Consider the following 57,671-nt stretch of genomic DNA (forward strand, 5'->3'; position numbering starts at 1 on the left):
AGGCCCTTGCGGCGTAGTCGCTATTTATTCAGTCCAAGTTTCGGGGCGCAGTTCACAGGCACCTTTGTGGTGGTTTTTGTTTTTGAGAGAGGGGCGGGGCGCTGATGGACGTTCGTACGGACGGCGATATTGCCGATAGCTTTTGGTGGCGGCGCACAACGCTGACGCGCCGCACTCCTCTGTATGACGCCTGCGTGTCGGTGGGGCTGTTGGTGGCGGCGACGATTGTGGGCGCGCTGCTCGACCATCCGGGTCTCGCGCCGAGCATCATGATCGTCTATGTGTTCGCCGTGCAGCTGTGCGCATTCTTTACCTGGAGTCGCCTGTATTGCTTGCTGAGCTCGGCTGCCGCCGTGGCGCTCTACAACTTCTTGTTTGTCGACCCGCGCTACTCGCTGTCGCTTATCGACCGCGGCTATCCCGGCATGTTCTTCATCATGTTTGTGGTCTCGCTTGTATCGAGCTCGATTGCGTTAGCCCTGCGCCGGGCCTTGGCGCAGGCTGCCGCCAGCGACCGTCGCACGCATATGGTGCTCGAGACCAACCGCATGCTCCAGCGCTGCGCCGACGAGCAGCAGATCGTTCACGCCATGGCCACGCAGCTGGCGCGTCTTTCGGGCTGTCCGGTCGTGTGGTACAGCGCCGACGCCGAGGGCGATGACCTGCTGCCGCGTGCGACGTACACGGCCGTGGGCGATGCCGTGCCGGTGCACGAGCTGGCGCCGCAGATGCCGCCGCGGCTTTCGGCGTCCGCCTATGTGGGAACGCCGCTCGACGCCACGTTTGGCGGCTCGGCGTTTTATGGCATCTACCTGACGGTTCGCACGGGCGACGGCTTCGTGCGCTCGGGCGACCCCGCCTCGGTGGTGGGCGTGCTGGCTATCGTTGCCGAGCCCGACGTGCTGACGCATGAGGAGCGGACGCTTGCCGATGCTATCGTGAGCGAAGGCGAGCTGGCGCTCGACCGCGCCCGCGCCATGGAGGCCCGCGAGGAGGCGGCGGTGCTCGCCAAAAACGAACAGTTGCGCGCCAACCTGCTGCGCTCCATCTCGCACGATCTGCGCACGCCGCTTACCAGTATTTCGGGTAATGCCGACGTGCTGCTCGACCAGGGCTCGACCGGCACCGCGGTGCTCGATGCCCAGACGCGCCGCGGCCTGCTCCTTTCCATTCGCTCGGATGCGCAATGGCTCAACGCCACCGTCGAGAACCTGCTCGCCATCACCAAGCTCGAGGGTGGCGGTATGCGCCTGTCGACCACACTCGAGCTCATGGACGATATCGTCGAGGAGGCGCTGCGCCACGTGAACCCTGCCGTGCGCGAGCACGACCTTAAGGTAGTGGCGTGCGATGAGCCGGCGCTCGTCAACGTCGATGCGCGCCTGATGGTGCAGCTGGTGGTCAATCTGGTGAACAACGCCATCACCTATACGCCCGCGGGCTCGCATATCATGATTTCGATTAGCGTCGACGATGGACGCGTGGCGTGCTCGGTGGCCGATGATGGTCCGGGCATCGCACCCGAGGATCGCGAGCGGATCTTCGAGTCGTTCTATACCGCCAACCACGGTCTGGCTGACAGTCACCGCAGCGTGGGCCTGGGTCTTTCGCTCTGCCGCTCCATTGCGCTGGCGCATGGCGGTAGCATAGAGGTTGCCGCGGCGGACCCGCACGGCTCGGTCTTTACGATTGAGCTTCCTGCCGCCGACGTTTCGTTTGATAAGGAGTAGCGCTGTGTCGAACTCTGCCGTAAAACCGCTCATCTTGGTCGTTGAGGACGACCCCGCCGTTCGCAATCTTATTGTTGCCGCGCTCGAGGCGCACGGCTTGCGCCATATGGCTGTGGAGACCGCCCATGCCGCTATCGCCGCCGCCTCGTCGCAGGCGCCGAGCATTGTGCTGCTCGATCTGGGCCTGCCCGATATGGACGGCGTCAAGGTGGTGGAGTCGGTGCGCGCATGGTCGGGCATGCCGATTATCGTGGTCTCGGCGCGCAGCGAGGATGCGGACAAGATTCGCGCACTCGATGCCGGTGCCGACGACTACCTGACCAAGCCGTTTTCGGTCGAGGAGCTGCTCGCGCGTATTCGCACGACGCTCAGGCGCCTTTCGTATGCGCAAACGGGCGGTGTTGCCTCCGAGGGCTCGTTCGATACCGGTGAGCTGCATATCGATTTTGATGCCGGCATCGCCACGATGGATGGCGAGGAACTGCATCTGACGCCGATCGAGTATAAGCTCCTGTGCCTGCTGGCACACAACGCCGACAAGGTGCTGACGCACCAGTTTATCCTGCATGAGATCTGGGGCACGGCAACTAAGAGCGACCTGGCGAGCCTGCGCGTCTTTATGGGCACGCTGCGCAAGAAGATTGAGTCCGACCCCGCGCATCCGCGCTATATCCAGACGCACGTGGGTATCGGCTATCGCCTGGTCACCCAAGGGTAGGACGGCGTCCGCCATCCCACTATGAGTTGCGGTGAAATACGGTCTAAATTTGCCTAATTCCAGGCAAAGCAGTCCATATTCCACCGCAACTTTGTTTATTTGCCCTTGGGCTTGCTGGCGTAGAACTTCTTCTTTTTGGGCTTGCCGGCGGGGGAGGGCTTGCCAGCAAAGTTAGACTTGCCGTTGCCAGCCTGCGCGTGCGCGGGCGCCGTTGCGCGAGGCTTGCGGGCCTCGGGGTTGCGCAGCTCCTCGACGCGCTCGGCAATTTCCTCGGCGCTAAAGCCGACCTCGGCCATGGCGTCCTCGATGGGCAGGCGGCGCACGATATAGCAGTGGTGCACCTTCTGGTTGCGCGCGAAGTCCTCGGGGATGGTCTGTGCCGTAATGTCCTCCAGCACTACGCCCGCGCGTGCGAGCTTGCGCGTTTCGGGGCGGAAGCCGCGCAGGTTGCAGCTAAAGATGGCATGACCGCCCTGCGCGAGCAGGCGCGATACGCCGGCCAAAAGCTCGACATGGTCGCGCTGGACATCCCAAGTGCGACGGCCCATCTTGGACGAGTTCGAGAACGTGGGCGGGTCGACAAAGATCAAGTCCCAGCGGTTGCGCGTCTGGCGCTGGTCACGAATCCAGGCGAGCACGTCGTCGCGCACAAAGTGATGCTGCGGCCCCACAAAGCCGTTTTGGCGCATGTTGCGCTCGGCCCAGTCCAGGTAGGTGTTGGAAAGGTCGACCGTCACAGTTTCCTCGACGCCGCCGTCTGCCGCATAGCAGGTGGCGGTGCCGGTATAGGCGAACAGATTGAGGAAGCGGCGCGCCTGCTTGGCGTGCTCGCGCACCAGGTTGCGGGTGACGCGGTGGTCCAGGAAGATGCCCACATCCAGGTAGTCATCAAAGTTGACGGCAAAGGTGAGTCCACCCTCTTCGATGAGCGGCAGGCGACGGCGCGCGATGTTGGCGCGCTCGCCCGATGCGCCCTTGCCGGCGCCCTGTTTGCCGTACTGCGAGCCGCCGCGCGAACGCATGCGGGCCTTGGCGTGCACGTGCTCGGCCGGAACATCAAGGATGCGCGGCGCGATGGCCAAGATGTCGAGCATACGGGCCTGGGCCAGTGCGGGGTCGATGGTCTTGGGCGCGGCGTATTCGGCGATGACGAGCCAGCGGCCCGGCGTCTGCGGGCAGCCCTCGTACAGGTCGATGGCGGCGGAGTAGTCGGGCAGGTCGGCATCGTAGACGCGGTAGCAGCTCACGCCTTCGCGCTTGGCCCACTTGCGGCGCAGGCGCGCGTTCTTGCGCAGGCGGTTGGCGAACTGCTCCGACTCGGGGATGAGCACGGGCAGCGGCTTGCCGTCGCCCAGGTCGAGCATGGCGGTAGGTTCGGGCATGAGGGTGTCGGCGGCTTCGCCTTGGGCATCTGCGGTCTGCTCCTCGGCATCTGCGCTGGTCGCAGCTTCGAATGCCGCGGCGGCGTGGTCGAGCGAGGGCCAAACCTCAAGAGCCGCCTCCTCGTTATTGGGCATGACGGCGATGGAGCGCGCGGGCTCGGCATGGAGCGCGCGGGCCATAAGGCCATCGCGGGTGAGTGCGGCGACCGGTGCCGAAGCGAGCTCGGGCGCGCGGCGCAGCTCGCCGACCAGCGTCATGGCGTCGTGCATGAGCGAAAGCGGTGTCTCGGTCGTGTCCGCGACCAGGGCGGCACCGGCAACGGTACCTGCGTGGTCCAGCACGGTGGCGGGCTTGGCGGCACAAAAGTCGACAAAACGCTTGTAGCCGGCGCACTTGACCATGCGCTCGGCAGTCTTGCGGGCGGCGGGGTCGATGTCTACGGCCACGATGCGCGCCTGGCGCTCGCGCGCTGCCGCCTCGCGTTCGCGCGCCTCGGCAAGCAGCTGCTCCCACAGAGCGGCGTCGTGCAGCTGCCAGCCCTCAAAGCCCCAGCGCTCGCGTGCGGCGCCCGGGGCGCGGTCGGTCAGAATGTTTACGGCTTCCAGCAACAGGCCGCCGCCGGCGCACGAGGCATCGATTAGCGTGGGAAGGGCTTCATTCTCGTAATCGTCGGCCGTCAGCTCGCGCTCGCACAGTGCGGTCCAGCCGACCTGCGCCAGCACCAGGGCGGCGTAGTCGGGGCGCAGCACGTGCGCGCCCTCGCCGGCACGGGTCGCCGCGGGCGGCAGGCGCTTGAACAGCGGGTCGCCCGAAAGATCCAGGCTGATGCTCGCGCGGCGCTGACGCAGCGAAAGCAGCAGGTGAACGTCGGGATCGGCGGCGTCGACATCGGCGCGACGGCCCGTGGTCTCGGCCAGACGGTCGCACAGCGCATCCTTGGCGCGCAGGGCCGAGAAGCGCGTGTTGCGCAGCTGTTCGGTCACGCCGCGGGCGGTAATGGCGATGGTGGCGCCGGGGCGGACGATGTTCTCCCAGGCGATGTCGTAAACGCTATCGTACAGCTCGTCGGCATCTTGCGCCTCAAAGCGTCCGAGCACCGCAAACACGCGGCTGGCCAGGCGCGACCACAGGCATGCGCGATAGCCCCGCTCAAGCTCGCCCTCAAACGTGGCGCGGCCCTTTAGGCGGCGGACATGCGAAAGCCCGAGGCGTTTAAGCTCATCGGCGAGTGCGGACTCAAAGCCCTCGGGGCAGCTTGCGTAAAATTCCATGGGTGACCTCTCTGGTTGCGTCGCTCCATTATATGATGGATGCTTCGTTTGCCCTTATCCTCGAAAGGAACTCATATGATTGATGCGTGTCCCAAACCCGCTGTGCTCTTTTTTGACGTGGACGGCACGCTGACGTCGTTCGATCCCGACGATATGACCGATAAGGACTTTTCGGCGGTTCGCCCCTCGCAGGCGGTGATCGAGGCGTTTCATCGTCTGCGCGACGCAGGGCACAAGGCGTTTATCTGCACGGGTCGTCCCTTGTGGCTGATTGCCGATGGCCTGCGTGCTTTGGAGCCTGCGGGTGTCGTTGCCATGGCGGGCGCCACGCTCGAGGTCGAGGGTCGCGTGGTGCATGAGGACTGCTTTGACGAGGACGTTATCGAGGAGCTTGCGCGCCGTATGGCCGCGGCGGGGATTGAGGCCTTTTTCGAGACCAACGTGGCTACTTTTGCCCTGGAACCCGCGGGCGTTGAGCAGTCGTCTCTGATCGGCACTTCTGTGGTGCACAGCACCGAGGAAATGCGCGTCGACGATAGTCTGCACGTGGGCAAGGTATGCCTCAATGTGCCCAGTTTGGCTCGCGTAGCCAATGATGACGGCTTTATCGATCGCGAGTTTGAGCTGTGCAACACCGGTGGTCAGAATCGCGAGCTGAGTCCCAAGGGCATTGACAAGGGCGTGGGCGTGGCGCGAGCGCTGGCGTATCTGGGCCGCACTGGCAACGCGCGCACCTTTGGCTTTGGTGATTCGGGTAACGACCTGGGCATGCTCGCCGCTGTCGAGACGGCCGTGGCCATGGGCAACGCTATGCCCGAGGTCAAGGCGGTCGCCGACTACGTGACCGACGATGTCGCACACGACGGTACCGTCACAGCGATGCAGCATTTCGGCCTCATCTAATGAATCCCGCGTTCTGACGTTTGCTCAAACTGCGACTCTTCGCTTTTGCATGCTCAATCGATTTATCAATCCAAACACTGAGGTGTTTATACCGTTCGCCGAGAAGATAAAAAACCGCAGCTCACGCCTTGATTAACGTAGGTAAAGTGTTTAGCAGTTTAACGCCCATGTGCAAGCGAAAGGAATCAGGCAGATGGCAATCAAGGTGTTCGCTGACGGTGCAAACCTCGAGGGCATGCTCGACATGTACGAGAACGGCAACGTTCAGGGTTTCACGACCAACCCGTCCCTTATGAAGAAGGGCGGCGTGACGGATTACCGCGCGTTTGCCAAGGAGGTCCTGACCCACATCACCGATGTGTCCGTCTCGTTTGAGGTCTTTGCCGATGACGTCGAGACCATGGAGGTCGAGGCGCGCGAGATCGCTACCTGGGCCGAGAACGTCTACGTCAAGATTCCGTGCGTGACCACCAAGGGCGAGTCCACCGCCGAGCTGGTCCGCAAGCTTTCCGCCGACGGCATCAAGGTCAACGTCACTACTATCTTTACGCCTACGCAGGTCGATGAGATGGTCGAGGCCGTTGACACCGAGACGCCGTCCATCATCTCGCTCTTTGCCGGCCGCATCGCCGATACCGGCGTCGACCCCATTCCGTTTATGACGGAGTCGGTCAAGAAGGCCGCCGCCAAGCCCAACTGTGAGGTCCTGTGGGCGTCCACGCGCGAGCTCATCAACATTTACCAGGCCGAGGCCTGCGGTTGCCAGATCATCACGGTGCCCAACAGCATCCTGGCCAAGCGCAAGAACATCGGTCGCGACCCGTACGAGGTCTCGCTCGACACCGTGCGCGGCTTTGCCAAGGATATCGCCGCTTTGGGCTTCCATATCCTGCCGTAGCGCGAACACTGACTACGCCGCGGGCTGCTCGCCCCGGCTTTCCTTCCCCTATCGCTCACGCGCTTCGCGGGGGTCGCGCTAGGCAAAGGAAAGGCCGGGGCTGCCGGCACGAGCTTGCCAGCAAGTTGGCGCTTGGCTTCCATATCCTGCCGTGGGCAAAGGTACCCCCGCCTGCGCCGTGCAAAATTGAGAGTATTCAGCAAGGTAAAGGCTTTTACCAGTTGGGTGAGGCACGGAACGGCCCCCGTTTTGGCTCTGACGACGCTAAAACGGGGGCTGTTTTTTGCTTTTTCGCCTCTGAGGGGCATCCGGAACGGTGGAATTTGCAGAATACTCGCGATTTTGCACGTCACTACAGGGGGTACCCCTGCTTTGGCGGTTTACTTCCCCTGTACCATGGTGAGCGAGATCTTCTTGCGGTCGCGATCGACCTTTTCGACCCACACCTTGACCGTGTCACCGACGCGCACCACGTCGCTCGGGTGCTTGACAAAGCGGTTGGCCAGCTTGGAGATGTGTACGAGGCCGTCCTGGTGCACGCCCACGTCGACGAAGGCGCCAAAGTCCACAACGTTGCGCACCGTGCCCTTGAGTTCCATACCGGGCTCCAGGTCGTCGATGGAAAGCGCCGAGCGGCTAAAGACCACCTCGGGCGCGTCGTCGCGCGGGTCGCGGCCGGGCTTCTTGAGCTCGTTGACAATGTCGATGAGCGTCAGGGTGCCGCAGTCCAGGTCGCTTGCCAGCGCCGAGATGCTGCCCAGGCGGCGCTCGATGTCGGGCACGCCGCCGCGGCTGAGCTCGCTTGCCGCCACACCGGCGCGCTCCAGGACGGACGTTGCCACCTCGTAGCTTTCGGGGTGGACGCTCGTTGCGTCGAGCGGGTTCTTACCGCCGCTAATTCGCAAAAAGCCTGCAGCGTTGAGATATGCCTTGGGTCCCAGCTTGGGGACCTTCTTGAGCTGGCGGCGATCGGTGAAGGCGCCGTTTTCCTCGCGGAAAGCCACGATGTTCTTGGCCACGCTCGGCGTGATGCCCGAAACGTATCCCAGCAGGCTCGCGCTCGCGGTGTTGACGTCGACGCCCACGCGGTTGACGACGTCCTCCACCACGTGGCCCAGGGTGCGCGAGAGCTCGGCCTGGTCAAGGTCGTGCTGGTACTGGCCCACGCCGATGGACTGGGGCGGAATCTTGACGAGCTCTGCCAGTGGGTCCTGCAGGCGGCGGCCCAGGCTCATGGCGCCGCGCACGGTGACGTCCAGGTCGGGATACTCCTGGCTCGCGAGCTCGGAGGCGGAGTACACCGACGCGCCGGCCTCGTTAACAATGGTGTATCGCAGCCCAGGCGCCTGCTCGGCAATGAACTCCGAGACGACTTCCTCGGTCTCGCGGCTGGCGGTGCCGTTGCCGATGACGATGGTGTTGACGCCGTCCTTTTTGACGAGGCGGGCGAGCTCGCGCTTGGTGCCGGCGACGTCGTGGCGCGGCTTGGTGGGGTAGACCACGCCGTGGTCGAGTAGCTTGCCGGTCTCGTCCATGACGGCGACCTTGCAGCCGGTGCGGTAGCCCGGATCGAGCGCGAGCACGCGGGCGCCGCGCACGGGGCGCGCCGAGAGCAGGCCCTCGAGATTCTTGGCAAAGACGTTGATGGCCTCGGTCTGGGCGCGAACGGTGAGCTTGGCGCGGGCCTCGCGCTCCAGCGAGGGGGCCATGAGGCGCTTGTAACCGTCGGCGATGGCGGCGTCAAAGACGGGCGCGAAGACGCCCTGGCGCCGGGGCCAACGGCTGCCGAGGCGTGCCGTGGCGGCGGCGCCGTCGACGTTCACGCGCACGCGGAGCTTGCCCTCGCGCTCACCGCGGTCGATAGCCAGCACACGGTGGTTGGGGATGCGGCGCAGCGGCTCATCATAGCTGTAGTACGGCTCGTAGGGAGTCTTCTCGGCGGGGTCGGTCGCCTCGACGACGATATCGGCGGTGTTTTGCGTAAAGGCGCGCAGGTCGGCGACGTTCTCGGGGTCCTCGGCCACCGTCTCGGCCACGATGTCCGCCGCGCCGGCGAGCGCCTTTTCGGGCGTGTCGAAGCCGGCCTCCTCGTTGACGTATGCCGCGGCAGCGTCGAGTGCGCTGCCCTTGGCCGAGGCCTGCATGATGATCATGTTGGCAAGCGGCTCCAGGCCGGCCTCGTGGGCCTTCTGCGCGCGGGTCATACGCTTTTTGCGGTAGGGCTTGTAGAGGTCCTCGACACGCTGGAGCTGCGTGGCCTCGCGAATCTGTTGTTCGAGCTCGGGCGTAAGTTTGCCCTGGGCGTCGATGAGCAGAATGACGTCCTCTTTGCGCTGCTCAAGATTGCGCAGGTAAGACAGGCGCTCGTCGAGTGCGCGCAGGGCGACGTCGTCCATGCCGCCCGTGGCTTCTTTGCGGTAGCGCGAGATAAAGGGGATGGTGTTGCCCTCGTCGATGAGCTTGACGGCCGCCTCGATATTGGCGGCCTTAAGGTTGAGCTCGCGGGCGAGCTGGGCGATAAGATCCATGGGACTCCTTGCGTTTAAGGTGCGTTTGCAACACAGGGCTACCAAGGATACCACCCGTCCCAAAAGGCTGTTTTGGGGCCGCGCCACGAAAACGGCCTATCTACTACGTTTGAACCGTATGGGTCGACCATCCCCCGGTTTTCCGAGAATGCGCAAGCCGTCTACCTGCGCTTTTGATTTTAGGAAATTCGGCATGGTTGAGGGTGGTCGGCTAAACGTAGTAGATAGGCCCATTTCGTGGCGCACGAACCAAGCTGAGGCGCAAAATGGCCCCTGCCCCAGAAAAATCGCCGGCAAGGTACCAAAAAGCCCCGCGGGCAGGAGGCTGCTCGCGGGGCAAAGAAGAGGGGCTTGTTGGTGGCGGACCGAAGGGTTCGGCATGGGGGTTTCTGCCGCGGTCGCTCTTAAGGCATTACAGCTCGACGAGCTGGCCGGTCTCGGCGGCCTCCTTGATAGCGTTAAGCAGCGTGAGCGTCTTGACGTTATCGGCGGGGGTCACGACGGGCTCGACCTCGCGGCGGACGACCTTCACAAAGTGCTTGAGCTGCATCTTGTGCGGCAGCGCCGGGTCCACGGCCGGGATCTCCATCTGCAGCGGCTTGTGCCAGTTAGAGGCGCCGTCGTAGGAGAACTGGTGCAGGCGGGGCAGCGACAGGGCGCCCTTAGTGCCGCCGATAAAGTAGGCGTCGGCGTCGAAGGGGCGGTACTGCGGATCCTCGCGAGCGGTTGCCTCCCAGTTCCAGGGGCTGGCGGTGGCGTCGGAGATGGTCATGCTTGCGAGCGCGCCATCGGCAAAACGGACGTTGACCACGGCGGAGTCCTCGGTCTCAAAACCGCGGGCGGCGCTGGACTGCATACCCTGGACGGCAACGGGCTCGCCCAGCAGGTAGCGGAGCAGGTCGACGTCGTGAACCAGGTTGACCAGGATCGGGCCGGCACCCTTCTTACGGCGCCACTCGACGTCGAAGTACTCGTCATTCTTATAGATCATGTAGTGGAAGCTCGACACGGTGAGCTTGCCCAGCTCGCCGGACTCGATGATCTCCTTGGCCTTGTTGACGAAGGGGTTGTGGCGACGGTGCTGACCTACGAGCACGGGCACGCCGGCGGTCTCGGCCTCGGCGGCGAAGGCCTGGGCATCCTCGAGATCGTTGGAGATCGGCTTTTCGACCAGCGGCACGATGTTGCGCTTCACGGCCTCGCGGGCAACGCCCAGGTGCAGGTCGTTGGGGGTGGCGATAATGACGGCCTCGGGCTTGACCTCGTCCATCATCTGAGCGGGATCGGTGTAAAACGGCACGCCGGCGGCCTCGGCCGTGGCGCGGGCGCCCTCAAAGGCGTCGGCGATGGCGACGAGCTCGGCCTCGGGCTCCTCGGTGACAAAGCGGATGTGGTTGCGGCCCATGGCGCCGGCGCCGATAACGGCAATGCGGACGGGGTTGAGCTCAGACATTTCGACTCCTTAATACTGGTGACCGGTGGAATGCGACAAAGGGGCCGTCCCTTTGTCGCATCGGTAAAACTAGGCAGACTTCTTCTCGCTGTCGGAGACCATCATGTAGACGGTGAGCACGACGGCGATGGCGGCGATCACAATGGCGCCGTAGAAGGACTGCTGGTAGGCGGCGCTGCCGGCCTCGGCGTGATACAGCACGGCGGTGATGGGCTGGCTGATCCAGGTGGAAGCGGCATAGCCCAAAAACATGATGCCGTAGTTGACGCCGATGTTGCTGGTGCCAAAGGCGCCACCGGTGAGCGGCGGGTAGATGACGAGCAGGGCGCCAAAGCTAAAGCCGAGCAGGGCGAGCGCCACAAAGAACATGCTCTGCGTAAAGCTCATCGACATGATGACGAGTGCGACGATGGTGACGACAAGGCTGATGAGCAGCGACTTATAGGCGCCGAGCTTGTCGATGATCTGGCCAAAGGACAGACGGCCGACCAGGTTGGCGCAGGTGTTGACGGAGACGACCACGCCGCCGAGGGCGACGGCCGCGGCGCTCGTGGGGTCGGCGAAGAGCTGGACGGCGGCGATGGAGGCAACCTTGCCCACGAGCAGGGTGCCCGCGGTGGCGGCAAAGGCGAAGGTGACGATGAGGACCCAGAAGCGCGGGGTCTTGACCATCTCGCCCGGGGTGAGGTCGCCGAAGGTGCCGGCATGTGCGCCACCCTTGGGGGCCTCGAAGCCCTCGGGCAGCCAGCCGGCCTCGGGGGCCTTCAGGAACAGGGCGGAGGTGGCGATTGTCACAAAGAAAATGACGCCGAGCGCCTTAAGGGCGCCAAAGATGCCCAGGCTCGGGATGAGCAGCGAGGCGAGCACCGGGGACAGCACGGCGGGACCGGCGGTCGAAGCGGCCAGGGTGATGCCGGAGGCGAGACCCTTCTTGTCGATGAACCACTTTTGGCCGGTGGTGAGCGCGGGGTTGTAGCCCAGGCCGTTGCCGATGGCGGCGACGAGCGAGAACCACAGGTAGAACTGCCACGGCTCGGTGACGGTGCCGGACATGAACCAGCCCAGGCCGTAGCACGCGGCGGCGGCGATCACGACGTTGCGCGGGCCGATCTTATCGGAGATGCGGCCGGCGAAGATGCCCGTCACGGCCATGATGGTCTGAAAGACCGGGAAGGCCCAGGTAAGAGCGCTGGACCACTCGGGGTAGACGGCGAGCAGGTTCTTGCTCACGACGGAATACAGCGCGATGGAGCTGATGAAGAACATGGTGACGCACGCGGCGGAAAGCACGACGGCGCGACCCTTGTTGGAGTTGGTGGAAGCCATTGGACTCTTTCTAATCGATACGGGGGAGGAACAGGCGTGTCTGCGGGTCCTCCCTGTCGGGTTGGTTTACTGGTCAGTCGGCTTGGCGACGCCGGACTCATCGGACCAGAGCTCGACACCCTTGTTCTTAAGGTAGTTGTCGGCATAGGCGCGACGGCCGCCGGGTTTGGCGGTGAGGTCGCCCATCATGTTGGAGAAGCCGCCGTCGACCTTGATGGCGTCGCCGGTGGTAAAGTCCGAGCGCTTGGACGCCAGGAACATGACGGCGTTGGCGATATCGCTGACCTCGCCGATGCGGCGCGTGGCGATCAGGCGGCTGCGGCTCTTTTCGACCTCGGGGTCGGCGTAGAAATTGGCCGACATCGGGGTCTTAACGAAGCAGGGCTCGACGCAGTTGGAGCGGACGCCGTAGGGGCCCCACTCGGCGGCGAGCATCTTGGACATCATGTTGACGCCCGCCTTGGTGGAGCTGTACACGCCCGAGAACGTCTCGGGGGAGTGGCTGGCGACGGTCGAGATGTGCACCAGGCGGCCCTGGCCGGCCTTGATCATCTCTCGACCAAAACGCTGCGAGGTGATGAAGTAGCCGGTGAGGTTGACGTTGAGCACCTGCTCCCAGTCGCTCAGCGGCAGGTCCTCCATGGCGGCGAAGCGCAGGATGCCGGCGGTGTTGACGAGGACGTCGACACGGCCGAAGTCGGCGATGGTGGCGTCGACGGCGGCCTGAACCTCGGCCTCGTCGGTGGCGTTCATCTTGTAGCCCTCGGCGTGGATGCCAAACTCGGCGGCGAGGTCGGCGGCTGCGGCCTTGACCTTTTCCTCGTCCAGATCGAGCAGGACGACGTTGGCGCCGTTGCGGGCGAACTCGCGGCAAATCTCGACGCCCATACCGCCGAGCGCGCCAGTCACGGCGCAGACATCGCCCTCGAGCTTAAGCCAATTGCTCATAGGAACTTCCCTTCTTGTGCCTCCCGGTGGGTCGCTCCCATTAATCGACCCACGTGGTTTTCGCTGGTTATCGTATGCTTTACATTTGCGCAGGTGAATTGCATATTTGTTAGAATGGCGTTAACCAATGGTTTATAGCTCGCAAGACAATGCGCCTTTAATTGAGTGTGTGACCTGCCAAAAAGACCCCCTTCGGCAGTGCATGGGCATACGTCTGGAAACAGGAGATTGACGTGTACGATCGACGACTCGAGGCCATATCGGCCGCCGCTGAGTTGGGAAGCTTCTCGCGGGCGGCGGCAAAATTGCGCGTGTCGACCCCGGCGCTCGTCAAGCAGGTGTCGGGCTTCGAGGCCGAGTTTGGCATCACGTTGTTCGAGCGCTCGCATTCTGGTGTTAAGGTGACGCCGGCAGGTGCTCTGCTGGTGGACGATGCACGTTCGATCATGCGGCAGTCCGAGGACGCGCTACGCCGTGCCCGACGCGCGGCGGGCGATGGCGGGGCCGTGCGTCTGGGCGTGTCGATGATGTGTCCGGGGCGCCAGACGCTGTCGATGTGGACGGGCGTACACGAGCTGGAGCCATCGTTGCGCTTCGAGATCGTGCCGGTGAGCGACCTCTACGACGAACGCGAATCCGTCATGCGCAGCCTTGGTCGCGAGGTGGATGTAGTGCAGTCGAGTTTTTCGACCCCGCGCTGGGGTGATGCCTGCCAAAAGCTCCGCATCGTTAACGTGACGTTTTATATCGACGTGCCACGGACGAGCCCGCTGGCGCGCAAGAAACGCATTACGGTTGCCGACTTAGAGGGCATGCGCCTGCGCGTGCTCCGCCACGGCAACGACGCTATGGACAGCCTGCGTATCGATCTGTTGGCAGACGGCGGCGTGGACGTGATCGATGTGGACAGCTTCGACTTTGCGCTCTTTAACGAGGCGGAGGAAAAGGGCGACGCGGTACTCACCTGCGGAGCGTGGTCGGGGGTGCACCCAGCCTTTGTGGGCGTGCCGTTCCTGTGCGGCCGCGAGGTGCCGGTCTTTCTGCACTACCCGCTCGAGCCCACCCTCCAAGTCCAAAAATTCGTCAACGCCATGGCCCAACTCCTCAAATAGCTATCGTGTCGATGATTCTTTAATTCCCGTCCTAGAAAAATCATCTGGTAGAGTTGACCTCACGTGAATTCCAGCACGTTGCGTACTACCTGTGCTTTTGTCATTTGGGGAGTGAACTTGTGAATACTTCTGTCGCCAAGAAAGCCAGCCGGGCGGTGCGCCTGCTCATGATGGTGCTCACGGCAGTTCTCATCTTCTTCTTCATCAATGTTATGCTGCTCGTCTCCGATATCCAGGGCACGGCGCGCGTGGTCAATTACGCCGGTCTGGTGCGCGGTACCACGCAGCGAATCGTTAAGCTCGAGGATGCGGGCCAGCCTCAAGATGACCTGCTCAAAGCCGTGGATTCATACATCAACGGTTTGCGTTACGGAAGTGACGACCTCAACCTCGTCCGTCTCGACGACGATGAGTATCAGGCAAAAATGACCGAGCTTGCAAATTTTTTTGATGAGCTTTGCGCCGAGATCATCCGCGTGCGCGAAGTCGGCTATGAGAACACCGACATCATCCCTATGAGCGAGGAGTTCTTTGGCATTTGCGACGATGCTACGCGACTCGCAGAGGACTACTCTCAGGAGAAGGCGTCGGCGCTCAACTATCTCGAGGGCTTGGTGATCATCGACATCATGGGCTTGGTGGCGACCTTTGCGGTCGAACTTGTTCGCGCGGTGCGAACTGCCGCGCTCAATCGCGAACTGCAGAGCAAAGTCTATCTCGACGAAGCCACGGGACTGCCCAACAAGAACAAGTGCGAGGAGGTCTTGGGGCAGGAGCAGCCTGTCTCCGCGGAGGCGCCCGTTGCGATGTGCGTCTTCGACCTTAACAATCTGCATACGGTCAATAACAACTTCGGCCACGAGAAAGGCGACGAATACATCCGTTCTTTTGCCCAGCAGCTGGGGCTCGTGGCGTCCGAGACCTGCTTTGTGGGCCGCGACGGCGGCGATGAGTTTATCGCGGTGCTGCGGGATACCGATCGAGCTGCCGTGGAGTCCTGTCTCGCTCAGGTTCGTGCGAACGTGAACGAGTATTCCGAGGTTCACCCCGACATGCCTATCAGCTATGCGGTGGGCTACGCGCTTTCCAGTGATTTTGATGAACCGCCTACCATGCGTGAACTCTTTTCCCAGGCCGACAAAAACATGTACATCGACAAGAACCGCGTAAAGACAGCCGAGGCAGCCGGGCCGCAACACGAGGAACGGTAAGCCTGTAACAGAAGGTATAGAAAAGCCTCCGCAGCTCGTGTGTGCTGCGGAGGCTTTATTCGTTGCGAAGCATTGTGTTTGGGTCGTTGAGATGAGTCGATTTGCCCCGAAAGAGGAGGGCATTGACCTTAGGGTCATGCCCGACGAATGAGCGGCAAATCGGCCATCTCGGCGAGCCGAACTACTCCAGCTCAAACGCTCCGGTATAGAGCTGGTAGTAATACCCGCGCTTGGCGATCAGCTCGTCGTGGTTACCGCGCTCGATAATGCGGCCATGGTCCAGACAGATGATCGCGTCGGAGTTGCGCACGGTGGACAGGCGGTGCGCGATGACAAACGTCGTGCGACCCTCCATGAGCTTGTCCATGCCCGCTTGCACGATGGCCTCGGTGCGGGTGTCGATGGAGCTCGTGGCCTCGTCCAGAATCATCGCCGGCGGATCGGCGACGGCAGCGCGTGCGATCGAAATCAGCTGGCGCTGGCCCTGCGACAGCTGCGCGCCGTTGCCGGTGAGCATCGTGTCGTAGCCGTCGGGCAGGCGGGTGATAAAGTCGTCCGCGCCCGCGAGCTTGGCCGCCGCGATGCACTCCTCGTCGGTGGCGTCCAGGTTGCCGTAGCGGATGTTATCCATCACGGTGCCGGTGAACAGGTTCACGTCCTGCAGTACCACGCCCAGCGAGCGGCGCAGATCGGCCTTGCGGATCTTGTTGACGTTGATGCCGTCGTAGCGAATCTTGCCGTCGGCGATGTCATAGAAGCGGTTGATGAGGTTGGTGATGGTCGTCTTACCGGCACCGGTGGCGCCGACAAACGCGACCTTCTGGCCCGGCTTGGCAAACACGGACACGCCGTGCAGCACCTCGTGGTCGGGCGTGTAGCCAAAGTCGACGTTGTCCATGACCAGGTCGCCGCGCAGCGGTACGTACTCGATCTCGCCGGTTGCGCGGTGCGGATGTTTCCACGCCCACATGCCGGTGTGGTGGTCGGCCTCCTCGAGCTGCCAGGTATCGGGGTTCACCTGCGCGTTGACGAGCGTCACATAGCCTTCGTCGGCTTCGGGCTCCTCGTCGATGAGCTCAAAGATGCGGTCGGCGCCGGCGAGGCCCATGACCACGGCGTTGATCTGCTGCGAGATCTGACCGATCTGTCCGCAGAACTGCTTGGTCATGTTGAGGAACGGCACTACGACGGCGATGGACAGCGTCATGCCCGAGATGCTCAGGTTGGGCACGCCCAGCGCCAGGAAAATGCCGCCTGCCAGTGCGACCAGCACGTAGAGCAGGTTGCCCAGGTTCATAAGGATAGGCATGAGGATGTTGGCGTACATGTTGGCCTTTTGCGAGACCTCGAAGAGCTTTTCGTTGCGCTCGTCAAAATCGGCCTCGGCGGCAGACTCGTGGCAGAATGCCTTGACGACCTTCTGGCCGTTCATGACTTCCTCGATATGGCCCTCGACCACGCCGAGCTCGGACTGCTGCGCAATAAAGAAACGCGCGGAGTTGGAGCCGAGCAGCTTGGTCATAAAGGTCATAAAGACGACGCCGGCCACAATGACCAGGCACATCCACACGCTGTAGTACAGCATGATAAAGAATACCGTGACGATGACGATGGTCGTCATGAGCAGGTTGGGCAGCGACTGGCTGATCATCTGGCGCAGCGTGTCGATGTCGTTGGTGTAGTGGCTCATGATGTCGCCGCGCTGGTGCGTGTCGAAGTAGCGAATCGGCAGGTCCTGCATGCGGTTGAACATCTTCTCGCGCAGCTTCTCGAGCGAGCCCTGCGTGACGATGGCCATGGCGCGGTTCCAGAAGAGCGAAGACAGGATGCCGACGCCGTAGATGCAGGCGAGGGTAGTCACGAGCTGTGCGATCTTGGGCTGTGCGGCTTCCCAATCGCCCGACTGCCACGATTCGCTAATAATCTGCAGGGCGCTCTGAAGGAAGGTCGCGCCGATGGAGTTGATGATGGCGCAGAGCACCACGCCGACGACGACGAGGGGCAAAAGCACGGGGTAGAAGCCAAAGAGCGTCTTGATGAGGCGCGACATGGTGCCGCCCTTGCGGTTGAGCGCGCGCTCGGCGGTCGTTGCCTTACTCATGTGCCTCGCCTCCTTCCTGGGTCTGAGCCTGCGTTGCGGATGCCTCGGTGTCGGCCTCGACGGCCCCTTCGCCCTCGGCAGACATCTTGTTTTGCGAGGTAAAGGTCTCGCGGTAGATCTCGCTCGTCTTAAGCAGCTCGTCATGGTTGCCGATCTGCGCGATGCGGCCGCCCTCCATGACGATGATGCGGTCTGCATCCTGTACGGAGCTAATGCGCTGGGCGATGATGAGCTTGGTCGTGTTGGGCAGATAGCTTGCCAACCCTGCGCGAATCTTGGCGTCGGTCTTGGTGTCGACGGCGCTAGTGGAGTCGTCCAGGATCAAGATCTTGGGGCGACGCAGCAGGGCACGCGCAATGCACAGGCGCTGCTTCTGACCGCCGGAAACATTGGAGCCGCCCTGCTCGATCCAGGTGTCGTAACCCTTGGGGAAGCCGTCGACAAACTCATCGGCGCAGGCCAGATGTGCCGCCTCGCGGACTTCCTCGTCGGTGGCGTTCGGGTCGCCCCAGCGCAGGTTCTCGGCGATGGTGCCGCTAAACAGCACGTTTTTCTGTAGCACCATGGCGACCTGGTGGCGCAGTGCGTCCAGGTCGTAGTCGCGCACGTCCATGCCGCCCACGCGCACGGTGCCTTCGGTGGCGTCGTACAGGCGGGCGATGAGGTTTACAAGCGTGGACTTGGCCGAGCCAGTGCCGCCGATGATGCCGATGGTCTCGCCGCTCTTAATGTGCAGGTCGATATCGTCGAGCGCCTGGCGCTTCGCATGCGCGGAATACTTAAAGCTCACGTGGTCAAAGTCGATGGAACCGTCGACAACCTCGAGCACGGGCTCGGCGGGATTGGCGATCGTGGGCTCGGCGGCCAACACCTCGGTAATGCGGTGCGCCGATTCGTCGGCCATGGTCACCATGACAAAGATCATCGACAGCTGCATCAGGCTCATAAGGATCTGGAAACCATAGGTAAAGATCGAGGAGAGCTGGCCCACATCGAACAGCGTGCCCTGGCTCGTGATGATGAGCTTGGAGCCCAGGTAGATGATGACGACAAACGCGCCGTTGACGCAGATGTTCATCATGGGGTTGTTAAAGGCCAGCAGTTTCTCGGCGCGGGTGAAGTCCATCTGGACGTCGCGCGCGGCGGTCGCGAACTTCTCCTTCTCAAAGTCTTCGCGCACATAGCTCTTGACCACGCGCATGCCGGTGACGTTTTCCTCGACGGACTCGTTAAGGGCGTCGTACTTGTGGAACACGCGCGAGAAGATGGGGCGCACCTTAAAGATGATAAAGAACAGTCCAAAGCCCAGTAGCGGAATGATGACCAGGTAGACCATGGCGACGCTGCCGCCCATGATAAACGCCATGGTAAAGGCGAAGATCAATACCAGCGGCGCGCGCACGGCGATACGGATAATCATCATAAAGGCCTGCTGCACGTTGTTGATGTCGGTGGTCAGGCGCGTGACGAGCGAGGAGCTCGAGAACTCATCGATGTTGGCAAAGCTGAACGTCTGGATCTTGTAGAACAGGTCGTGACGCAGGTTCTTGGCGAAGCCGCAGCTCGCATGGCTGCAGGTAACGCCGGCGGCGGCGCCAAAAGCAAGCGACGTCAGCGCGATGAGCACCAAAAAGCCTGCGGTGGGAAGCATCTCGGCTACGGTGGCGCCGTCTTTGATGGCGTCGATCAGGTTGGCGGTGATAAATGGAATCAGCATCTCGCAGAGCACCTCGCCAAGCACGAGCAGCGGCGTGGCAACGGTGACTTTCATATAGTCGCGGATGCTTCCCATGAGGGTTTTAATCATCCAGTTCCTCCCAGGTTACACGGATTTTATCGAGCATTTCGGCGAGGTCCTCGCGCTCGTCGTGCGTAAGGGCGCTAAAGGCCTGTTCCCTAAAGCGAATGCGGGCTGCCTGGTCGATGCGGGCGTTTTCCCGGCCGGTTTCGGTCAGGCGAATGGTGAGTTGCCGTCGATCCTTGGGGTTACGGCTGCGCTCGATGAGGCCGTTGACCTCGAGCTTGGACAGGATCTCGGAAAGCGACCCCGGCTTGAGGTCAAAGTGCATGCCGAGTTCCTGCTGCGACATCTCGCCGCCGGGCTGCTTGGCCAGCAGGCAGATGATGGGCGCCTTGCCGGACACGCCTCCGCCATGAAAATGCATGTAATGGCCGCAAAAACCCAGGCCGCTCAGGATGCGCTTGGCGAGTTTGTCTTCGGCGCTGACCGCTTCGGGTATGTCTACCGGTTGCGACGGGTCACCGCCGGGCTCGTGCGAACAAAGGTTAAGAGGTTCATCGCACATGAATTAGTGTTGCTCCTTTCTTTAGTTAGGTAGTGGAATTGTTTTGTGCCTAACCAATTTAGGAGCGTGAGAAATCAATGTCAAGGTACCAAACTTATTAAGTTACGGCGTTTTGCCAAACGCCGTAACCGCTCGACGCTGCAAACGCTCCTAAGCGGCAATCTGGCGTTCAATCGTCGGGCATGGCCACAAGGCCTATGCCCTCCTCTTTCACGTCACCTTGCTCGCTTAGGAACGCTTTCGCTGTCCGTCCTCAACCTGCGATAGTCGTTGGGGACGTTCTTAAATGACTAGTCAAACAAGAACGTCCCCAATGACTAACTTCCTCCTTCCCGTAACCTTTCCGCAACAATGTGGCCTCCGCGGCGCCAGCGCCCGTTCACAACGTCCCCTGCGCTACACTTAGTTGCACTGTGGCGCCGTTGCGCCGCGCCCGATCCAAGGGGGACACTCATGAAGAATACTCAGCTGCTGCTGATCAACGATATGTGCGGCTACGGCAAGGTCGCGCTTTCCGCCATGCTGCCGGTGCTGTCGCACATGGGCTACCGTATCCATAACCTGCCGACGGCGCTCGTTTCCGACACGCTTAACTACCCCAAGTTCTACATCCACGACACCACCGAGTACGTGCGCCAAAGCCTTGCTATCTGGGAGGAGCTCGGCTTTGAGTTCGACGCCATCTCGACCGGCTTTATCGTGACCGAGGAAGAGACACGCATCATCTCGGACTTTTGCCACCGCCGTGCGCAAAAAGGCACCAAGGTATTCGTCGACCCCATCATGGGCGATAACGGCAAGCTCTATGCCGGCGTGCCCGAGTCGACCATCGGACTCATGCGCAGCCTGGTCGAGTGCGCCGACTACGCGGTGCCCAACTATACCGAGGCGTGCCTGCTCACCGATACGCCTATCGCCGAAGAGATTACGGCCGATGAGGCCCGCGCGCTCGTGGACGCTATGCTCGCGTTGGGCACCAAGTCGGTTGTCATTACGAGTGCAAAGGTCGATGGGGCGAGTGCCGTCGTCGGTTACGATCATGTGGCGGGGGAGTACTTTGAGATTCCGTTTGAGCTGATCCCGGTGTACTTCCCGGGCACGGGCGATACGTTCTCGGCCGTGTTGATGGGTCGCGTGATGAGCGGTTGGAGTCTGCAGCGCGCGACGGCCGATGCCATGCGTGTGGTGGCTGAGCTTATCGAGCGCAATGCCGACCAAGAGGACAAATCGGCCGGCCTTCCCATCGAGGCCTGCCTGGATGTGATCGACCATGAGTAATGCTGGCGAGGGCGGCATCAAGCCTGCGGGCGATAACAAGCCGCTCGGCGCGCCGCGTGGCAAGCGTCCGCGTATCCGCGTGAGCTGCGTGGACCAGCTGGGTGCGTGCCGCTGCCACCATGGTCACAAGCCGGGCGACGTTTTTGACTTCGACCGAGACCGCGGCAAGATGTGCGCCATGGCCTGCCATGTGGGCTTTCCCTATATCGATATCCTGCGCTATGGCGGAACCGTGCCTGGCAACGAGCCCGGTACGGCAAAGTTCTGCTGCCCCGAAGTCGATACGCTGAACGTCTGGCTTGCCGAGATCGTCGACGAGTAGTTGAGCGCAATGTGACAAAGGGACAGTTCTTTTGTCACATTCGCCGGTGGTGCCCCTTCTACTATGTTTGTAATCTCAAATCTCTGCATTTCATCCGATTTTAGGTTCTAAAAATTCTGCGTTTCATCGATAATCAAGCGTATAAAACTTTGCATTTCATTTGATGACACCGAGGGGAGAGGCTATGCTGCGCAGGAAAATAGCGGCAGAGCTGGAGCGTTGGCTGAAGTCTTCCGAGCAAAAGGCCTTGTTCATTACGGGTTCTCGCCAGATTGGCAAAAGCTATTCGATTCGCGCATTTGGCAAAGCCAACCATGCAACCTACATCGAGCTTAACCTCATGGAAAATCGCCAGGCAAAAGATGCTCTTCTCGAGGCGCGGGATGCCGATGATTTCATCAGCAGGGTGACGCTTCTTTCGGGAAAGTCGATTGCACCAGGCAAAACGCTCGTGTTTATCGATGAGGTCCAAGAGGCCCCCGACATCATGACGATGGCAAAGTTCCTTGTTGAGGACGGGAGGTGCCGTTGGGCGTTTTCGGGGTCAATGCTCGGGACTCAGTTCAAGGGCGTCAGGTCCTATCCCGTGGGGTATGTCCACGAGCTTAGGATGTTCCCGCTCGATTTTGAGGAGTTTTGCTGGGCAATCGGGGTGAGCGAGGGGGCTCGCCAAACGATACGTGACGCGTGTATCAGCGAGAGACCCATTCCTGATTACATTCATGACGCGATGATGGCAAACTTCAGGACCTATACCGTTGTCGGCGGAATGCCGGAGGTCGTGCAGCGTTTCCTTGACACGCAGGGCGACCTTGCCTCTGTTCGTCGGCTACAGTCAGAGCTCAACGAACAGTACCGGCGGGATATCTCCAAGTATGCAAACGGGCGAGCCCTGCAGGTGCAGAGCATCTACGATCAGCTCCCTATTATGCTCGAGGGCGAAAACAAGCGCTTCGTGCTCAATTCCATTGACCCCAAGGCTTACTACGAGAAGTATCAGCGAGATTTTGTATGGCTTGTCGATGCCGGCGTTGCTCTCAAAGCCGATATCGTAACCGAGCCAAAATCGCCCCTGCTCAAGACGGCGCGGCCATCGCAGTTCAAGCTATATCAATCGGATACGGGCATGTTGATGGCGCGCTACCCCGTTGGAGTCGCCCAAGCGGCGTATCTTGATAGCAAGGAGCCCAATCTGGGCGGCATTTACGAAAACGTGGTGGCCCAGCAGCTGGCTGCCCAAAATCGCCAGCTTTACTACTATCAGACAAAAAAGCGCGGTGAAGTGGACTTTGTGGTCGATGGACCGGATGGGACGGCTGTTCCGATCGAGGTTAAATCGGGCTCCTATTACCACGCGCACGCTGCGCTCGGTCATGTGCTTGATACGGCTGAATATGGCGTAAGGCTCGGGATTGTTTTCTCGAGAGGCAACGTTGAGCGCAACGGAGCGGTTCTCTATTTGCCTCTATATGCGACCTGGGCCCTTTCGGATGTTTTGGGCGACTCCTGTGCCAAGGGGATTAAGCTGGAGGTCAAGCCGGTCTAGGGCCAGTCCCTTTGTCACATTCATGAGTGTGGATTTTCTCCCGTATAGAGCGCACTTGAACGCTCAAAGTGGGAGAAAAACTACGCTCGATTTATGCCGTGGGCGCGGTTCGTGCGCCCACGAACCTACAGCTGCTCGAGCATAGCGGTGCAACCGGCGAGCACATCGCGGTAGGTGGCATCGAAATTGCCGGTGTACCAGGGGTCGGCCACGTCGCCGGGACACTCGGTCCAATCGAGCAAGCGCGTAATCTTTCCGTCGGGGCCTGCGTCGCCAAAGATGCGACGCAGGCCCCGCGCGTTCTCAGCATCCATATAGACAATGTGATCCCAGTCGCCATACTCCGCGCGACGCACCTGGCGGGCACGGTGCGCAACGACGGGAATCCCGACTTCGCGCAGCTTGGCGACCGTGCCATGATGCGGCGGGTTGCCGATCTCCTCAGTTGAGGTCGCAGCGGAGTCAATGACAAACTCGCCCGCGCGCCCGGCGCGCCGCACCAGCTCGGTAAACACGGACTCAGCCATCGTCGAGCGACAGATATTTCCATAGCAGATAAAAAGAATGCGTTGCATGAGCGGCTTCCTTTCTAGGCGGTCGCGCAGGGCTTACAGACTGCTCTTGAGGCAGTTTGCTCCAATAAAGCCCGCTGCGTACAAGGGGAGGTGGCGCAGCTCGCGCCCGTCATCGGTTTCGCTGCGGGAAAAATTGTTCTCGGACAAAATGTAGGCATATGGCGATCGGGCTTTGTCCATAAACGACCCGAGGGTTCTCGCGCGCACGTTACGTGCGGACTTTACTTCGACGGGCACAATTTCCATACGGTCGGTCTGAAGTAAAAAATAGAGCTCGCCGGTCGTCTTCCAAGACGACGGCGGCACCCAGTAATACGTCTGCAAGCTATTGCCCGAAAATGCTTGCATGACCGAGTTTTCCGCCAGGGCGCCTCGGAAGTCGGAAGATAGCGCTATGGCGGAATCCTCTTTGAGGTCGAGCCAGAGCCGCGGGTTGATGCCGAGTTTGTAGAACATGAGGCCGGTATCGAGAAGATAGACCTTAAAGAAACTTCCATCTTCGTCGTCGAAGGGAACGAGGGGAGGCTCGATGCCTTCGGTCAGGTTGTTGACCGATATGATGCCGGCGCCTTCGAGCCAGTCGAGCGGCTCGATAAGCTTGGCGCGACGGCCTCCGCGTTCGACCTCGGAGTACTTGAATTTTTTTGTGGACGATCTCAGCAGCTGGGACGGAATGGAGCGCCAGACCTTGCGCGCCGCCACGCCGCTGATCCCGTTTTCGGGGTCGGTCATATCGGCGGTATAGGTCTCGTCGATTTCGCGCTGCTCGACGCGCGCATCCTCGATGGATAACGTCTTGCGATATGCGTTGACGGCGGCGGGCATGCCGCCCACGATCTGGTATCGATGAAACAGGCTGAGCGCGGCTTGGTGCGCGGCGTAGGTCTCGAGCGTGCCGGCGTGGGTACGAATGGCATTGGCCATCTGCTCCTCGTCGAGCGCCCAGAGAAACTCCTCGAACGACATAGGATGCATGGTCTCTTGACGAACGCCGCTGGGAAAAGGCAACTTGCGCTTGCGCGTGGCGACGCCGAGCTGACTGCCGGTCGCGCATATGCGCCAGCCCGAACCCGAAAAAAAGCGAAGCGAGTTGAGCGCCCGTTCGCAGAGCTGCACCTCGTCAAACAGGATGAAGGCGGTTTCTTTGCGAATGGGGGTGCGTTTATAGTCTGAGATTCGCGCCACGATGGCGTTAACGTCGTCGGTGGGACAGTCGAACAGCGGAGCGATCAGCTCAAGATCGGTCTGAAAGTCGAGTTTGACAAACGCATCGCCGGCGATTCGTCTGCCGATTTCCTCGGCAACGTACGTTTTGCCTACGCGTCGCGCACCACGGATGAGGAGGGGGCGCGACGCGTCCTTTGTCGCCCATGATTCGATAACGGATTCGATTGATCTGCGCATGGGGCCGCCTTTCCAATTTCGTGTACTTCAGATACATAGTTTAGTACGATTTCATGTACTTGGAATACACGAAATAGTAGAAAAGTGTGTATCTGAAGTACACGAAATTGCACTGCTGGAGCTTGCAGGCGGATAAACACTACTCGTATGGGACGGTTTTCACCGGTTGCTCGCCACCTTGGGCTATGTTCGCCCCTATGCCTGCATCCGGGGCTGTGCAGATTGACGACGGCGCTCCCAGCGAGCTAACTTAATCGTCACCAGCGTGAGCGCCCAGGCCACAAGCGAGAACGCGGCGCCCACTGCACCCACGTACGCAATGCCAATGCTGCTTACCACGGCGCCGCCCACTGCGGTGCCAAACGAGATGCCGACGTTAAACGCCATGGGCTCAACCGAACTTGCGAGTACCATCGACTTGGGATGGCGGCTGCGTGCCACGTCCATAAAGTGCGTGATGCATGAGACCGAGAACAGGTACATGAGCATCGCCAGGCTAAAGACAAAGACCAGCGCGAGCGGCATGGCGGCGCCCACGGCAAACAGCCCGAGCAGTGCCGCCGCCTGCAGCACAAACGTAACCAGCAGCGCCTTCATGCCAAAACGCGCATCGATCCATCCGCCCAGGATGTTCGAGATCAGGCAGAACACGCCATAGGCCATAAGTGTGGTGCTCGCCTGAACGGTATCCATGCCCAGCATCTGCTCCAGATAAGGCGTCACGTAGCCGTAGAATACGTAGACCGAGCCCACGCCAAACAAGAAGATGAGCATGCCGGTGATGATACTCGGCTCGCGTAGTAGCCCCGCCTGCTCGCGGAAGGTGGCGGGCTCATCGGTCTGCCCGGCGCGAGGCATAAACGCCACGAGCGCGCTACAGATCAAAACGGCAAAGGTCAGCGTGCCGTACATGGCCACGTGCCAATCGAGTGTGTCGGCCACAAACTTGCCAATCGAGGTCACAAAGACCATCGCCACGGAAAACGCGCCGTACACGACCGAGATGGCAAGTGAGGTTTGCTGCGGGGATAGCAGCTCAGGGATGTACGTCACGCCCACGGCGAGCAGCGCACCCGAGACAGAGCCCAGGACAATGCGTGAGATAAACAGCACCTGGAAGTTGGGAGCCAACGCCATGACCAGGTTGCCGAGCACAAAGACGACGCTATAGCACACGAGCAGCTGGTAGCGGCGAAAACGCCCCGTGCTGAGCGCAAGCACCGGCGTGGCGATAGCGTAGACGAGCGCAAACACGCTGATGAGCTGGCCCGCAGTGGCAAGTGATATGCCGAGTTCCGTTGCCAAGTCGCTTTCGATGCCGATGACCACGAACTCGGAGCAGCCGAGCGAGAATCCCAACAGCACGAGCAGCGCCAGGCAGAGCTTGGTGCGCGCGGGGGAGAGCGCGGCGGCGGTTGGCTTACTTTTAGGCGTGGTTGCGGCGGTCAAGGTTGTCACTCCAATGTCGCATGAATAAGCGGGATTCAATCCCTGCAACTCTAACAGAATGTGACAAAGGGGCAGTCCCTTTGTCACATGGAGGGCTTGCCTGTATAGTCGCAATACAGGCGAAGATGGTCTCAGGTACATCGCGGGCGGCAGGAGATCCCATGGGTATGCACACGACAAAGGTTGCAGTGGGCGAGGGCAAGTTTGCGCTCGAGGCCCAGCTGACGGTGACGCCGCGAGGCATGGCGGTGTACGCCTGCTCGCCGGAGTTTGCGCACCTGGGCGCCACGGCGCAGGCCATTCCGCGCCCCGAGCCCGGCCGTACGGCAACGGTGAGCATCCTGGCCGTTCCGTGCCATCGAGACGAGATCCCGGCGCACGATATCGCGGCGGCGCTGGCCACGCGCTTTGGCGTGCCGGTAGTTGCAAGCGCGGGTTTTCATGTTGAACAAGCGAGCGGTGACGACCTGCAGCGCGTGCTCGACACCACCAAGGAGCTCATCGCCGCGCTCGAGGAAGCCGCAGCTCGCATTCTGCGCGCCGGCTGGGATGAGGGCGGTGCGGGCGCCGAGGTCGTGGCGGTCGATGCTGCGACCGGCGAGGCGCTTGGCCCCGTCGACCGCATCGAGGCCCATGCTGGTGAGGGCATCCTGCATCAGGCATTTCTGACGCTTTTGGTCGAGGGCCGGGGCGAAGACGCGCGCCTGCTGCTCTGTCGCCGCAGTCCGCTCAAGCGCCTGTGGGGCGGGGTGCTGGCCGATAGCTGCGCCGGCCATCCGCTCCCCGGGGAAGACGTCGCGGCCGCCACGGCGCGCCGCATCAACGAAGAGCTCGGCATTACGCGCGAGCCCGATCAGCTCAAGCACCTCGGACACGTGGTGTACCGCGAGGACCACGGCGACGGTCGCTGCGAGTGCGAATGGTGCGAGGTCTACCTTGCCCATGTTGAGCCGGGCGAGCTGCATATCAACCAAGAGGAGATCTCGGAAGTGCGTCGCGTGGCTCCGTCCGAGCTCAAAGGCTACCTGCAGGGTCACCCCGAGCAGCTGGCCCCCTGGCTCCGCGAGGCCCTCGGCGACCCATTCATCCGCACGGCCCTCGCTATGTAAAAAAGACAGTCCCTTTGCCACATCCAAACCGTCACAACATTCGGCGAAAATCTCGAAAACGAGGAAAAGCGTCGAATGTTGTGACGGTTTTTGTCTAGGGAATCGCTTCTCATCCAAAAAATCCGCTTGACTGTATTGCCGCAACACAGCGCAACGTAAGGGGTGTCCGATAACGGGCGCCCCTTTTTAAGCGGCAACATGGCTGCGAATTCGGAGCGCCCCCAACAAGAAAGGTGGGGAGATGGAAGCGGAAAAGAAGGCGTTTAAGATCACCAAGCGCGAAATTGGCTTTGTGCTGGGTATCGTTGTCTTTTTGCTGGTGAAGTTTCTTCCTTTGGCGGAGCTGAGCTCGACGGTCGAGCTCACGGTCGGCGGTCAGACCTGTCTGGCACTGACGCTCGCCACGGTGGTGTTCTGGGCATGCGGCGTGGCACAGCCGGGCTTTGTGGGCCTGCTCTACTGCGCACTGCTCGTCCTGTTCAAGGTGTGCGTGGACGACACGGGCGCCGCGAGCATCTCGGCGACGGTCGCCTCCACGTTTAGCTCGTGGACCAAGGCCACCATGTGGCTCGTCATCGGCGCCTACCTCATCGCCAGCGCGGTCAAGGAGTCGGGCCTGGGCGAGCGCATCGCCTACGCGTTCATGCTCAAGTTCGTGCGCGACGCCAAGTCGCTCATCATCTCGATCTTCGCGCTCACCTTTGTGCTGTCGCTGCTGATCCCGCATCCGTTCCCCCGCGTCTTCCTCATCCTCGCCGTCGTCTCGGTCATCGCCGAGTCCGCCGGCTACGGTGACGACGACAAGGGCAAGCTCGGCTTCCTCGTGTTTGCCGCTGCCGCCCCGGGTTCCATGTTCTTCCTGACGGGCGACTCCACGCTTAACCCGCTCGTTGCGCAGTACAGTGCCGAGGCCGGCGGCATGAGCCCGTCCTTCGTCGACTGGTTCCTGTACATGAGCGTGCCTATGCTGGTTGCGCTGCTGTGCACCCTGTTCCTGGGCCTTTTCCTCTTTAAGCCCAGCAAGGAGCTCGTCTACGATCGCGAGCAGATCGTGGCCAAGCAGGCCGCGCTCGGCAAGCTCTCCGTCAAGGAGATCCGCACCATCGTGTGGCTTGTCATCGCCATCGCGCTGTGGCTCACCGTCTCGGGCGACTATATCGGCTGGGTCACCCTGGCCATTGGCGTTGCTCTCGCCATGCCCATCATCGGCGAAGTCCTCACTCCCGCCAGCTGGAACGCTGTCGACATCAAGTCCCTCATGTTCCTGACGGCCGCCATGGCCGTGGGCTCCGTGGGCGGTGCCACCGGCATGAACGCCTGGATCGCCGACGTCGTGCTCCCCAGCTCCGTGCCTGAGAACATCTTCCTGTTCGCCCTGCTCGTCGCCGCGCTTTCCATGATCATCCACATGTTCATGGGCTCGGTCATGGCCGTGCTCGGCGTGTGCGTGCCGGCATTTATCAGCTTTGCCGCCGGCTCCAGCGTGAGCCCACTCGCCGTGGCGCTCATCGTCTTCACGTCCATCAACATCCACTACATCCTGCCGTTCCATAACCTGCCGATCCTTATCGGCGAAGGCAAGGACGCCGGCGGCTACACCTCCAAAGAGGCTATGCGCATGGGCATCCCCCTCACCGCGGTCGTCTTTGTCGTCGTGCTGGTCGAGGCCGCCTGGTTCCACCTCTTTGGCCTGATGTAAGCGGTCGAGCGCCCCGGCTGTAAGCAGCCAAGCGCTTGAACTTCGAGTGGTCGAGCGCTCCATTTGTGAGCGCCGCGGCCCCATTACGTTACCCCGTCCGGCGGCACCCCGTCGCCGGACACTCTCCCGAAAGGAGTACGCCATGTCCACTACCGATGCTTCCCAGATCCACGACCTGCGTTCCGCGCTCGACTTTTTGCGTGAGATGCCGGGCCAGCTGCTCGAGACCGACACCCAGGTCGATCCCGATGCCGAGGTCTCGGGCGTCTACCGTCACGTCGGTGCTGGCGGCACCGTCATGCGCCCGACCAAAGAGGGTCCGGCGATGGTCTTCAACAACGTCAAGGGCTTTGACGACGCCAAGGTCTGCATCGGTATGCTTGCCAGCCGCAAGCGCGTTGCCGCCCTGCTCGACCTGGACGAGGAGCACCTGGGCCTCGAGATCGGCAAGCGCTTCGAGAACCTGATCGCCCCCGAGCAGATCGCCGAGGGCAAGCACGTCGACTGCCAGGAGGTCGTGTACAAGGCGACCGACGAGGGCTTTGACCTGCGCAAGATCGTTCCCGCTCCCACCAACACGCCCGTTGACGGCGGCCCCTACATCACCATGGGCCTCGCCTATGGCACGAGCCCCGATGGCACCCAGTCCGACGTAACCATCCACCGCTTCTCCTGCGTCGATAAGGACAAGCTCGCCATGTGGATCACCCCGGGCAGCCGTCACCTGGGTGCGTTCTTTGACGAGTACTGCCAGCGCGGCGAGGATATGCCCATCTCCATCTCCATCGGCCTGGACCCCGCCGTGTACATGTGCTGCGGCTTCGAGGCTCCCACCACGCCGCTCGGCTTCAACGAGCTGCAGATCGCCGGCGCCCTGCGCGGCCGCGCCGTCGAGCTTGCCGACTGCGTCACCGTTCCGCAGAAGTGCATTGCCAATGCCGAGTACGTGCTCGAGGGCTACCTCATGCACGACGAGACCATCAACGAGGATGTCAACGGCCACGGCTACGCCATGCCCGAGTTCCCCGGCTACACCGGTGGCGCCAAGGTCTGCCCGGTGATCAAGATCACCGCCGTCACCACGCGCGTCAACCCCATTATGGAGAGCTGCATCGGCCCTTCGCACGAGCACGTGTCCATGGCCGGTATCCCCACCGAGGCCTCCATCTACAAGATGGTCGAGACCGCTATCCCGGGCCGCCTGCTCAACGTTCACGCCGCTCCCTGCGGTGGCGGCAAGTTCGTTGCCATCATGCAGTTCAAGAAGTCGAGCAAAAATGACGAGGGCCGTCAGCGCAACGCCGCCATGCTCGCCTTCTCGGCGTTCTCCGAGCTCAAGCACGTCATCCTTGTCGACGAGGATGTCGACATCTTCGATATGAGCGACGTGATGTGGGCCATGACCACGCGCTTCCAGGCCGACGTGGACCTCATCACCATCCCCGGTTGCCACTGCCACGTGCTCGATCCGTCCAACGACCCCGCGTTCGATCCTTCGATCCGCGAGCACGGTATCGCCTGCAAGGCCATCTTCGACTGCACGGTTCCGTTTAACCTCAAGAAGAACTTCATCCGCTCGCAGTTCATGGAGATCGACAAGGACAAGTGGGCCGCCGAGCTCGCCTTCTAGTAAGTAGCCCTACCAAGTAGTTAAGGAGTTGTCATGCCTGAGTCTTCTGTTCGTCCCCGTCGCATTGTCGTTGGCGTGTCTGGCGCCAGCGGTGCGGCACTGGGCCTTGAATGCCTCAAATGCCTGCGCCAGGCCGGCGCTGAGTCGGCGCTTGTCGTCACGCGCGGGGGAGAGATCACCATCGAGCAGGAGCTCGGCATGACGCTCGACGAGTTTGCGTGCTATGCCGATGTGGTCTACGACAACAAGAACATTGGCGCTGCCATCGCAAGCGGCACCTATCCGGTCGACGGCATGATCGTGGCTCCCTGCTCCATGAAGACGCTCGCCGGCATCGCGAGCGGCTACAGCGAAAACCTGTTGCTGCGTGCGGCCGATGTGCAGATGAAAGAGCAGCGCCGCCTGGTGCTTATGGTGCGCGAGACGCCCTTCAGTGCGATCCATGTCGACAACATGGCACGCCTGGCGCGCGTGCCGGGTGTCATGCTCATGCCGCCCATGCTCACGTTTTACAACGGCCCCGCCACGCTCGATGAGGCGGTGCATCACATCGCCGCCAAGGCACTCGAGGCCGTCGGCGTGTCGTGCGCCAACTATAAGCGCTGGTCATAGGCATCTTTAGGGTAGGATACGAGTAGTGTTTGAGCCCGCTGCCCCTGTGGGCGGCGGGCTTTTCGTGTCAAAGGGTGTGTCGGGAGGACCTATGCAGACGGGTATGTATGCGATTAGCGAGATGGCGAGCTTGTTTAACGTTTCGCGCCAAACGCTCATCTACTACGACAAGATCGGTCTGTTTAAACCCGCCGTGGTTAACGAAAAAGGCTACCGTTTCTATTCGCCCACGCAGATCCCGCTCATGCGTCTGATCTGCATGCTGCGCGACTTGGGACTGGAACTCGATGAGATCGATCGCCTGACCTCGACGTTCGACATTGGAGAGATGACCGATCACCTGCGCTCGCGGGTGCAGGCGCTCGACGAGCAGATTGCCGGGCTCAAAGCCGAGCGCGCGAGCGTGCAGGAGCGGCTGAGTTTTTACGACGAGGCGGTCTATTGGCGCGAGCGCGAGGGCAAACCGGAGCTCAAGCAATTCGAGCGCCGCTACGTGGTCTTTGAGGAGTTCCCGAGCGATATCGAGCGTGGCCGCTCGATGCTGCACCCCACGCTCATGCGGGCGATTCTGCGCATGCGTGCGCTCACGGGCACACGCCCCATGCGCGGTTGGGGCGCCATGCTGCGTCGCGAGGCGCTGCATTCCGACGACCCCATCGCCGGTGCCGGTTCCTTTGCCGTGTTGCCGCGTGGTGCCGAGGAAATACTGCCGAGCGATCCTGCCGAGCTGGCGGAGATTGGCGTCGAGGTGCTGCCCGAGGGCACGTACCTGTGCATGAGTCGCTGGGGCATGCCGTACGAGCCCGAGGGTATCCGCGCCATCGTGGCCTGCATGGACAGGCACGCGCTCCAGCCCATCGGCAATGCTTTCGATTTTTGCTACCTGGACACCACGAGCTACGACGAGTCTCACCAAGAGGACTTCTGCTGTATCCAAATCCCCGTCGCCCTCAAATAACTTGCGGTGAAATAGTCCCTAAATAGCTCGAGTGGGCGTGCAAACAGGAACTATTCCACCGCAACTTCGATGCGACAAAGGAGCAGTCCCTTTATCGCATTCCGTGCGAGCTCCAGCGCCATCTGCGGGTATAAGGCTAACAAGTGTTTATTTGCGAGGCCTAAGGGGCGCCCCGTATGGATATCGATAACTTTGAATGGTGGTATAGCGAGGGCGAGGCTCCGGACGAGGAGTGGGACGAGCCCGCGTCGCGTGACGTGTCGAGCGACGAGGACGAGACCGGCAACGATGCCGCTGTCGAGCCTGATGCCGCCTCCGATGCCGCCGAGCCCCTGACCTTTGAGCGGGCTTGGGCCCAAGCCGAGGCCGATGAAGCTAAGGCCGATGCCACGGCCACACTCGGTGAGCCGGCGGACATGTCCATCTCGCCGGCAAAGATCCCGCAGCCGCGTCACACCATCGACCCCGACAGCACGGCATCCTTCAGCATTCTCGACGTGCCCGCGCAAGGCGCCCAGGCGCCTGCGCCCACACATCGCCCCGACCTGGCTCGTGAGGAAGACGCGGGCCGCCGTTCTCCGCTCGGCCCCATCCTCATCGCTTTTATGGCCGGCGTTATCGCCTGCTCGGCAATCGGTAGCGTTTGGAGCCATGTCGAGCAGCAGCGTCAAGACGCCGCCAAGGTCGAGATGTCTGTCGAGCAATCGCTCAGCCGCACGCGCTCGGTACATGTGTCGGTCGAGGTCAAGGACGGCGCGATGTGGGACACCGCGCGTGGCGACAGCCAAATGCTCATCCACATCGTGGGGCGTACGCTCAAAGGGCAGACGATTGACGAGTATCAATACGTCAATTCCGCTGGTGACGGCATCGAGCTCAAGCCCGGCGACTACGAGCTCACCGTCGACGAACCGCCCGTCGCCACCGACGGCACGCGCTTCCGCGCCTCAAAGCGCATGGTTCCCGTGAGCTTTAACTCGCAGGCGCCCGATACGGTCGATAGCACTCCGCAGGGCGGGTTTGACCTTTACGCTATTGCTCAATAACTGCGCCTGTCGCTCAACCCCGCCGCCAAGAGTGGGACAATAGCCATCGACACTATTGTTTACTTTTGGAGGAAGTAGCATGTCTACCGTCACTACCATCAAGCGCGGCAGCCTCACCGCGGCCATCGATTCCATGGGCGCCCAGCTCACGAGCCTTGCCCTCAACGGCAACGAGTATCTGTGGCAGGGCGACCCCGCCTTTTGGGGCAAGCATGCGCCCATCCTGTTCCCCATTGTGGGCTCGCTGCGCAACAACACGGCGACGTCTGCGGCTGGCACCTGCGAGATGCCGCGCCACGGCCTCGCGCGCATCGTCGAGCACAAGCTGGTCGAGGTTTCGGAGGACGGCTCCTCGGTAACGTACGAGATCACCGACACGCTCGAGTCGCTCAAGGCCTTTCCGTTCCACTTTAAGCTCAACATGACCTATGCCCTGACTGGTGACGCCACACTTACCCAGACCTTTGCCGTCACCAATACCGGCGACGTGGACCTGCCGTTCTCGGTGGGCGGCCACCCCGCATTTAACGTACCTGCTCCCGGTGCCGAGGACGAGGCGTTCGAGGATTACGAGCTGGCGTTTACCGAGGCTTGGACCAACGAGGCCCCCATCATCACGCCCGATGGCCTCATGACGTTCGAGGGTAGCTACAAGGCTCCCGATAACTCGGACGTGCTGCCCATCACGCACCGCAGCTTCGATAACGACGCCATCATGTTCACCGATACCCCGGGCTCCACGCTCACGCTGCGCGGCCGCAAGTCGGGCCGCGGCGTCAAGATCGACTTTGAGGGCTTTAAGTACATCGGCGTGTGGTCTGCCGCCAACGACGCCCCGTTTGTGGCGCTCGAGCCCTGGACCGGTCATACCACCACGGACACCGAGGACGACGTCTTTGAGCACAAGGTCAACACCATCACCTTGGCTCCCGGCGAGACGGACAAGCGCAGCTTTAGCGTTACCTTGCTCTAGAGGTTCCGCCGCTCGGTCGATGCTGCGCGCTGTCCAGAGCGATAATTTGTCATTCAAAAGGCAGGGCATGACCAGAAGGTTTATGCCTTGCCTTTTTCATGCCTAGTCGTTGGGGACGTTCTTGTTTGACTAGTCGTTTAAGAACGTCCCCAACGACTACCAATCGTTTTCAGTTCGTAAACTTGTATATATACATTTATATATGCATTTGCTGGAGGTGGCGCTGAGCGGTATCCTGTTAAGTTATCAGCATACGATTCAACAGGGAAGGCAGATTATGCATTCTCCCCAACAGTGCGATGCGCAGCGCCAGCCGGTATGCAGCCGTCGCATCTTTTTGGGTAGCGCTCTCGCTGCGAGCGCTTCCGTCGTCGCCGGCGCGCTCGCCGGCTGTCAGCGTCCGTCCACGCTCAAAGTGGTTCAGCCCACGACGGGCGGCGGTCGCGACGACCTGTCCGATTCCGTGATCGGCAAGGATAAGATCCGCATCGGCATGGAGGCGGCCTACGCCCCGTACAACTGGCAGGTTTCCGAAGCCAGTGAATACACCATCCCCATCGACAACGTGCAGGGTGCCTATGCCGATGGCTACGACGTGCAGATCGCCAAGATTGTCTGCAAAGCCCTCGGTGGCGAGCCCGTTGCCGTCAAGCAGAGCTTCTCGGGTCTTATCGATTCGCTCAACAACGGCCAGATCGACCTCATCATCGCCGGCATGAGCGCCACGCCCGAGCGCGAGGAGTCTGTCGGCTTCTCCGATCCGTACTTTATCGGTTACTTTGGCCTGTTCGTAAAAGAGGGTTCCCCCTACCAAAACGCCACCAAGCTCAGCGACTTTAGCGGTGCCACGGTACTCGGCCAAAAGGACACCATGCTCGACACCGTCATCGACGAGATCCCGGGCGTTGTGCACAAAAATCCGGTCGATTCGGTTCCCACAGTGTTTTCGAACCTGCTGCAGGGCACGTGCGACGCCGTGACCTACAACACCGAGAACGAGAAGGGCTATATGGCCCAAAATCCGGGTATCGTGCCGATTCAATTTGCCGAGGGCGAGGGCTTTAAGCAGGAGGTCACGGCAAACGTCGGCTGCCGCAAGGGCTCGGACAAGCTGCTTAAGCTCATCGACAAGACGCTCAAGGGCATTAGCCAAGAGGAGCGCGACCAAATGTGGGACGCGTGCCTCGACCGTCAGCCGGCATAGGGAGGCAGCATGAAAACCATTAATCGTCTGGCCTCCTTTATCAAGGTCGACCACCGTTATGTATACCTGGGCACGAGCGTTATCGCGGCGCTCGGCCTGGCGTTTAGCCAACGCAACCCCACGCCGCTGAGCTTCTTGGCCCCCACGGGCGTGTTCCAGGATTGCCTTTGGGCGATTCTTTGGGCCTGGCTCGTCGTGTCGGCGGCGGCGCTGGTCACCAAGCTTATGCACTGGAACGACTATCGCGAAACGTCGCCGTTTGCTTCCGAGCGCTTCCGTCGCGGCGCGCGCCTGGGCAGCTATGTCGTCGTTGCTATTGCGGCGATCTTCTTTGTCGACCGCTGCGTCATGTCATTTATCGACCTGGTGCAGGTGAGCATTGTCTCGGACTCCAACCCCAGCGACTTTTTGTCGGGCCTGGTCTACATGACCTACAAGAGCGGCGACTTCTTTATCCGCGGCATCGAGATCACCATCGCACTTGCGACCTTCGGTACCGTCATCGCCTTTTTCCTGGCGCTGCTCTTTGTGTTCCTGCGTATTCAGACGTTCGACCGCGTGGATAACGATCTCACGCGCTTCTTTAAGAGCATCGGCCGCGGCTTTGCGACCGTCTACTCTACCATCGTGCGCGGCACGCCCATGATGGTCCAGGGCCTGCTCATCTATTACGCGGGCTTCACCGTTTTGCGCGGCATGGGCTTCGAGACCGCCCAGGCCAACCAGATTTGGAGTACCTTCACCGCCGGTCTCGTCACCATCTCGCTCAACTCCACCGCCTACATGATGGAGGTCCTGCGCGGCGGTATCGAGTCCATCGATCCCGGCCAGGCCGAGGCGGCGCGCTCGCTGGGTCTGTCGCAGTGGCAGGCCATGCGCAAGGTCGTGTTCCCCCAGGGTATTAAAAACGCGATCCCCGCACTCACCAACGAGCTCATCATCAACATCAAGGACTCGTCGGTGCTTTCGGTCATCGGCGTATTCGACCTCATGTACGCCACCACCACCGTCGCCGGCGTGTACTACCGCCAGATGGAGGTCTACTGCGTGGCGCTCGTGGTCTACCTGATCCTGACGCTCGTGGCGAGCCGCCTGCTCGAGGCCTTTGGCAAAAAGCTCGGCGCCGAGGCCCCGGCAACGCTGCCCAGCTCCAACTAGGCTCAAGACGAGGAGAATCATCATGGCAGATACCGCCACTACCGGCACCGCGGCCGTCGCACAGACCAATGAGCCGCTCATCCGCGTCGAGGGCCTGCGCAAGAGCTTTGGCTCGCTCGAGGTGCTCAAGGGCATCGACCTGTCCGTTAACCCCGGCGAGGTCGTCACCATTATCGGCGCCTCGGGCTCGGGCAAGTCGACCTTCCTGCGCTGCCTCAACCTGCTCGAGACCCCGGACGCGGGCCACATCTGGTTCCACGGCCAGGATCTTACGGCCGAGCGCTGCAACATTAACAAACTCCGCGAGGACATCGGCATGGTGTTCCAGGGCTTTAACCTGTTCAACAACATGGACGTGCTCGACAACTGCACGCTTGCGCCCGTCACGCTCAAAAAGATGAGCAAGGCCGAGGCCGAGAAGGTCGCGATGGAGCATCTGACGAGCGTGGGGCTCGAAAAGTTCGCGCACGCCGCCGTGGGTCGCCTGTCCGGTGGTCAAAAGCAGCGTGTGGCCATTGCGCGTGCCCTGTGCATGAATCCGCAGATCATGCTGTTCGACGAGCCGACCTCCGCACTCGACCCCGAGATCGTGGGCGAGGTGCTCGAGGTCATGCGCAAGCTCGCGGCCGACGGCATGACCATGGTCGTCGTTACGCACGAGATGGCCTTTGCCCGCACCGTGTCCGACCGCGTGGTCTTTATGGATAAGGGCGTGGTGCTCGAGGACGCCGCGCCGGCCGAGCTCTTCGGCAACCCCAAGCACCAGCGCACTCGCGAGTTCCTCTCTCGCTATCTCGAGGACAAATAACCGACCGCAAACGCTTACGTTGCAGGGCCGCTCCCGTGGGGCGGCCTTTGTCGTCACAATCGAAAGGATGTCATGGCCGAGGTTTGGCGTTTCTTTGCACATGAGGACGATTTTGCCGATATAGACGAGGCGGGCGCGTGCGAGCGCTTGGGCCGCGTGCTGTCGTTTCCGACCATCTCGAGCATGGATGCCGAGGCGGTGGACTGGCGGCCCTTCGACGACCTGCGCGCCTATATGCAGCAGGCGTGGCCGCGCGTGTTCGCGGCGGGCGAGGTCGAGCTGATCGACCACTCGCTATTGGTGACGCTTAGCGGTTCCGACCCTGACCTCAAGCCCATTATGCTCATGGGCCACATGGATGTGGTTCCCGTGGTGCCGGGTACCGAGGCCGACTGGACGCACGACCCCTTTAGCGGGCACGTGGACGACACCTACATCTGGGGCCGTGGAGCGATCGACATGAAGGACCAGGTCGCAGGCATTCTCGAGGCTGTCGAGTATGCGCTCGCGCACGGTTGGGAGCATGAGCGCACGCTGCTCCTGGCCTTTGGCCAGGACGAGGAGACGACGCAGTACGGCGCAGGCGCCATCGGCCGCGCGCTCGAGGAGCGCGGTGTTGAGCTCGAGTTCCTGATCGACGAGGGCGACTACCGCATCGTTTCGGATGCCGAGTACAGCGCGGGCGAGGGTTGGCTCATGCACGCCGACCTCGCGGAGAAGGGCTATGCCGATATCGTGCTCAAGACGAAGAGTGAGGGTGGACATTCTTCTAACCCCTACGGCGGCACGTCGCTCGAGGTGCTCAGCCGTGCCATCACCGCAATCTGCGATATCGAGTGGCCGACGCGCGTGACCGATTTGCTTGCCGCCCAGCTCGTCGAGCTGGGGCTCTACGCGGCGGATGAAATTGCCGCCAACGGGGGCGCCATTGTCCGCGATTGCCTCGCCAGCAAGAAGCTCTATCCGCTGGTGACGACCACCTGCGCACCCACGCAGATCGAGGGTGGCAGCACCGGCGCCAACGTAATGCCGCAGGATATGTGGGCCAACATCAACTTCCGTATGCTCGAGGGCACGAGCGTGGCCGACGTTGTGGCGCGCTGCCGTGAGGCGGTTGCCGGGGCGGACCTTGCCGGTCGTGTCGAAGTGGAGCTAGGCCCCGGCAGCTCCGAACCCTCGCCGTCCCCGCGCATCGGTGGCCCCGGCCTCGAGGCGGTTCGCTCCATCGCCGCCCGCTATTTCCGTGATCCAAAGGGGACGGAGGAAAATGGATCATTCGAGCCAGTGGCAATTGTGCCCTCGACCGTGATCGGTGCGACCGACGCTGCCAACTACCAGCACATTTGCCCTGAGTGCATTCGCTTCTCGGCCTTTGTGGTTGATGACGACGAGTGTGATCGCGGCGTCCACGGCACCAACGAGCGCATCACCCGCCGCGCCTACCTCCAGGGCATCCGCTTCCTCGTCGCTCTGCTTCAGACGCTCTAGAATGCGAAAAAGCGACAGTCCCTTTGCTAGCCGTTGGGTAGCCGTTGGGGACGTTCTTAAACGACTAGTCGTTAAGGAACGTCCCCAACGGCTACGTCCACTCATTCCGTGCGGGTTATATGCAGGTATGCCTGCGCACGCTATCATGTATGGGTTAGACCGCAACTATGTACCTCATACGCGAAGGGATGCGCATGTATCTGAAGATCGACATGTTCTAGCTGGGCTTACCCCCGCAGTGGCGCCGCGCGCCCCATCAACTCTGCCGATTTTCGCCTTCACGCACATAAAGGAGTCCCGCCATGCGCGACAAGCTCGAAAAGATCATTAAGGCCTACGAGGAGCTCGAGAAGAAGCTTTCCGACCCGGCCGTCGCCTCCGACATCAAGGAGTTCACGCGTCTCAACAAGGAGTACGCACACCAGTCCGACCTCATCGCTGCCTCGCGCGAGTACATCGGCGCGCTCGATGACATCGAGGCCGCCAAGGAGATGCTCCGCGACACCAGCGATGCGGACGAGAAGGAGATGCTCCAGATGGACATCTCCGAGAACGAGGAAAAGCTTCCCCAGCTCGAGGAAGACATCAAGTACATGCTCATCCCGAGTGACCCCAACGACGACAAGAACACCATCGTCGAGATTCGCTCCGCCGCCGGTGGCGACGAGGCAGCCATCTTCGCCGGCGACTTGTACAAGATGTACCAGCGCTTCTGCGAATCGCGCGGCTGGAAGACCACCGTGCTCGATTCCAGCCCCAGCGAGGCCGGCGGCTTTAAGTCCATCGAGTTCAAGGTCGAGGGCGACCGCGTCTACTCCGTCATGAAGTTCGAGTCCGGCGTGCATCGCGTCCAGCGCGTTCCCAAGACCGAGTCCCAGGGCCGCATTCAGACCTCCACGGCTACCGTCGCCGTACTTCCCGAGGCCGAGGAAATTGACGTCCAGATCAACCAGTCCGACCTGCGCATCGACACCTACTGCGCCTCCGGCCCTGGCGGTCAGTGCGTTAACACTACCTACTCCGCCGTGCGCATCACCCACTTGCCCACCAACACCGTGGTGCAGTCGCAGGAGCAGCGCTCCCAGATCCAGAACCGCGAGGTCTGCATGCAGATGCTGCGCGCCCGTCTGTACGAGATGGAACTCGAGAAGCAGCAGGCCGAGCTCGGTGCCGAGCGCCAGAGCCAGATCGGCCACGGCAACCGTTCCGAGAAGATCCGTACCTACAACCAGCCCCAGGACCGCGTGACCGATCACCGCATCGGTTTCAACTCCACCTACAACGGCGTCCTTCTGGGCGATCAGCTTGGCACCGTCATCGAGGCGCTCGCCGCCGCCGAGCGAGCTGAGAAGCTGGCACAAGCAGTTTAAGTTACGGCGTTTTACCAAACGCCGTAACTGATCGACGCTGCAAACGCCCCTAAGCGGCAATCTGACGTTCAATCGTCGGTCGCGTACCGAAGTACGCTTCCCTCCTCTTTCACGTCACCTTGCTCGCTTAGGGGCGTTTTCGCTGACTTATGCTCAACCTGCGGGACCTTGATGCAGTCATTGGGGACGTTCTTAAATGACTAGGTTGGGCACATTGCTTTGAGATGTTATTCAATAAGCTGTGATGGCCTTTGAGCTGCTTACCTGCTTAAAGCAATTAACGGTGTGCATCTGCTATTGAAAATAATGCTCAAAAAATCGTTCAAGAAGTTGCGGGGCGATTTTTGATGCGTCGCGCGTCAAGTGATTTGGCAAGTTCTTGGTTAGATATTGGTCAGTTTTGGGGCAACCTTGCCAAAAGCTTGACGGATGCAGATTTAGACGTCGGCGAATGAACGCTTCGATTGCAATCCAAGCAAAATTCTGGGCTGATTCTCGATAATCGCTTCCAATCGCCCCTTGCCGCGTGCCACCCTCGCGTACAATCTGCTCCGACATTCGCGCGCCGCCCGGCGCTTAAGAGGGGAGGGCCCCATGGCAAACGAGATTTGGACCATCAAGCGTTGTCTCGAGTGGACCAAGGAGTACCTGGCCGAGCGCGGCGAGGAGCACCCCCGTCTTTCTGCCGAGTGGCTGCTGTGCGCCGCCACGGGCCTGGCGCGCATTGACCTATATATGCGTATGGACGAGACGCTTAACGCGGCCCAGCTCGAGACCATGCATGCGGCCGTTGTCCGCCGCGCTAAGGGCGAGCCGCTGCAATACATCACGGGCAGCACGCAGTTTCGCATGATCGACGTCGCGTGCGCCCCCGGTGTGCTCATTCCGCGCCCCGAAACCGAGATGCTCGTCGAGGAAGTCCTCAATTATCTGGATGCCGAGGTGCTGAGCCCCGAGGCTGCTGCCCGTCAGCGTGTTGAGCTGCCTTGGAACGATGAGGTCGAAGAGGCCCGCAAAGCCGAGGCGGCGCTGGCCGACGAGCGCGCGACCGCCGAGCGTCGTGCCGCTAACCTGACGGCCGCCGACGAGGCGGCGCTGGGCGGCGATGTGCTGGGCAGTCGCGCCTATGCCGAGGAACTGGCCGACCGCGAGGCCGAGGAAGCCGCCGCGCAGGCAGCAGAAGCCGAAGCCGCGGAAGCCGCCGAGTCCGAGCTCGACGAATACGGCATCGCCATCGAGGGTGCCGGCCAGGAGACGGCTTCAGCTCAGGATGCCGCTGCGCCTGCTCCAGCCGAGCCCCGCACTGCCCGCGTTCTCGAGGTCGGCTGCGGCACGGGCTGCATCTCGCTCTCCCTTGCCTGGGAGCGTCGCGGCCACGTTACCTGCACCGCCACCGATATCGAGCCGCGCGCCATCGATCTGGCCACCAAAAACCGCGACGCCCTCGGCCTCACGGCAGGTGAGGTTGCCTTTAGCCTCACCAACCTGGTGAGTTCCATTCCCCACGACGAGTGGGGCACCTTCGACGTGCTTGTCTCCAATCCGCCCTACATTCCGACCGACGTCATGCGCTCACTGCCGCACGAGGTCAAGGACTTCGAGCCCGACCTGGCGCTTGAGGGCGGCGCCGACGGCCTCGATATTTTCCGCCGCCTGCTCAATGCGGCGCCTTACATGCTGCGCGCCGGCGGCCTGTTTGCCTGCGAGCTCTACGAGGGTGCCCTCGATGCCGCGGCCGAGCTCTGTCGCCAGGCAGGCCTTTCGGACGTGCGTATCGTCCATGACCTCACCGATCGCCCCCGCATCGTCCGAGCCATCGTCACCGAGCCCAAACAGCGTATTTAAGCTGAATTAATAGACATTTGCGCAAGTTTGTCCTTGCAATATACCGTAAAACTTCTACTATAGAAGGAGAAAGGTATGTCAAATCAGCTGCATCGGTACCGTATCGTGCTTGATTACATTGAACCTTGGCTTGATGAGCAGGATGAAGCTACGCTGAAGCAGATTTATGCAGACCTTTTGGTGCTCGAGAAGGAAGGTCCCAGCCTTGGTCGTCCGCTGGTTGACCGCGTAAAGGGCTCGAAGCTTCATCATTTAAAGGAGCTGAGAGTGACGTCGTGTGGTGGGCAGGTGATTCGCATCCTCTTCGCCTTTGACCCCAAGCGCCAGGCGGTATTGCTATTGGCGGGTGATAAGTCGCGAGCGGGATCGTCAAGGGCAAAATGGAACGGTTGGTATGCGATCAACATTCCAAGGGCCGAGCAAATATACCGTCGCCACGTAAGGAGGCTCGATCGAGATGGAACTGCATGAGTATATGGAATCTCGCGGGATAACACGCGACTCCATTACCGCCGAGCAGGAGAGGACTCGCGATCGTATCGAAGCCTATAAGCTTGCTCAGATTCGCAGGTTAAAAGATCTAACACAGGCGTCGGTCGCCCAGTCGATGGGCGTTTCTCAAAAACGTGTATCCGAGCTCGAGCGTGGGGAGTTGGGTTCGATGAGGCTCGACACGCTGAGCAGGTACGCAGAGAGCCTCGGCGGAAAACTGGTTGCAAGCATCGAGTTTCCCGATCGTACCGTTACGCTTGCGCGCTAAAAATCTTCAATTAACCCCCTCACTTTCACCGACTACTAGAGCCGCTCACCAAACCAACATGCGCTCTGGGCAAATAGGTTGAATGTTTCGTGCGAGAATGCCCCACAGTAAACAAACTTGCACCGGAGCGTAAGGGGCTGGCATACACATGCAGACGGTCTATCGGGTATACGAGGGAACGCGCGAGCCGCATCGGCTTGCCGTCGAGCGCACGGCCGAGGTGCTCGGCCGCGGCGGCCTGGCCTTGATTCCGACCGAGACCGTCTACGGTGTCGCCGTGGCAGTCAACGCCTTCTCGGACGCCGTGCCCCAAGATACAAGCGAATTCCCATCGTGGCCGCGCGATCCGCAGGCTGCCGTCAATGGCGCCGCAGTTCCTGCGCTCGGCACCGGCTATCGCCGTATCTTCACTCTCAAGCAACGTGAGCTCACGCAAACCGTCGCTTGGCTGGTCGATGGTGTCGAAGCACTCGACCGCTATGGCGTGGATATCCCGGAAGAGGCCCGCGTGCTTGCCCGACGATGCTGGCCGGGCGCTCTGACTATCGTGGTCAAGGCGGCCCCCTGCGTGCCGACCTTTATGCGCGCCGCCGACGACACGGTGGCACTTCGCGCTTCGGCTTCGCCCGTGGTGCAAGCGCTCATCCGCGCCTGCGGCAGCCCTCTTGCCTGCACCAGCGCCAACACACACGGCGCGCCCTCGCCGGCAAGCTTTGCCGCCGTCGAAGGTCGCATCCTGGAGGGGGTCGATGTTGCCGTCGACGCCGGCGAGACCCCGTGTCGCGACGCCTCGACCATCGTGTCGTTCCAGCACGGCGGGCTCCAGATCCTGCGCCAAGGCGCACTTCCCGCATCAGAGATCGAACGGGTCCTGTCCGACCCGATGCAATAGAAAGGTGTAAGCGATGTCGTTGAATCTGGGCAGCCTGGGCATGGAAGATGCCTCGTTTAACTTTGGCGGTTCCTACATCATGGCGCTCGACTGCGGCACCACCTCGGTACTTGCGACGATCGTCGACGAGTACGGCTGCATCGTCGCGCAGGCACGTCGTAGCGTCAAAACCAGCTTCCCGCGTCCCGGTTGGATAGAGCAAGACCCCATGGAGGTGCTTGCCAGCCAGATCGGCGTGATGATGGAGGTCCAGTTTAAGAGCGGCATCCATTCTGACCGCATCGCCGCCATCGGTATCTCCAACCAGCGCGAGACCACGGTGGTGTGGGACCGCATAAGCGGCCAACCCATCTATAACGCCATCGTGTGGCAATGCCGTCGCACCGCACCTCTGATCGACGAGCTGGTCGAGCGGGGCGCAGAAGAGCTGGTGCGCTCCCGTACGGGACTCACGCTCGATCCGTATTTCTCGGCTTCCAAGGTGCAGTGGATCCTCGACAACGTCGACGGTGCGCGTGAGAGCGCGGCGGCGGGCGACCTCATGTTCGGCACCATCGATACCTGGCTCATCTACAACCTCACCGGCAGTCAGGTCTTTGCCACCGACTACACCAATGCCAGCCGCACGGCGCTCTTTAATATCCATACGCTCGATTGGGACGACGACCTGCTGGCGCTCTTTGACGTTCCACGTTCCATGATGCCCGAGGTTCGTTGGAGCTCGGGCGACTACGGCCGCGTCGCGAGCGACATCATGACCAACATGCCGCCCATCATGGGCGTGGCGGGCGATCAGCAGGCGTCGCTGTTCGGCCACTGCTGCTTCCATCCCGGCCAGACCAAAAACACCTATGGCACGGGTTGCTTTATGCTCATGAACACCGGCGACGAGGTCGTCGAATCCAAGAACGGTCTGGTCTCCACGATCGGTATCGCCGCGGACGGCAAGATCAGCTATGCGCTCGAGGGTTCTATCTTTGCCGCTGGCTCAACCATGAACTGGCTGCGCAACAACATGGGCATCATCTCGAGTGTGAGCGAGTCCGCGCAACTCGCCGCTTCGATCAACGACAACGAGGGCTGCTACTTCGTCCCCGCCTTCGCTGGCCTGGGCGCTCCCTGGTGGGACCCGCGTGCCCGCGGTATCGTGTGCGGCCTGACCGGTGCCTCGAGTCGCGCGACCATTGTGCGTGCGGCCTGCGAGTCCATGGCCTACCAGAGTTATGACGTGCTGCGCGCCATGGAGCAGGACGTGGGACTTTCGATTGAGCGCCTGTCCGTCGATGGCGGCGCCTCACGCAACGAGTTCATCATGCAATTCCAGGCCGACCTGCTGGATATCCCCGTGCTGCAATGCGAGACGGTGGAGACCACGGCAATCGGTGCCGCGTACTTGGCGGGTCTTGCCGTCGGCTATTGGGAAGACCTGGAAGAACTGGAGCAAAATGCCCAGATCGTTAGGACCTTCCTTCCCCACATGTCCGCCGAGCGCCGCGAGCAAAACCTTGCGGGCTGGCGTGATGCAGTCAGGCGCTCGCTCAGCATCGCACAGTAGGGCTGTGATGGGCTGCTCGATATAACAAACCGCTAAACTAATGCATGGCGTGCGGCGGCAACATTGCTTCGCGCCTTGTCAGCAAGGTCGTTTTGCGGCCGCAACGAAAGGGGCAATCAACCCATGACCGTCACCTACGACGCGTCCCGTGTGACGCTTGTCGACCACCCGCTCGTCCAGCACAAGCTGTCGATCCTGCGCGACAAAAACACCGGCACCAACCAGTTCCGCCAGCTTGTGCGCGAGCTCGCACTTTTTGACGGCTACGAGGCCATGCGCGACCTGCCCATGGAAGACGTCGAGGTCGAGACCCCCATCACTACCGCCACGTTCAAACAGCTTGCCGGCAAGAAACTCGCCATCGTGCCCATCCTGCGTGCGGGCCTTGGCATGGTCGACGGCATCCTCGACCTGGTGCCCTCCGCTCGCGTGGGCCACATCGGCATGGAGCGCGACGAGGTCACCCACGAGCCGCACGAGTATTACTGCAAGATGCCCAAGGATATCGACCAGCGCATCTGCCTGGTCGTCGACCCCATGCTTGCCACGGGCGGTTCGGCCGAGATGGCCATCAGCTACCTGCGCGAGCGCGGTGTCAAGGACGTCCGCATGCTGTGCATCGTCGCGGCCCCCGAGGGCCTCAAGTCGCTGACTGAGAAGGATCCTGATGTGCATATCTATACCTGCGCCATCGACGACCATCTCAACGAGGCTGCCTACATCGTTCCCGGCCTCGGCGACGCCGGCGACCGCATCTACGGCACGCTGTAATCTCTGAGCCATACCGGCTAACGTCGAAAATACGAAGAAATGGTGCGCGCGGGCGAGCAAAAGACGTCCACGCGCACTCCTGTTAACGGACGTTTTGCGCTGAGGGGTTCGAGAAAAACGTATTACCGTACCTGCGGCATAAAGAAGGTCTTAAGAAAACGAACAGGTGCGTATTAACCGATGCTTTTTCGGTTGTACTTTAGCGATTGGCTCGTACAATAGTCACCAATGTTTGGCGGGAACTGTCCTGTGAGGCGATAAAAAAGGAAAGTGAGGACGCCAGTGTTTCAGATAGCCGATCTGCTCGCTATCGTTGCAGGTGCCATCGCGGGCGCGATTGCCTTCCTTCCCTTTGTCTTTACGCTCAAGCCGGTTCTTGACGATAAGCAGAATGCGGACATGCTCAAGGGTATGGTGAGTCTCGCGGTCTCGGCAATCGCGTTGCTTGTCTTTACCTTGGTTGTGTTTGTGTTGTTCGGAGAGGCATTTCGCATGTTCCTCCTGGGCGAGGCGATCGGCTTCGTGGCCTTTATGGCCGCCTGCGCGGTTCGCGTCGCCAAGGCGCTGCGAGATCCTCATGAGGTCGAAAGGTAAGTCGTGGAAATTTTTGAAAAGCTGCCTGATGAGATTAATCATCTGGTCAGCGAGTTCAGCTCCACCCCTGTCGTGGGCGATCTGAGCTGCGGCATCACGCAGTACTCGTTTTGGCTGATCGTCTCCACGATCGTGCTCCTGATCGTCCTAGCCGTGTTCAAGAAGAAGCAGACCCTGGTTCCCAAGGGCTTCTTCGTCAACGGTTTCGAGTACATCATCGAGTACGTCGAGAACGATATCGGCAAGGGTGTCGTGGGTGAGAACTGGAAGAAGCACTTCCCGTTCCTGTGCTCGCTTTTCCTGTTCATCCTGATCAATAACATGATCGGCCTGATCCCGGGAATGAAGCCCGGCACCGGCGCAATCGGCTCCACCGCCGCACTCGCCATTTTCGCCTTCGTGTACTTCATCTACTACGGATGCAAGGCTCACGGCGTGATCGGCTACATCAAGAGCCTCGCCCCGCAGGGCGTGAGCTTCCCGATGAACGTGCTCGTGTGGGTCGTCGAGCTTTTCTCGACCTTCCTGCGCCTCATCACGCTTGCCGTCCGTCTGTTCTGCAACATGTTCGCAGGACACGTGGTCATGGGCTCGTTCGCCATCATGGCGAGCATGTTCATGCAGCCGCTGCTTCAGCAGGTTTCCGCGGCCCACGCCGTCGGCGCCCTGCCTTCGCTGGCCTGGCTTGCCATCCTCATCCTGATCTATGCGATCGAGCTTGTGGTCGGCGCCATCCAGGCTTACGTCTTCACGGTCCTTACCGCCGTGTATGTCTCCGAGGCAGAGGAGGTCGCGGAGGAGGAGTAGTCTTCCGTTCGTGCCTTAAAGGTAAGGCAATTCGTTAAACCGCCGGTGCCCGTACCCATGGAGCCCGGCAGTTATAAAAAGGTTATCCTGCGTGAAATAAGACACGCACGACAAAGGAGGAATCGTGGGAGTTATCGGTTACGGTCTCGGTGTTATCGGCGCTGGTCTTGCTATCGGCCTGTCTGCTCTGGGTGCTACGGGTGCTATGGCCCGTCAGCCTGAGGTCCAGGGCCGCGTGTTCACCGTCTTCATCATGGGCTCCGCTTTCGGCGAGGCTCTGGCTCTGATCGGCTTCGTTGTCGCGCTGATCGTTAAATAGCACGGAGCGTCAAGTATGAATCTTTCATCCCAGAAGAGCGCGATCGCACTCTCCGCGTCCGCGGCCGCGCTGCTCATGCCGGTTTCCGCGTTCGCCGAGGACGGCGCCGCCGGTGCGGACATCCTCATCCCTAAGATGGCGGAGTTCATCCCGGCGCTTATCGCCTTCCTGATTATCTGGATCGTGCTGGCCAAGGTCGCCCTGCCGGGCATCATGAAAACCATGGAGGAGCGCGGCAAGAAGATCGAGGAGAGCCTCGACGAGGCCGAGAAGACCAAGCAGGAGGCTATCGCCAAGCGCGCTGAGTCCGACTCGATCGTCACCGACGCCCGTCGTCAGGCTGCCGACATCGTTCTCGAGGCCCGTAAGGACGCCGAGTCCGAGCGCGCCCGTATCATCGAGGCTGCTCACAAGGAGGCCGAGGAGATCATCGCCAAGGCCCATACGACCGTCGAGGACGAGCGCAAGTCCATCCACGCCGGTGCCGCGAGCTCCATCGCCGACCTGTCCGTTGCCGTCGCCACCAAGATCGTGGGCGAGGCACTCGAGGACGATGCCGAGCAGAAGAAGCTCATCGAGCGCTACATCCAGGAAGCAGGTAGCCTGAATGCCGACTAGCCGCTATCAGGACAAGGTGCTCGAGACCTACGCGCGTTCCCTTTTGGAAGCCGCCAAGGCCGAGAACCATGTGTTCGAGGACCTCGAGATGGTCGAGCGCTTGGCTTCTGCCAGCCCCGAGATCATCGCCGTGCTCGACACCATGTCCAAGCGCGACCAGCTCGACCTTCTTCCCAAGGTGGCAGCTGCCTTTAAGTATGTTGCCGAGGAAGACGAGGATGTAGTGGGCGTGACCGTCACCACGGCGATCCCGCTCGACGACGAGCTGCGTCAAACCATCACTAAGAAATGCGAGCAGGACTTCGGCCGCAAGGTATTCCTTATCGAGCAGGTCGACCCGTCTATCGTGGGCGGCCTGGTGCTCGAGGCCCGCGGCGAGCGTCGTGACATTTCCGTCAAGACGCAGCTGCGCATCGCGCAGGAGACCCTCGCAAACTCTGCTAATTCGTACGGAGGTGAAGCCTAATGTCCGAAACCCTCAATGCCCAGGATATCGCCAAGAAACTGCAGGAGCAGCTCACGAGCCTCTCCGCGACGGTCGATACGCATGAGGTTTCAACGGTCGACGAGGTAGGCGACGGCATCGCGCGCGTCTCCGGCCTCAAGAGCGCCATGGCAGGCGAGCTTCTGGAGTTCAAGAGCTCCGATACCGGTGAGACCGTCTTCGGCCTTGCCCAGAACCTTGACCGTGACGAGGTCGGCGCCGTTCTGTTTGGTGCCGTCGACTCCATCAAGGAAGGCGACGAGTGCCGCACCACTGGCCGCATTATGGATATCCCTGTGAGCCGCGCCATGCTCGGCCGCGTCGTCAATCCGCTCGGCCAGCCCATCGACGGCCTGGGCGACATCGTCGCCACGCACCGTCGTCCCATTGAGTTCAAGGCCCCCGGCGTCATCGACCGTACCCCGGTGTGCGAGCCGGTTCAGACCGGCCTGTTGGCCATCGACTCCATGGTGCCTATTGGTCGCGGTCAGCGAGAGCTCATCATCGGCGACCGTAAGACCGGTAAGACCGCCATTGCCATCGACGCTATCCTCAACCAGCGCGGCAAGGGCATGGTCTGCATCTATGTCGCTATCGGCCAGAAGGCCTCCACGGTTGCCAACATCCGCGAGACCCTCGCTCAGCACGGTGCGCTCGACTACACCATCATCGTTTCGGCCACCGCTGCCGATTCCGCCCCTATGCAGTACATCGCGCCTATGGCCGGTGCCGCTATCGGCGAGTTCTTCATGTACAACGGCGAGGACGGCAAGCCCGCCAGCGAGACCAACCCCGGCGGCCACGTGCTCGTCATCTACGATGACCTGTCCAAGCAGGCTGTGGCCTACCGTCAGATGTCGCTGACGCTGCATCGTCCGCCCGGACGCGAGGCCTATCCTGGCGACATCTTCTACCTGCACTCTCGTCTGCTCGAGCGTGCCGTCAAGATGTCCAAGAAGAACGGTTACGGCTCCATGACGGCACTGCCGATCATCGAGACCCAGGACGGCGACGTCTCGGCCTACATTCCGACCAACGTCATTTCCATTACCGATGGTCAGATCTACCTGCAGTCCGAGCTCTTCTTCCAGGGCCAGCGCCCGGCAGTCGACGTGGGCATCTCCGTGTCCCGCGTCGGTGGCGATGCGCAGACCAAGGCCATGAAGCAGGTCGCCGGCAACCTCCGTCTGGATCTCGCTTCCTATCAGGAGCTCGCTGGCTTTACCCAGTTTGGCTCCGACCTCGACGAGGCTACTCAGAAGCAGCTGACCCATGGTGCCCGCATGACCGAGCTCCTGAAGCAGCCGCGCTACAAGCCGTTTGAGGTTGGCGAGCAGATCGTTACGCTGTTCGCTGGCAACGAGGGCTTCCTGGATGACCTGGAGATCGCCGACGTGCTGCCTTTCCGCGCCGAGCTCATCGAGTACATGGACAATGGCTTTGGCTCGCTGCTCGACAAGGTTCGCGCCAAGAAGATCGATGATGACACCAAGGCTGAGCTCTTGCGCGTCATCGGCGACTTCAAGCAGCAGTTCATGGCCAAGCACCATTCGGATGTTTCTGGATCAGAGGAGAACTAAGCCCCATGGCCAACCTTCGCGACATTAAGAAGCGAATCTCCTCGGTTACCACGACCAAGCAGATCACGCGCACGATGGAGATGGTCTCTACGGCCAAGATCCGTCGTGCCCTCGATCGCTCCAAGCAGGCCGAGCCCTATAAGGAGGCGCTGACCGACGTCATGTTGACGGTCGCCGGCGACGCTTCCTGTTCGGGCACCGATCCCATGCTGCAGAAGCATGAGAACGTCAAGCATGGCCTGATTGTCGTTATTGCCTCGGACCGCGGCCTTGCCGGCGGTTTCAATACGACGGTGGAGCGCACGGCCGAAAAGCTCGCCGCTTCTTGGGCGAACGACGGCATCGAGTGCGAGATCATCGCGTGCGGGCGTAAGCCGGCCACGTATTTCCGTGACCGCGCAAACGTCGTCATGCACTTTGAGGGCAACTCCTCTGAGCCCGATTTCAATCAGGCCCGCATGATCTCCTCTCATATCTGCGATGCGTATCGTGCCGGTGAGCTTGACCGTGTCGAGCTTGTCTACCACCACGCCAAGAACCGCGTGGATCAGGAGCTTCGCGTCGAGCATCTGTTGCCGCTCGACCCCGAGATGATCGCTATGGCCCACGGTCCGCGTAAGAACGAGACCGACGCCCCTAAGCGCATCTCGTCCACGTTCGAGTTCGTGCCCTCTCCCGAGCATGTTCTCGGCAAGCTTGTGCCGTCTTATATCCTGACGGTCATCTACCAGGCCCTGATCGATTCGGCGGCTGCCGAGCAGGGTGCACGCCGCAAGGCCATGCACTCCGCGACGGAAAACGCCACCGCGATCATCTCGACCCTTACCCGCACGTATAGTCGCGTGCGCCAGGCTTCGATCACGACTGAGATTAACGAGATCGTCGGCGGAGCCTCAGCATTGGAGGAACAGTAATGGCTAATAACACCGTAAAGCTTGCGGTCGAGGAAGCCACCAAGAAGACGACTGCCGGTGATGGTCGCATCGTGCGAATCATCGGCCCTGTCGTCGACGTCAAGTTTGACGGCGCGGTGCCCCCGATCTACAACGCGCTCACGGTCGAGGCCGAGACCCCGATCGGTCACCTGAGCACGATCCTCGAGGTCGAGAGCCAGCTTCCGGGCGGCGTCGTCCGCACGGTCGCCATGTCCTCGACCGACGGCCTGCAGCGCGGCCTCATCGCCACCGATACCGGTGAGCCCATGAAGATGCCCGTTGGTCCCAAGACGCTCGGCCGCATTTGGAACGTCATGGGCAAGCCCGTCGACGGCAAGCCCATGCCCGAGGTGGAGGAGTTCTACCCCATCCACCATGCAGCGCCCCGTTTCGACGAGCTCACCACCAAGACCGAGATCTTCGAGACCGGCATCAAAGCTGTTGACCTGCTCGAGCCCTACATCCGTGGCGGCAAGACAGGCTTGTTCGGCGGCGCCGGCGTCGGCAAGACCGTTCTGATTCAGGAGCTCATCAACAACCTCGCCCAGGAGCACGGCGGCACCTCGGTGTTCACCGGCGTCGGCGAGCGTACCCGCGAGGGCACCGACCTGTTCCTCGAGATGAGCGAGTCTGGCGTTATCGACAAGACCTGCTTGGTCTATGGCCAGATGAACGAGCCGCCCGGAGCGCGTCTGCGCATCGGTCTGGCCGGCCTTACCACCGCTGAGTATTTCCGTGATCGCGGCCAGGACGTTCTGCTGTTCATCGACAACATCTTCCGCTTCTCCCAGGCAGGTTCCGAGGTTTCCGCACTGCTGGGCCGTATGCCGTCCGCCGTTGGTTACCAGCCCACGCTGGCAACCGAGATGGGTGACCTCCAGGAGCGCATTACCTCGACCAAGACGGGCTCCATTACCTCCGTCCAGGCTGTCTACGTCCCCGCAGACGACCTGACCGACCCGGCGCCTGCCACAACGTTTACGCACCTCGATGCCACCACGGTTCTTTCGCGTAGCATTTCGTCGCTCGGCCTGTTCCCGGCTATCGACCCGCTTGCGTCTTCCTCTGACGCTCTCGATCCCTCGATCGTCGGCGAGGAGCACTACCGTGTCGCCGTCAAGGTCCAGGAGCTCCTGCAGGAGTACTCCGACCTTCAGGACATCATCGCCATTCTGGGTATGGACGAGCTGTCCGAGGAGCAGCGCCTTACGGTCAACCGTGCCCGTAAGATTCAGCAGTTCCTCTCGCAGTCCTTCCACGTCGCCGAGAAGTTCACCGGCAACCCCGGTGTCTACGTCCGCGTCGAGGATACCGTCCGCTCTTTCGCCGAGATTGTCGACGGCAAGGCCGATGACCTGCCCGAGCAGGCTTTCCGCTATGCTTCCACGATTGAGGACGTGCGCGAGCGCGCCCGCAAGATGGGGGAGAAGTAGGTTATGCGTATCCGCATCGTGTGCCCCGTGAGCTGCGCCTATGAGGGCGACGCTGCGTTTGTGTCGATTCCGTCCACGGATGGCGAGTTTGGCGTTCTGCCTGCTCACTCCAGCGAGATCTGCACGATCGACCGCGGTTACGTTCGCGTTTCCGATAAGGCCATGGGCACTGTCGACCACACGTTTGCCGTGGCCGGCGGCTATGCCCAGGTTGCGGACGATGTCGTGACCGTTCTCGCCGAGCGCGCTTGCGATTTGGCGACCGTCGATGCCGACAAGCTTAAAGCTGATATTCAAGGTTTTGAAGAGAAGCTGGGTAATTTGTCGGAGGATGATGCACGCCGCGCCTACCTCTATAATGAAATCGCATGGTGTAAGCTCAAGCTTGCCCAATAGTCAAACGATTTAGCGTTCGACCATTTGCGAACACATCATGCCCGGGATGGCTCAGCCATCCCGGGCATGCTTTTTGAAAGGGTAGACCTTGGATATTATCCGCGTTGAGGGTGGCCACGCCATCGGAGGCTCCGTGCCCGTCTCGGGCGCCAAGAACTCCGCGCTCAAACTCATGGCGGCAACGCTTCTGGCGCCGGGCAAGACGACGCTGCAGAACGTGCCCGATATTTCCGATGTCCATGTGATGGGCAAGGTGCTCAAGGGCATGGGCGCTACGATCGATGTTCTCGACGAGCACACGCTCGAGATTGATACCTCTCAGGTCGATTCTTGGGAGGCCCCCTACGAGCTCGTTGCCAAGATGCGTGCTTCCACCGCCGTCATGGGACCCCTGCTGGGCCGCTTCCATCGCGCCAAGATTGCCATGCCGGGCGGCTGCAACCTGGGTGCTCGCAAGATCGATATGCACATTCTTGGTCTTGAGGCCCTGGGCGTTGAGTTCGATACCGCCCACGGTTACATCAACGCTAATGCGCCCCAAGGTCTGCGCGGTACCACCGTCACGCTCGAGTTCGCCAGCGTCGGTGCGACCGAGAACCTCATCATGGCATCCGTGCGCGCGCAGGGCACCACGGTTATCGACAATGCCGCCCGCGAGCCCGAGATCGTCGATCTCGCCAACATGCTCAACGAGATGGGCGCTAAGATTGTCGGCGCCGGCACGCCTGTCGTGACCATCGAGGGCGTGGAAGAGTTGCATCCTGTTACCCATCGCGTAGTGGGCGACCGAATCGAGGCCGGTACCTTTATCGTTGCCGGTGCGTTGATGGCCGACGATCGCGGTATCGATGTCACGGGCTTTTGCCCCATTCACTTGGGCATGGTGCTCAAGAAGATGGAGCTCATGGGTATCGACTGCGAGCGCGTCGAGGATGGCGTCCATGTGAACCGTGCCGAGCGTATCAAGCCGGTCGACATCCAGACGCTTCCGTTCCCCGGCTTCCCGACGGACATGCAGGCACAGATTATGGTACTCTCCGCCCTTGCCGACGGCAGTTCCGTTATTACCGAGAACATCTTCGAGAATCGCTTTATGTTTGCCTCTGAGCTGGTGCGCATGGGTGCCGACATTCGTATCGAGAGCCATCATGCCATGATTCATGGCGTTAAGGGCTTCTCGGGTGCACAGGTTACCTCGCCCGATCTGCGTGGCGGAGCGGCCCTCGTCGTAGCGGGCTTGATCGCCGACGGGACGACCGAGGTTTCGGCCATCCATCACATCAAGCGCGGCTACGAGCAGTTTGTCGAAAAGCTGCAGGCGCTCGGCGCGCATGTCGAGCATGCTTCCGTCCCCGATCCCGTCATCTACTAATACAGGTTGCCTATGTTTAATAAAAAGCCCCTCGCGGATACCACCGCCCGAAGACCCTCAACTGGTGCGCAGGCCAAGATCTATAGTCGCGATAACGTGGCTCGCTATTCCGAGCGCGCTCGTCAACGTCGTCGTAGCCACACGATTCGTCACGTCGCGCTCATTGTCGTGCTTGGTGTGCTGCTGAGTGCCACTACCGCTGCCGGCCTGTGGTTTGCCACCATTATGGGCAAGCTCGGCGATTCTAATGTCATTACCGATAATCTGCGTCGGGTTCTGGTTGACACCGATGAGGCAAAGGATCCGTTCTACGTGCTGCTTCTTGGCACCGACGGCCGTCCGGGCGAGGATACGTATCGTGCCGACTCGATTATCCTGGCACGCATCGACCCCACGCAAAAGCAGGCGACGCTCATTTCCGTTCCGCGCGACACCAAGGTCGAGTACAAGGGCGAGACCATGAAGATCAACGCCTGCCATACCGTTGGCGGCGCCGAGGCCATGGTCGAGGCGGTCAACGAGCTGTGCGGTGTTCAGATTTCCCACTATGCCGAGGTCAGCTTCGACGGTATGCAGGCGCTGATTGATTCGGTTGGCGGTATCGACATTAACGCAACCGATGATGTTGACGACCCCGAGCACCTGGATATTAAGATTACCGCTGGCCAGCAGCATATGGACGGTGCCACCGCCCTTACCTATGCCCGCTGCCGCTACACCTATGCCGACGGCGATTACACGCGCATGCGCCACCAGCGTCAGGTGCTTGGCGCCCTTGCCAACCAGATTCTCAATAACTTCGATGCCACGAAGATTTTTGGCCTGGTTAATTCGCTGTCCGATATGCTCGTAACCGATATGAGCGTTCAAGATATCGTGGCTACGGTCAACGCCATGCGCGGTATGGATGTCGACGGTATCTACTCGGCCAACCTGCCCTCGTACGCCGACGACAGCACCATGATCGACGGTGTGAGCTACGTCTTTGTCTACGAGGACGAGCTCAAGGAAATGATGGAGCGCGTCGATGCCGGCAAGGATCCCAAGGGTCCCAACACCATGGGTCTTTCCGACGGTTCCAGTTCTACGATCGGCGACCTGAACAACAACACGTCTGACGACTACGCAAACGGTACCGCAACTTCATCGGTCAGCTCTGACGATTCCGATGACTCAGGCGATTCGAGCGATTCGGACTACTACGAAGAGCCCACCGGCGACGGCAACGGCTACGAAGCTAACTACTAGAGTTACGGCGTTTTACCAAACGCCGTAACGACTCGACGCTGCGCGGGCCGCATTTGGACAATCTGACGTTCAACTTCAAGGGCGCGACCAGAAGGTCAGCGCCCTTTCGCTTCACGTCACCTTGTCTCAAATGCGACTCGCTCGCTGTCGTTGCCAAAACATCGGCGTTGCCGGAACACTTGGCACTTGGGGACGTTCCTTTTGTGCCGGCAGTTTGGGACACTCCTTGCGTTAAGAGGCTGGCGTGCGTCAACCTATTCTCGTTGCAGTAAAAAAACCGCCCCGTTCTTGGTTGAGGACGGGGCGATTCGTCTTTTGGACTTGTGCAGCCAGGCTTATGCAAAGCGGGCGACGAGCTCCTGGAGCACGTCGGTCATCTTGACGAGCGAACTAACCGGGACGAACTCGTTGACGCCGTGGTAGCAATAGCCGCCGGTGGAAAGGTTGGGGCAGGGCAGACCGCGGAACGACAGCTGGGCGCCGTCGGTGCCGCCGCGAATCGGCAGCACTTGGGGCTCAACGCCGCAGGCAAGGTAGGCTTCCTTGGCAACATCAATAAGCTCGGGATAGTCACGAACGATCTCGGCCATATTTCGATACTGCTGCTTAATCTCGACCGTCACGCGCTCCTCACCCAGACGCTGGTTGAGCATCGAGGCGGCGGCATCAATAAGGTCGAGTTTCTGCTGGAACTTGGCGGCGTCATGGTCGCGGACGATATAGCGCGCTGTGGCGTGATCGACGGTCGCAGATACACCCTCAAGGTGATAAAAGCCCTCGTAGCCTTCCGTATACTCCGGGCGCTGCACGTAGGGGAGCAACGCGTTGAAGTCGCAGAACAGATTGCCTGCGTTGACCATACGGCCCTTAGCGTCGCCCGGGTGGATGGACTGGCCCTCAAAGCGGACGGTCGCCTCGGCGGCGTTAAAGCACTCCCACTCCAGCTCGCCGATGGGGCCGCCGTCGACCGTGTAGGCGTACTTGCAGCCAAAGGTATCGATATCCAACAGCTCGGCTCCGTGGCCGATTTCCTCGTCAGGGCAGAAGCAAATGCCGAGTGCGGGATGGGGCAGAGAAGGGTCCTGAGCGATACGCGCGACAAGCGACATGATCTCGGCGACGCCTGCCTTGTCGTCCGCGCCCAGCAGCGTGGTACCATCGCTGCAGACCAGGTCCTCACCCGCGAGGTCATTCAGGGCGGAAAGCTTGGCGGTACTCATGGCAACGGGCTTTCCGTCAACCGTGCCGCAGACCAGGTCGCCGCCTTCGTAGTGTACGATATGCGGCTTCACGCCGGCGCCCGGTGCAACTTCGGTGGTGTCGAGATGGGCGATCAGGCCCAGGGCGGGCTTGTCCTCAGCGCCCGCACTTGCGGGGATATGCGCGCAGACATAGGCGTGCTCGGTCACGTGGGCATCTTCCGCACCAAGCTCGCGCAGCTCTTCAGCCAGCACGTTGGCAAGGTCAAACTGAACGGCGCTCGAGGGTACCTGGTCGCAGTTTGCATCCTCGGACTGCGTGTTGATCTGGACGTAGCGCAAAAAG

The 57,671-nt window shown here is 61.2% G+C and carries 51 protein-coding genes (1 of these 51 running past the window's edge); 38 read left to right on the top strand and 13 right to left on the bottom strand.

The genetic code is table 11. From position 1 onward, the window contains the following. The first annotated feature begins 104 nt into the window (after positions 1 to 104). On the top strand, positions 105 to 1,730 hold the full coding sequence (locus tag GPK42_RS04895; RefSeq protein ID WP_215693929.1) for an ATP-binding protein: 1,626 nt from the start codon (positions 105 to 107) through the stop codon (positions 1,728 to 1,730). 4 nt (positions 1,731 to 1,734) lie between these two features. Next, positions 1,735 to 2,448 carry a response regulator gene (locus GPK42_RS04900; RefSeq protein ID WP_215693931.1) on the top strand — a complete coding sequence of 238 codons (714 nt, stop codon included), beginning with the start codon at positions 1,735 to 1,737 and terminating at the stop codon, positions 2,446 to 2,448. 95 nt (positions 2,449 to 2,543) lie between these two features. On the opposite strand, the gene rlmKL is transcribed toward GPK42_RS04900, so the two are convergent. After that, the gene (gene rlmKL, locus GPK42_RS04905) at positions 2,544 to 5,102 is read right to left on the bottom strand and encodes a bifunctional 23S rRNA (guanine(2069)-N(7))-methyltransferase RlmK/23S rRNA (guanine(2445)-N(2))-methyltransferase RlmL (RefSeq protein ID WP_215693933.1); all 2,559 of its coding nucleotides are present in this window, start codon (positions 5,100 to 5,102) and stop codon (positions 2,544 to 2,546) included. A gap of 75 nt (positions 5,103 to 5,177) precedes the next feature. Here rlmKL and GPK42_RS04910 point away from each other — a divergent pair, with 75 nt between their 5' ends. Continuing rightward, positions 5,178 to 6,005, top strand: coding sequence for an HAD-IIB family hydrolase (locus tag GPK42_RS04910; RefSeq protein ID WP_215693935.1), 828 nt, complete (start codon positions 5,178 to 5,180; stop codon positions 6,003 to 6,005). A 193-nt stretch (positions 6,006 to 6,198) separates the two neighbouring features. After that, positions 6,199 to 6,903 carry a transaldolase gene (locus GPK42_RS04915; RefSeq protein ID WP_252200121.1) on the top strand — a complete coding sequence of 235 codons (705 nt, stop codon included), beginning with the start codon at positions 6,199 to 6,201 and terminating at the stop codon, positions 6,901 to 6,903. 380 nt (positions 6,904 to 7,283) lie between these two features. Here GPK42_RS04915 and GPK42_RS04920 read toward each other — a convergent pair whose 3' ends face one another. From GPK42_RS04920 to GPK42_RS04935, 4 genes are all read right to left on the bottom strand, one after another. Next, the gene (locus tag GPK42_RS04920; RefSeq protein WP_215693939.1) at positions 7,284 to 9,431 is read right to left on the bottom strand and encodes a Tex family protein; all 2,148 of its coding nucleotides are present in this window, start codon (positions 9,429 to 9,431) and stop codon (positions 7,284 to 7,286) included. Between the two features lie 412 nt (positions 9,432 to 9,843). Then, entirely contained in the window at positions 9,844 to 10,884 is a 1,041-nt protein-coding gene (locus GPK42_RS04925; RefSeq protein ID WP_006235665.1) for a Gfo/Idh/MocA family protein, read from the bottom strand. 69 nt (positions 10,885 to 10,953) lie between these two features. Further along, a complete protein-coding gene (locus tag GPK42_RS04930; protein ID WP_215693941.1) occupies positions 10,954 to 12,210 on the bottom strand; it encodes an MFS transporter in 1,257 nt (418 codons plus the stop codon). A gap of 66 nt (positions 12,211 to 12,276) precedes the next feature. Beyond that, positions 12,277 to 13,158 carry an SDR family NAD(P)-dependent oxidoreductase gene (locus tag GPK42_RS04935; protein ID WP_118934451.1) on the bottom strand — a complete coding sequence of 294 codons (882 nt, stop codon included), beginning with the start codon at positions 13,156 to 13,158 and terminating at the stop codon, positions 12,277 to 12,279. 233 nt (positions 13,159 to 13,391) lie between these two features. Here GPK42_RS04935 and GPK42_RS04940 point away from each other — a divergent pair, with 233 nt between their 5' ends. Continuing rightward, complete coding sequence (locus GPK42_RS04940; protein WP_215693943.1) at positions 13,392 to 14,270, top strand: LysR family transcriptional regulator; 879 nt, start codon at positions 13,392 to 13,394, stop codon at positions 14,268 to 14,270. Positions 14,271 to 14,389: 119 nt separating this feature from the next. Then, positions 14,390 to 15,481, top strand: coding sequence for a GGDEF domain-containing protein (locus GPK42_RS10160; RefSeq protein WP_215693945.1), 1,092 nt, complete (start codon positions 14,390 to 14,392; stop codon positions 15,479 to 15,481). 181 nt (positions 15,482 to 15,662) lie between these two features. On the opposite strand, the gene GPK42_RS04950 is transcribed toward GPK42_RS10160, so the two are convergent. The 3 genes from GPK42_RS04950 to GPK42_RS04960 are packed head-to-tail and all read right to left on the bottom strand — an operon-like array spanning position 15,663 to position 19,888. Further along, complete coding sequence (locus tag GPK42_RS04950) at positions 15,663 to 17,582, bottom strand: ABC transporter ATP-binding protein (protein WP_215693947.1); 1,920 nt, start codon at positions 17,580 to 17,582, stop codon at positions 15,663 to 15,665. After that, the gene (locus GPK42_RS04955) at positions 17,575 to 19,389 is read right to left on the bottom strand and encodes an ABC transporter ATP-binding protein (protein WP_215693949.1); all 1,815 of its coding nucleotides are present in this window, start codon (positions 19,387 to 19,389) and stop codon (positions 17,575 to 17,577) included. Before GPK42_RS04955 ends, GPK42_RS04950 begins: the two co-directional genes overlap by 8 nt. Then, complete coding sequence (locus GPK42_RS04960) at positions 19,382 to 19,888, bottom strand: MarR family winged helix-turn-helix transcriptional regulator (protein ID WP_215693951.1); 507 nt, start codon at positions 19,886 to 19,888, stop codon at positions 19,382 to 19,384. Before GPK42_RS04960 ends, GPK42_RS04955 begins: the two co-directional genes overlap by 8 nt. Positions 19,889 to 20,341: 453 nt before the next feature. Here GPK42_RS04960 and GPK42_RS04965 point away from each other — a divergent pair, with 453 nt between their 5' ends. The 3 genes from GPK42_RS04965 (at position 20,342) to GPK42_RS04975 (ending at position 23,034) form a co-directional block, all read left to right on the top strand. Next, positions 20,342 to 21,166 (top strand): PfkB family carbohydrate kinase, encoded by an 825-nt coding sequence (locus GPK42_RS04965; RefSeq protein ID WP_215693952.1) that lies wholly within the window; start codon positions 20,342 to 20,344, stop codon positions 21,164 to 21,166. After that, positions 21,159 to 21,488, top strand: coding sequence for a TIGR04076 family protein (locus GPK42_RS04970; RefSeq protein ID WP_215693954.1), 330 nt, complete (start codon positions 21,159 to 21,161; stop codon positions 21,486 to 21,488). The genes GPK42_RS04965 and GPK42_RS04970 overlap by 8 nt, the downstream gene beginning before the upstream one ends. 184 nt (positions 21,489 to 21,672) lie before the next feature. After that, a complete protein-coding gene (locus tag GPK42_RS04975; RefSeq protein WP_215693956.1) occupies positions 21,673 to 23,034 on the top strand; it encodes an ATP-binding protein in 1,362 nt (453 codons plus the stop codon). A gap of 125 nt (positions 23,035 to 23,159) precedes the next feature. Here GPK42_RS04975 and GPK42_RS04980 read toward each other — a convergent pair whose 3' ends face one another. The 3 genes from GPK42_RS04980 to GPK42_RS04990 form a co-directional block, all read right to left on the bottom strand. Next, positions 23,160 to 23,609 (bottom strand): low molecular weight protein-tyrosine-phosphatase, encoded by a 450-nt coding sequence (locus tag GPK42_RS04980; protein ID WP_055286304.1) that lies wholly within the window; start codon positions 23,607 to 23,609, stop codon positions 23,160 to 23,162. A gap of 33 nt (positions 23,610 to 23,642) precedes the next feature. After that, positions 23,643 to 25,013, bottom strand: a complete 1,371-nt coding sequence (locus GPK42_RS04985; RefSeq protein WP_215693958.1) for an ATP-binding protein — start codon at positions 25,011 to 25,013, stop codon at positions 23,643 to 23,645. 195 nt (positions 25,014 to 25,208) lie between these two features. Then, positions 25,209 to 26,471, bottom strand: a complete 1,263-nt coding sequence (locus GPK42_RS04990; protein WP_253276050.1) for an MFS transporter — start codon at positions 26,469 to 26,471, stop codon at positions 25,209 to 25,211. A 152-nt stretch (positions 26,472 to 26,623) separates the two neighbouring features. Between GPK42_RS04990 and GPK42_RS04995 the strand changes: the two genes are divergently transcribed. From GPK42_RS04995 to prfA, 12 genes are all read left to right on the top strand, one after another. After that, complete coding sequence (locus GPK42_RS04995; RefSeq protein WP_215693960.1) at positions 26,624 to 27,571, top strand: isopentenyl-diphosphate Delta-isomerase; 948 nt, start codon at positions 26,624 to 26,626, stop codon at positions 27,569 to 27,571. A 241-nt stretch (positions 27,572 to 27,812) separates the two neighbouring features. Then, the gene (locus GPK42_RS05000; protein WP_215693962.1) at positions 27,813 to 29,270 is read left to right on the top strand and encodes an SLC13 family permease; all 1,458 of its coding nucleotides are present in this window, start codon (positions 27,813 to 27,815) and stop codon (positions 29,268 to 29,270) included. Between the two features lie 142 nt (positions 29,271 to 29,412). Next, positions 29,413 to 30,900, top strand: coding sequence for a UbiD family decarboxylase (locus GPK42_RS05005; RefSeq protein ID WP_195445310.1), 1,488 nt, complete (start codon positions 29,413 to 29,415; stop codon positions 30,898 to 30,900). A gap of 33 nt (positions 30,901 to 30,933) precedes the next feature. Then, entirely contained in the window at positions 30,934 to 31,512 is a 579-nt protein-coding gene (locus tag GPK42_RS05010) for a UbiX family flavin prenyltransferase (RefSeq protein WP_055286312.1), read from the top strand. Between the two features lie 91 nt (positions 31,513 to 31,603). Continuing rightward, complete coding sequence (locus GPK42_RS05015; protein ID WP_215693964.1) at positions 31,604 to 32,470, top strand: MerR family transcriptional regulator; 867 nt, start codon at positions 31,604 to 31,606, stop codon at positions 32,468 to 32,470. Between the two features lie 176 nt (positions 32,471 to 32,646). Next, complete coding sequence (locus GPK42_RS05020; RefSeq protein WP_215693966.1) at positions 32,647 to 33,516, top strand: hypothetical protein; 870 nt, start codon at positions 32,647 to 32,649, stop codon at positions 33,514 to 33,516. A gap of 79 nt (positions 33,517 to 33,595) precedes the next feature. Further along, positions 33,596 to 34,489, top strand: coding sequence for an aldose 1-epimerase family protein (locus GPK42_RS05025; protein WP_215693968.1), 894 nt, complete (start codon positions 33,596 to 33,598; stop codon positions 34,487 to 34,489). Between the two features lie 277 nt (positions 34,490 to 34,766). Next, the gene (locus GPK42_RS05030) at positions 34,767 to 35,693 is read left to right on the top strand and encodes a transporter substrate-binding domain-containing protein (RefSeq protein WP_138375232.1); all 927 of its coding nucleotides are present in this window, start codon (positions 34,767 to 34,769) and stop codon (positions 35,691 to 35,693) included. A 9-nt stretch (positions 35,694 to 35,702) separates the two neighbouring features. Further along, a complete protein-coding gene (locus tag GPK42_RS05035) occupies positions 35,703 to 36,851 on the top strand; it encodes an amino acid ABC transporter permease (protein ID WP_215693969.1) in 1,149 nt (382 codons plus the stop codon). Between the two features lie 22 nt (positions 36,852 to 36,873). Further along, complete coding sequence (locus GPK42_RS05040; RefSeq protein WP_252200122.1) at positions 36,874 to 37,659, top strand: amino acid ABC transporter ATP-binding protein; 786 nt, start codon at positions 36,874 to 36,876, stop codon at positions 37,657 to 37,659. A 72-nt stretch (positions 37,660 to 37,731) separates the two neighbouring features. Next, positions 37,732 to 39,147: a M20/M25/M40 family metallo-hydrolase gene (locus GPK42_RS05045; RefSeq protein WP_215693971.1), complete on the top strand. Its 1,416-nt coding sequence runs from the start codon at positions 37,732 to 37,734 to the stop codon at positions 39,145 to 39,147. 302 nt (positions 39,148 to 39,449) lie between these two features. After that, positions 39,450 to 40,517: a peptide chain release factor 1 gene (gene prfA / locus GPK42_RS05050; protein ID WP_138375237.1), complete on the top strand. Its 1,068-nt coding sequence runs from the start codon at positions 39,450 to 39,452 to the stop codon at positions 40,515 to 40,517. A 294-nt stretch (positions 40,518 to 40,811) separates the two neighbouring features. Here prfA and GPK42_RS05055 read toward each other — a convergent pair whose 3' ends face one another. Then, positions 40,812 to 41,075 carry a hypothetical protein gene (locus GPK42_RS05055; RefSeq protein WP_215693973.1) on the bottom strand — a complete coding sequence of 88 codons (264 nt, stop codon included), beginning with the start codon at positions 41,073 to 41,075 and terminating at the stop codon, positions 40,812 to 40,814. Positions 41,076 to 41,111: 36 nt separating this feature from the next. On the opposite strand from GPK42_RS05055, the gene GPK42_RS05060 reads away from it, so the two are divergent. The 17 genes from GPK42_RS05060 (at position 41,112) to GPK42_RS05140 (ending at position 56,126) form a co-directional block, all read left to right on the top strand. Then, a complete protein-coding gene (locus tag GPK42_RS05060) occupies positions 41,112 to 42,362 on the top strand; it encodes a N5-glutamine methyltransferase family protein (RefSeq protein WP_215693975.1) in 1,251 nt (416 codons plus the stop codon). Positions 42,363 to 42,437: 75 nt separating this feature from the next. After that, positions 42,438 to 42,833: a type II toxin-antitoxin system RelE/ParE family toxin gene (locus GPK42_RS05065; protein ID WP_022094268.1), complete on the top strand. Its 396-nt coding sequence runs from the start codon at positions 42,438 to 42,440 to the stop codon at positions 42,831 to 42,833. Continuing rightward, complete coding sequence (locus GPK42_RS05070) at positions 42,820 to 43,122, top strand: helix-turn-helix domain-containing protein (protein WP_006235701.1); 303 nt, start codon at positions 42,820 to 42,822, stop codon at positions 43,120 to 43,122. The genes GPK42_RS05065 and GPK42_RS05070 overlap by 14 nt, the downstream gene beginning before the upstream one ends. 148 nt (positions 43,123 to 43,270) lie before the next feature. Beyond that, positions 43,271 to 44,014, top strand: a complete 744-nt coding sequence (locus GPK42_RS05075; RefSeq protein WP_117630040.1) for an L-threonylcarbamoyladenylate synthase — start codon at positions 43,271 to 43,273, stop codon at positions 44,012 to 44,014. Positions 44,015 to 44,027: 13 nt separating this feature from the next. Beyond that, on the top strand, positions 44,028 to 45,569 hold the full coding sequence (glpK, locus tag GPK42_RS05080; RefSeq protein ID WP_215693977.1) for a glycerol kinase GlpK: 1,542 nt from the start codon (positions 44,028 to 44,030) through the stop codon (positions 45,567 to 45,569). A gap of 123 nt (positions 45,570 to 45,692) precedes the next feature. Continuing rightward, on the top strand, positions 45,693 to 46,340 hold the full coding sequence (gene upp / locus GPK42_RS05085) for a uracil phosphoribosyltransferase (protein ID WP_215693979.1): 648 nt from the start codon (positions 45,693 to 45,695) through the stop codon (positions 46,338 to 46,340). A 282-nt stretch (positions 46,341 to 46,622) separates the two neighbouring features. Then, complete coding sequence (locus GPK42_RS05090; protein ID WP_035138788.1) at positions 46,623 to 46,934, top strand: hypothetical protein; 312 nt, start codon at positions 46,623 to 46,625, stop codon at positions 46,932 to 46,934. Positions 46,935 to 46,937: 3 nt separating this feature from the next. Next, on the top strand, positions 46,938 to 47,741 hold the full coding sequence (gene atpB / locus GPK42_RS05095) for a F0F1 ATP synthase subunit A (RefSeq protein ID WP_022094263.1): 804 nt from the start codon (positions 46,938 to 46,940) through the stop codon (positions 47,739 to 47,741). A 124-nt stretch (positions 47,742 to 47,865) separates the two neighbouring features. After that, the gene (locus GPK42_RS05100; RefSeq protein ID WP_022094262.1) at positions 47,866 to 48,060 is read left to right on the top strand and encodes an ATP synthase subunit c family protein; all 195 of its coding nucleotides are present in this window, start codon (positions 47,866 to 47,868) and stop codon (positions 48,058 to 48,060) included. Between the two features lie 15 nt (positions 48,061 to 48,075). Further along, positions 48,076 to 48,678 (top strand): F0F1 ATP synthase subunit B, encoded by a 603-nt coding sequence (atpF, locus tag GPK42_RS05105; RefSeq protein WP_215693981.1) that lies wholly within the window; start codon positions 48,076 to 48,078, stop codon positions 48,676 to 48,678. After that, on the top strand, positions 48,668 to 49,144 hold the full coding sequence (locus tag GPK42_RS05110) for a F0F1 ATP synthase subunit delta (protein ID WP_035138792.1): 477 nt from the start codon (positions 48,668 to 48,670) through the stop codon (positions 49,142 to 49,144). The genes atpF and GPK42_RS05110 overlap by 11 nt, the downstream gene beginning before the upstream one ends. Next, on the top strand, positions 49,144 to 50,742 hold the full coding sequence (gene atpA, locus GPK42_RS05115) for a F0F1 ATP synthase subunit alpha (protein WP_035138794.1): 1,599 nt from the start codon (positions 49,144 to 49,146) through the stop codon (positions 50,740 to 50,742). Before GPK42_RS05110 ends, atpA begins: the two co-directional genes overlap by 1 nt. Before the next feature lie 5 nt (positions 50,743 to 50,747). Beyond that, positions 50,748 to 51,656 (top strand): ATP synthase F1 subunit gamma, encoded by a 909-nt coding sequence (gene atpG / locus GPK42_RS05120; protein ID WP_215693983.1) that lies wholly within the window; start codon positions 50,748 to 50,750, stop codon positions 51,654 to 51,656. Continuing rightward, complete coding sequence (gene atpD, locus GPK42_RS05125) at positions 51,656 to 53,110, top strand: F0F1 ATP synthase subunit beta (RefSeq protein ID WP_006235717.1); 1,455 nt, start codon at positions 51,656 to 51,658, stop codon at positions 53,108 to 53,110. The genes atpG and atpD overlap by 1 nt, the downstream gene beginning before the upstream one ends. A gap of 3 nt (positions 53,111 to 53,113) precedes the next feature. Continuing rightward, entirely contained in the window at positions 53,114 to 53,506 is a 393-nt protein-coding gene (gene atpC / locus GPK42_RS05130; RefSeq protein WP_006235718.1) for an ATP synthase F1 subunit epsilon, read from the top strand. 88 nt (positions 53,507 to 53,594) lie between these two features. Continuing rightward, positions 53,595 to 54,878 carry a UDP-N-acetylglucosamine 1-carboxyvinyltransferase gene (murA, locus tag GPK42_RS05135; RefSeq protein WP_215693985.1) on the top strand — a complete coding sequence of 428 codons (1,284 nt, stop codon included), beginning with the start codon at positions 53,595 to 53,597 and terminating at the stop codon, positions 54,876 to 54,878. Positions 54,879 to 54,890: 12 nt separating this feature from the next. Then, on the top strand, positions 54,891 to 56,126 hold the full coding sequence (locus GPK42_RS05140; RefSeq protein WP_195363612.1) for an LCP family protein: 1,236 nt from the start codon (positions 54,891 to 54,893) through the stop codon (positions 56,124 to 56,126). A 335-nt stretch (positions 56,127 to 56,461) separates the two neighbouring features. Here the strand turns inward: GPK42_RS05140 and pepT are convergent, their stop codons facing one another. Continuing rightward, positions 56,462 to 57,671, bottom strand: the 3' portion of a protein-coding gene (pepT, locus tag GPK42_RS05145; protein ID WP_215693988.1) for a peptidase T. 38 nt of this gene lie beyond the right edge of the window; only the last 1,210 of its 1,248 coding nucleotides appear in the window; its start codon lies beyond the right edge, outside the window; its stop codon occupies positions 56,462 to 56,464.

Origin of the sequence: Collinsella aerofaciens, assembly GCF_018785265.1 — a bacterium.
Taxonomy (GTDB): Bacteria; Actinomycetota; Coriobacteriia; order Coriobacteriales; family Coriobacteriaceae; genus Collinsella; species Collinsella aerofaciens_AI.

Bases quoted from the DNA above. Each gene is read 5' to 3' on its own strand.
- GPK42_RS04895 (WP_215693929.1), top strand. From the start codon at position 105: ATGGACGTTCGTACGGACGGCGATATTGCCGATAGCTTTTGGTGGCGG.
- rlmKL (WP_215693933.1), bottom strand. From the start codon at position 5,102: ATGGAATTTTACGCAAGCTGCCCCGAGGGCTTTGAGTCCGCACTCGCC.
- GPK42_RS04910 (WP_215693935.1), top strand. From the start codon at position 5,178: ATGATTGATGCGTGTCCCAAACCCGCTGTGCTCTTTTTTGACGTGGAC.
- GPK42_RS04915 (WP_252200121.1), top strand. From the start codon at position 6,199: ATGGCAATCAAGGTGTTCGCTGACGGTGCAAACCTCGAGGGCATGCTC.
- GPK42_RS04920 (WP_215693939.1), bottom strand. From the start codon at position 9,431: ATGGATCTTATCGCCCAGCTCGCCCGCGAGCTCAACCTTAAGGCCGCC.
- GPK42_RS04925 (WP_006235665.1), bottom strand. From the start codon at position 10,884: ATGTCTGAGCTCAACCCCGTCCGCATTGCCGTTATCGGCGCCGGCGCC.
- GPK42_RS04930 (WP_215693941.1), bottom strand. From the start codon at position 12,210: ATGGCTTCCACCAACTCCAACAAGGGTCGCGCCGTCGTGCTTTCCGCC.
- GPK42_RS04935 (WP_118934451.1), bottom strand. From the start codon at position 13,158: ATGAGCAATTGGCTTAAGCTCGAGGGCGATGTCTGCGCCGTGACTGGC.
- GPK42_RS04950 (WP_215693947.1), bottom strand. From the start codon at position 17,582: ATGAGTAAGGCAACGACCGCCGAGCGCGCGCTCAACCGCAAGGGCGGC.
- GPK42_RS04955 (WP_215693949.1), bottom strand. From the start codon at position 19,389: ATGATTAAAACCCTCATGGGAAGCATCCGCGACTATATGAAAGTCACC.
- GPK42_RS04960 (WP_215693951.1), bottom strand. From the start codon at position 19,888: ATGTGCGATGAACCTCTTAACCTTTGTTCGCACGAGCCCGGCGGTGAC.
- GPK42_RS04965 (WP_215693952.1), top strand. From the start codon at position 20,342: ATGAAGAATACTCAGCTGCTGCTGATCAACGATATGTGCGGCTACGGC.
- GPK42_RS04970 (WP_215693954.1), top strand. From the start codon at position 21,159: ATGAGTAATGCTGGCGAGGGCGGCATCAAGCCTGCGGGCGATAACAAG.
- GPK42_RS04975 (WP_215693956.1), top strand. From the start codon at position 21,673: ATGCTGCGCAGGAAAATAGCGGCAGAGCTGGAGCGTTGGCTGAAGTCT.
- GPK42_RS04980 (WP_055286304.1), bottom strand. From the start codon at position 23,609: ATGCAACGCATTCTTTTTATCTGCTATGGAAATATCTGTCGCTCGACG.
- GPK42_RS04985 (WP_215693958.1), bottom strand. From the start codon at position 25,013: ATGCGCAGATCAATCGAATCCGTTATCGAATCATGGGCGACAAAGGAC.
- GPK42_RS04995 (WP_215693960.1), top strand. From the start codon at position 26,624: ATGGGTATGCACACGACAAAGGTTGCAGTGGGCGAGGGCAAGTTTGCG.
- GPK42_RS05000 (WP_215693962.1), top strand. From the start codon at position 27,813: ATGGAAGCGGAAAAGAAGGCGTTTAAGATCACCAAGCGCGAAATTGGC.
- GPK42_RS05005 (WP_195445310.1), top strand. From the start codon at position 29,413: ATGTCCACTACCGATGCTTCCCAGATCCACGACCTGCGTTCCGCGCTC.
- GPK42_RS05010 (WP_055286312.1), top strand. From the start codon at position 30,934: ATGCCTGAGTCTTCTGTTCGTCCCCGTCGCATTGTCGTTGGCGTGTCT.
- GPK42_RS05015 (WP_215693964.1), top strand. From the start codon at position 31,604: ATGCAGACGGGTATGTATGCGATTAGCGAGATGGCGAGCTTGTTTAAC.
- GPK42_RS05020 (WP_215693966.1), top strand. From the start codon at position 32,647: ATGGATATCGATAACTTTGAATGGTGGTATAGCGAGGGCGAGGCTCCG.
- GPK42_RS05025 (WP_215693968.1), top strand. From the start codon at position 33,596: ATGTCTACCGTCACTACCATCAAGCGCGGCAGCCTCACCGCGGCCATC.
- GPK42_RS05030 (WP_138375232.1), top strand. From the start codon at position 34,767: ATGCATTCTCCCCAACAGTGCGATGCGCAGCGCCAGCCGGTATGCAGC.
- GPK42_RS05035 (WP_215693969.1), top strand. From the start codon at position 35,703: ATGAAAACCATTAATCGTCTGGCCTCCTTTATCAAGGTCGACCACCGT.
- GPK42_RS05040 (WP_252200122.1), top strand. From the start codon at position 36,874: ATGGCAGATACCGCCACTACCGGCACCGCGGCCGTCGCACAGACCAAT.
- GPK42_RS05045 (WP_215693971.1), top strand. From the start codon at position 37,732: ATGGCCGAGGTTTGGCGTTTCTTTGCACATGAGGACGATTTTGCCGAT.
- prfA (WP_138375237.1), top strand. From the start codon at position 39,450: ATGCGCGACAAGCTCGAAAAGATCATTAAGGCCTACGAGGAGCTCGAG.
- GPK42_RS05055 (WP_215693973.1), bottom strand. From the start codon at position 41,075: ATGTCGGAGCAGATTGTACGCGAGGGTGGCACGCGGCAAGGGGCGATT.
- GPK42_RS05060 (WP_215693975.1), top strand. From the start codon at position 41,112: ATGGCAAACGAGATTTGGACCATCAAGCGTTGTCTCGAGTGGACCAAG.
- GPK42_RS05065 (WP_022094268.1), top strand. From the start codon at position 42,438: ATGTCAAATCAGCTGCATCGGTACCGTATCGTGCTTGATTACATTGAA.
- GPK42_RS05070 (WP_006235701.1), top strand. From the start codon at position 42,820: ATGGAACTGCATGAGTATATGGAATCTCGCGGGATAACACGCGACTCC.
- GPK42_RS05075 (WP_117630040.1), top strand. From the start codon at position 43,271: ATGCAGACGGTCTATCGGGTATACGAGGGAACGCGCGAGCCGCATCGG.
- glpK (WP_215693977.1), top strand. From the start codon at position 44,028: ATGTCGTTGAATCTGGGCAGCCTGGGCATGGAAGATGCCTCGTTTAAC.
- upp (WP_215693979.1), top strand. From the start codon at position 45,693: ATGACCGTCACCTACGACGCGTCCCGTGTGACGCTTGTCGACCACCCG.
- atpF (WP_215693981.1), top strand. From the start codon at position 48,076: ATGAATCTTTCATCCCAGAAGAGCGCGATCGCACTCTCCGCGTCCGCG.
- GPK42_RS05110 (WP_035138792.1), top strand. From the start codon at position 48,668: ATGCCGACTAGCCGCTATCAGGACAAGGTGCTCGAGACCTACGCGCGT.
- atpA (WP_035138794.1), top strand. From the start codon at position 49,144: ATGTCCGAAACCCTCAATGCCCAGGATATCGCCAAGAAACTGCAGGAG.
- atpG (WP_215693983.1), top strand. From the start codon at position 50,748: ATGGCCAACCTTCGCGACATTAAGAAGCGAATCTCCTCGGTTACCACG.
- atpD (WP_006235717.1), top strand. From the start codon at position 51,656: ATGGCTAATAACACCGTAAAGCTTGCGGTCGAGGAAGCCACCAAGAAG.
- atpC (WP_006235718.1), top strand. From the start codon at position 53,114: ATGCGTATCCGCATCGTGTGCCCCGTGAGCTGCGCCTATGAGGGCGAC.
- GPK42_RS05140 (WP_195363612.1), top strand. From the start codon at position 54,891: ATGTTTAATAAAAAGCCCCTCGCGGATACCACCGCCCGAAGACCCTCA.